Annotated in this window: 44 protein-coding genes and 1 riboswitch (1 of these 45 running past the window's edge); of the genes, 26 read left to right on the top strand and 18 right to left on the bottom strand. The window is 66.3% G+C overall.

From position 1 onward, the window contains the following. Together BP26_RS0103150 and BP26_RS0103155 are read right to left on the bottom strand one after the other, a co-directional pair. A protein-coding gene (locus BP26_RS0103150) for an MBL fold metallo-hydrolase (RefSeq protein WP_029919126.1) crosses the window boundary here: on the bottom strand, window positions 1-191 show its 5' portion. 463 nt of this gene lie to the left of the window's left edge; only the first 191 of its 654 coding nucleotides appear in the window; the start codon lies at window positions 189-191; its stop codon lies beyond the left edge, outside the window. Further along, a complete protein-coding gene (locus BP26_RS0103155) occupies window positions 188-1303 on the bottom strand; it encodes a mechanosensitive ion channel family protein (protein WP_029919127.1) in 1116 nt (371 codons plus the stop codon). Before BP26_RS0103155 ends, BP26_RS0103150 begins: the two co-directional genes overlap by 4 nt. A gap of 134 nt (window positions 1304-1437) precedes the next feature. Here BP26_RS0103155 and BP26_RS0103160 point away from each other — a divergent pair, with 134 nt between their 5' ends. Beyond that, on the top strand, window positions 1438-1884 hold the full coding sequence (locus BP26_RS0103160; RefSeq protein WP_029919128.1) for an SRPBCC family protein: 447 nt from the start codon (window positions 1438-1440) through the stop codon (window positions 1882-1884). A 33-nt stretch (window positions 1885-1917) separates the two neighbouring features. Here BP26_RS0103160 and BP26_RS0103165 read toward each other — a convergent pair whose 3' ends face one another. Beyond that, window positions 1918-2352, bottom strand: a complete 435-nt coding sequence (locus BP26_RS0103165) for a DUF3429 domain-containing protein (protein WP_029919129.1) — start codon at window positions 2350-2352, stop codon at window positions 1918-1920. A gap of 229 nt (window positions 2353-2581) precedes the next feature. After that, on the bottom strand, window positions 2582-3178 hold the full coding sequence (locus tag BP26_RS0103170) for a DUF938 domain-containing protein (protein WP_029919130.1): 597 nt from the start codon (window positions 3176-3178) through the stop codon (window positions 2582-2584). 89 nt (window positions 3179-3267) lie between these two features. Between BP26_RS0103170 and BP26_RS0103175 the strand changes: the two genes are divergently transcribed. After that, window positions 3268-3492 carry an AbrB/MazE/SpoVT family DNA-binding domain-containing protein gene (locus BP26_RS0103175; protein ID WP_029919131.1) on the top strand — a complete coding sequence of 75 codons (225 nt, stop codon included), beginning with the start codon at window positions 3268-3270 and terminating at the stop codon, window positions 3490-3492. A gap of 12 nt (window positions 3493-3504) precedes the next feature. Further along, a complete protein-coding gene (locus tag BP26_RS0103180; protein WP_029919132.1) occupies window positions 3505-3957 on the top strand; it encodes a type II toxin-antitoxin system death-on-curing family toxin in 453 nt (150 codons plus the stop codon). A gap of 336 nt (window positions 3958-4293) precedes the next feature. On the opposite strand, the gene BP26_RS0103185 is transcribed toward BP26_RS0103180, so the two are convergent. Next, window positions 4294-4707 carry an MAPEG family protein gene (locus BP26_RS0103185; RefSeq protein ID WP_051748198.1) on the bottom strand — a complete coding sequence of 138 codons (414 nt, stop codon included), beginning with the start codon at window positions 4705-4707 and terminating at the stop codon, window positions 4294-4296. 229 nt (window positions 4708-4936) lie between these two features. Here BP26_RS0103185 and BP26_RS0103190 point away from each other — a divergent pair, with 229 nt between their 5' ends. From BP26_RS0103190 to BP26_RS30275, 3 genes are all read left to right on the top strand, one after another. Continuing rightward, window positions 4937-5125 (top strand): CsbD family protein, encoded by a 189-nt coding sequence (locus BP26_RS0103190; RefSeq protein ID WP_029919134.1) that lies wholly within the window; start codon window positions 4937-4939, stop codon window positions 5123-5125. Between the two features lie 186 nt (window positions 5126-5311). Next, window positions 5312-5728, top strand: a complete 417-nt coding sequence (locus tag BP26_RS0103195; protein ID WP_036515988.1) for a nuclear transport factor 2 family protein — start codon at window positions 5312-5314, stop codon at window positions 5726-5728. A gap of 213 nt (window positions 5729-5941) precedes the next feature. Then, entirely contained in the window at window positions 5942-9463 is a 3522-nt protein-coding gene (locus tag BP26_RS30275) for a patatin-like phospholipase family protein (protein WP_029919136.1), read from the top strand. A 69-nt stretch (window positions 9464-9532) separates the two neighbouring features. Here BP26_RS30275 and BP26_RS0103205 read toward each other — a convergent pair whose 3' ends face one another. From BP26_RS0103205 to thiC, 3 genes are all read right to left on the bottom strand, one after another. Beyond that, entirely contained in the window at window positions 9533-9796 is a 264-nt protein-coding gene (locus tag BP26_RS0103205; protein ID WP_029919137.1) for a Txe/YoeB family addiction module toxin, read from the bottom strand. Further along, window positions 9793-10035: a type II toxin-antitoxin system Phd/YefM family antitoxin gene (locus BP26_RS0103210; RefSeq protein ID WP_029919138.1), complete on the bottom strand. Its 243-nt coding sequence runs from the start codon at window positions 10033-10035 to the stop codon at window positions 9793-9795. The genes BP26_RS0103205 and BP26_RS0103210 overlap by 4 nt, the downstream gene beginning before the upstream one ends. A gap of 312 nt (window positions 10036-10347) precedes the next feature. After that, window positions 10348-12234, bottom strand: coding sequence for a phosphomethylpyrimidine synthase ThiC (gene thiC, locus BP26_RS0103215; protein WP_029919139.1), 1887 nt, complete (start codon window positions 12232-12234; stop codon window positions 10348-10350). 100 nt (window positions 12235-12334) lie between these two features. After that, a riboswitch (TPP riboswitch) is annotated at window positions 12335-12437 on the bottom strand. A gap of 363 nt (window positions 12438-12800) precedes the next feature. Here thiC and BP26_RS0103220 point away from each other — a divergent pair. Together BP26_RS0103220 and BP26_RS26355 are read left to right on the top strand one after the other, a co-directional pair. Beyond that, window positions 12801-14093 carry an ammonium transporter gene (locus tag BP26_RS0103220; protein WP_366518029.1) on the top strand — a complete coding sequence of 431 codons (1293 nt, stop codon included), beginning with the start codon at window positions 12801-12803 and terminating at the stop codon, window positions 14091-14093. A 177-nt stretch (window positions 14094-14270) separates the two neighbouring features. Beyond that, complete coding sequence (locus BP26_RS26355) at window positions 14271-14567, top strand: hypothetical protein (protein ID WP_036515990.1); 297 nt, start codon at window positions 14271-14273, stop codon at window positions 14565-14567. 130 nt (window positions 14568-14697) lie between these two features. On the opposite strand, the gene BP26_RS0103230 is transcribed toward BP26_RS26355, so the two are convergent. The 3 genes from BP26_RS0103230 to BP26_RS0103245 form a co-directional block, all read right to left on the bottom strand. After that, window positions 14698-15249, bottom strand: coding sequence for an NUDIX hydrolase (locus BP26_RS0103230; RefSeq protein WP_029919142.1), 552 nt, complete (start codon window positions 15247-15249; stop codon window positions 14698-14700). A 45-nt stretch (window positions 15250-15294) separates the two neighbouring features. Next, a complete protein-coding gene (locus BP26_RS0103235; RefSeq protein ID WP_051748199.1) occupies window positions 15295-16149 on the bottom strand; it encodes a phytanoyl-CoA dioxygenase family protein in 855 nt (284 codons plus the stop codon). A 121-nt stretch (window positions 16150-16270) separates the two neighbouring features. Then, on the bottom strand, window positions 16271-17266 hold the full coding sequence (locus BP26_RS0103245; RefSeq protein ID WP_029919144.1) for a 23S rRNA (adenine(2030)-N(6))-methyltransferase RlmJ: 996 nt from the start codon (window positions 17264-17266) through the stop codon (window positions 16271-16273). A gap of 342 nt (window positions 17267-17608) precedes the next feature. On the opposite strand from BP26_RS0103245, the gene BP26_RS0103250 reads away from it, so the two are divergent. Then, the gene (locus tag BP26_RS0103250) at window positions 17609-18316 is read left to right on the top strand and encodes a response regulator (protein WP_436233346.1); all 708 of its coding nucleotides are present in this window, start codon (window positions 17609-17611) and stop codon (window positions 18314-18316) included. Window positions 18317-18530: 214 nt separating this feature from the next. On the opposite strand, the gene BP26_RS0103255 is transcribed toward BP26_RS0103250, so the two are convergent. Then, entirely contained in the window at window positions 18531-19376 is an 846-nt protein-coding gene (locus tag BP26_RS0103255; protein ID WP_169740634.1) for a helix-turn-helix domain-containing protein, read from the bottom strand. A gap of 118 nt (window positions 19377-19494) precedes the next feature. On the opposite strand from BP26_RS0103255, the gene BP26_RS0103260 reads away from it, so the two are divergent. After that, window positions 19495-19821: a DUF2834 domain-containing protein gene (locus BP26_RS0103260; RefSeq protein WP_051748201.1), complete on the top strand. Its 327-nt coding sequence runs from the start codon at window positions 19495-19497 to the stop codon at window positions 19819-19821. 77 nt (window positions 19822-19898) lie between these two features. On the opposite strand, the gene BP26_RS0103265 is transcribed toward BP26_RS0103260, so the two are convergent. After that, window positions 19899-23432 (bottom strand): hybrid sensor histidine kinase/response regulator, encoded by a 3534-nt coding sequence (locus BP26_RS0103265; protein ID WP_029919148.1) that lies wholly within the window; start codon window positions 23430-23432, stop codon window positions 19899-19901. Window positions 23433-23666: 234 nt separating this feature from the next. Between BP26_RS0103265 and BP26_RS0103270 the strand changes: the two genes are divergently transcribed. The 3 genes from BP26_RS0103270 to acs all read left to right on the top strand — a co-directional run bounded on the left by BP26_RS0103270 (window position 23667) and on the right by acs (window position 27838). Beyond that, entirely contained in the window at window positions 23667-23972 is a 306-nt protein-coding gene (locus BP26_RS0103270) for a DUF485 domain-containing protein (RefSeq protein WP_029919149.1), read from the top strand. A 5-nt stretch (window positions 23973-23977) separates the two neighbouring features. Continuing rightward, on the top strand, window positions 23978-25642 hold the full coding sequence (locus BP26_RS0103275; RefSeq protein ID WP_029919150.1) for a cation acetate symporter: 1665 nt from the start codon (window positions 23978-23980) through the stop codon (window positions 25640-25642). Window positions 25643-25873: 231 nt separating this feature from the next. Further along, complete coding sequence (gene acs / locus BP26_RS0103280; RefSeq protein WP_029919151.1) at window positions 25874-27838, top strand: acetate--CoA ligase; 1965 nt, start codon at window positions 25874-25876, stop codon at window positions 27836-27838. A gap of 102 nt (window positions 27839-27940) precedes the next feature. On the opposite strand, the gene BP26_RS0103285 is transcribed toward acs, so the two are convergent. The 5 genes from BP26_RS0103285 to BP26_RS0103305 form a co-directional block, all read right to left on the bottom strand. After that, window positions 27941-28468 (bottom strand): REP-associated tyrosine transposase, encoded by a 528-nt coding sequence (locus tag BP26_RS0103285; RefSeq protein WP_029919152.1) that lies wholly within the window; start codon window positions 28466-28468, stop codon window positions 27941-27943. A 170-nt stretch (window positions 28469-28638) separates the two neighbouring features. Further along, a complete protein-coding gene (locus BP26_RS0103290; protein ID WP_051748203.1) occupies window positions 28639-29622 on the bottom strand; it encodes a glucokinase in 984 nt (327 codons plus the stop codon). Beyond that, the gene (locus tag BP26_RS0103295) at window positions 29619-31001 is read right to left on the bottom strand and encodes an alpha,alpha-trehalose-phosphate synthase (UDP-forming) (RefSeq protein ID WP_029919154.1); all 1383 of its coding nucleotides are present in this window, start codon (window positions 30999-31001) and stop codon (window positions 29619-29621) included. Before BP26_RS0103295 ends, BP26_RS0103290 begins: the two co-directional genes overlap by 4 nt. Window positions 31002-31217: 216 nt before the next feature. Continuing rightward, window positions 31218-31970 (bottom strand): trehalose-phosphatase, encoded by a 753-nt coding sequence (gene otsB / locus BP26_RS0103300; protein WP_029919155.1) that lies wholly within the window; start codon window positions 31968-31970, stop codon window positions 31218-31220. 172 nt (window positions 31971-32142) lie between these two features. Then, window positions 32143-32970, bottom strand: a complete 828-nt coding sequence (locus tag BP26_RS0103305; protein WP_036515994.1) for a UDP-2,3-diacylglucosamine diphosphatase — start codon at window positions 32968-32970, stop codon at window positions 32143-32145. Window positions 32971-33102: 132 nt separating this feature from the next. Between BP26_RS0103305 and BP26_RS0103310 the strand changes: the two genes are divergently transcribed. From BP26_RS0103310 to BP26_RS0103370, 13 genes are all read left to right on the top strand, one after another. Further along, on the top strand, window positions 33103-33729 hold the full coding sequence (locus BP26_RS0103310; RefSeq protein WP_029919157.1) for a phosphoadenosine phosphosulfate reductase domain-containing protein: 627 nt from the start codon (window positions 33103-33105) through the stop codon (window positions 33727-33729). 114 nt (window positions 33730-33843) lie between these two features. Next, window positions 33844-35187 (top strand): serine/threonine-protein kinase, encoded by a 1344-nt coding sequence (locus BP26_RS0103315; protein ID WP_245611689.1) that lies wholly within the window; start codon window positions 33844-33846, stop codon window positions 35185-35187. 281 nt (window positions 35188-35468) lie between these two features. Then, window positions 35469-36731: an efflux RND transporter periplasmic adaptor subunit gene (locus tag BP26_RS0103320; protein ID WP_029919159.1), complete on the top strand. Its 1263-nt coding sequence runs from the start codon at window positions 35469-35471 to the stop codon at window positions 36729-36731. A 114-nt stretch (window positions 36732-36845) separates the two neighbouring features. Beyond that, complete coding sequence (locus BP26_RS0103325) at window positions 36846-37535, top strand: ABC transporter ATP-binding protein (protein ID WP_029919160.1); 690 nt, start codon at window positions 36846-36848, stop codon at window positions 37533-37535. A 20-nt stretch (window positions 37536-37555) separates the two neighbouring features. Continuing rightward, window positions 37556-38698, top strand: coding sequence for an ABC transporter permease (locus BP26_RS0103330; protein WP_029919161.1), 1143 nt, complete (start codon window positions 37556-37558; stop codon window positions 38696-38698). Window positions 38699-38701: 3 nt separating this feature from the next. After that, entirely contained in the window at window positions 38702-39880 is a 1179-nt protein-coding gene (locus tag BP26_RS0103335) for an ABC transporter permease (RefSeq protein ID WP_029919162.1), read from the top strand. A 134-nt stretch (window positions 39881-40014) separates the two neighbouring features. Continuing rightward, complete coding sequence (locus tag BP26_RS0103340; RefSeq protein ID WP_029919163.1) at window positions 40015-41175, top strand: ABC transporter permease; 1161 nt, start codon at window positions 40015-40017, stop codon at window positions 41173-41175. A gap of 1 nt (window position 41176) precedes the next feature. Continuing rightward, a complete protein-coding gene (locus BP26_RS0103345; RefSeq protein WP_084182756.1) occupies window positions 41177-42358 on the top strand; it encodes an ABC transporter permease in 1182 nt (393 codons plus the stop codon). Between the two features lie 446 nt (window positions 42359-42804). Further along, window positions 42805-43767, top strand: coding sequence for a 2-oxoadipate dioxygenase/decarboxylase family protein (locus BP26_RS0103350; protein WP_029919165.1), 963 nt, complete (start codon window positions 42805-42807; stop codon window positions 43765-43767). A gap of 486 nt (window positions 43768-44253) precedes the next feature. Further along, entirely contained in the window at window positions 44254-44895 is a 642-nt protein-coding gene (locus BP26_RS0103355; RefSeq protein ID WP_029919166.1) for a hypothetical protein, read from the top strand. 634 nt (window positions 44896-45529) lie between these two features. After that, window positions 45530-48484 carry a ribonucleoside-diphosphate reductase subunit alpha gene (locus tag BP26_RS0103360; RefSeq protein ID WP_029919167.1) on the top strand — a complete coding sequence of 985 codons (2955 nt, stop codon included), beginning with the start codon at window positions 45530-45532 and terminating at the stop codon, window positions 48482-48484. 351 nt (window positions 48485-48835) lie between these two features. Continuing rightward, on the top strand, window positions 48836-50077 hold the full coding sequence (locus BP26_RS0103365; RefSeq protein WP_029919168.1) for a ribonucleotide-diphosphate reductase subunit beta: 1242 nt from the start codon (window positions 48836-48838) through the stop codon (window positions 50075-50077). A gap of 202 nt (window positions 50078-50279) precedes the next feature. After that, a partial coding sequence (locus BP26_RS0103370; protein WP_029919169.1) for a DUF4372 domain-containing protein occupies window positions 50280-50623 on the top strand: 344 nt, incomplete at its 3' end.

Genomic DNA, 50623 nt, shown 5'->3' on the forward strand with positions numbered 1-50623 from the left:
GCGTGGTCGAGGTGGCCGTGGGTGACCAGCAGCTTTTCCAGCTGCACGCCGTGATGGCGCACGCGTTCCAGCAGGTGATCCACTTCGCCGCCGGCGTCCACCAGGGCGCCGCGCATGGTGGCCGTGTCCCAGACCAGCGAGCAGTTCTGCTGGAAGGGCGTGACCGGGATGATTTCGCATTGCAGGGTCATGCGGACTCTCCGGCTGTGCCGCCCGGCCCGGAAGCGACGACGGCCTTGAGGCTGACCGGGGCTTCGACGGTGAGGGTCTGCGAAGGATAGGACAGCTGCACGCCTTCCCTGGCGAAGGCGCGCACCAGGGCCAGGTTGATCGCCTGCTGCGCGTCCATGTAGACCTTGTAGTCCGGCTGGCGCACCCAGTACACGGCTTCGAAGCTGTAGGCGCTGCCACCCAGGTCCTTGAAGTGGGCGCGGTCGAAGCGCACGGCTTCGCGCCCTTCGATGGCCTCGCGCACCAGCTGTGGAATTTTCTCGAGCTGGTCGGCGCCGGTGCTGAAGGGCACGGTGAAGCCGAAGGTGATGCAGCGCTCGTGCATGCGCTTGTAGTTGCGCAGGCGCGCCTTGAGCATGTCGCTGTTGGCGACGACCAGCTGTTCTCCGGTGGAACTGCGGATGCGCGTGGTCTTGAGGCCGACGTGTTCGACCGTGCCGGAAAGGCCGTCGAGGGCGATGGAATCGCCGATGACGAAGGGCTTGTCCATGACGATGGACAGCGAGGCGAACAGGTCGCCGAGGATGTTCTGCACCGCCAGGGCCACGGCGATGCCGCCGACGCCCAGCGAGGTGGCCAGGGCGGTGACGTTGACGCCCATGTTGTCCAGCACCAGCAGCAGCACCAGGGTCCACAGGATCAGGCGGCCGAGGAAGCTGAAGGGATCGAGCCGGCTGCTGTCGGCAACATCCGCATCCGGCAGGTGGTTGCGCGAGCGCGAGATCCAGAAGTCGAGCAGGGCGCTGAGCCAGATGCCGAATTGGAGAAACGCCGCCACGATCATGATGCGCTGGAGCGTGGACTCGGCCCGGTGCGGCAGGTCCAGGTACTGGCTGGCGATCTGCAGGGAGACGATGCCGATCAGCCACAGCTTGGTGGCCTGCGCCGTCTTGACCATGGCGCCGTAGAACGGCCGTTCGCTGCTGCGCGCCAGCACCGACATGCGCTTGATCACCTGGCGCTTGATCAGCTTGGCCAGCAGCAGCATGCCGAGCACGATGCCGACGGCGATGAGCCAGTCCTGTACCGGGTTGTGCAGCAGGATATGGTCGAGTTGCAGGAGTTCTTTCATCGGTCTGTCATGGGCGGGTCCGGTCTGAGGACGGACCGCGCGATCGGTTGCGGGATTCGGCTACATTATCCCCGAAAGGCCGCCCGGCCTCTCCCCCCGCACAGCGCGGCGGGGCGCCAGGGCGGGAAAACGACATGCAGACCGTCAACGTCAGACACACCATCGCGGCGCCGATCGAGAAGGTTTTCGAGATCCTGGCCGACCACGCCAACTACAAGCTGCTGCCGGGCGTGAAGGACTCGAAGCTGATCCGGATGGGCACGCCGGTCAAGAACGGCGTGGGCGCCGTGCGCTGGATCGACGTCGGCAAGGCGCGCTTCACCGAGGAGATCACCCGCTTCGAGCCGCCGACGCGGCTGGATTACCAGATCACCAAGTCCTTTCCGCCGATACAGCACAAGTGCGGCATCGTGCGCCTGGAAAGGACTCCGGGCGGGACGGTGGTGAGCTGGACCTCCACCGTGGAATTGAAAATCCCGTTGATCGGCAAGCTGCTGACGCCGCTGCTGGCCAGCGAGATTTCCAAGGGGTTCACGCACATGCTGGAGGCGATCGAGAAGCGGCTGGTGAAAGCTTCCTGATGAATTTCTCTCTTTCCGCAGGGAGAGAGAAATTCAAACACCCAGCATCACGCGCCAGGCGATGGTCAGGAGCACGCCGAGGGTCAGGGTGGCGCGCAGGGTGAAATAGCCGCTGAGGGGATCGATGGTCCGCTCGCGCCACACTTCCGCCGCGACCAGCAGCACGAACACGCCGGCGAGCGCGAACAGGCAGGGCCGGAACGGCAGGGCCAGCGTGGCCCAGGACAGGATGAACAGCACGGCCGACATGGCCATGCCGATCATGCCGTTCGGACCCTGCGCCACCAGCAGGGACATGCCCCAGAAGGTACCGGCCATGAAACTGGCGATCATCGCGGCGTAGAGCAGCCACAGGTGGTCGAGCCAGGGCGGGGCCGTCTGGGGAGAGAGCGTCAGCCACGCCGGCCCCGCCAGGAAGGGAATCAACCCGGCATAGCCCAGTACGAACACCAGCGGCGGCAGTTTCATTGGTCCTGTCCTGCGGGAACGGTGCGCCTAGTATGCGCCGGGAATCCGGGGCCGCCATGCGCATCCACCTTTCGAAGCAGCCGTAAAGGCCGCCGTCGGTGTTGCGCGCTTCCCGGACTGCGGACTGTGAGAGCCGACGGGAAAAGGGCTGAAAAACTCCATGCGTGCCATGCGTGCCAAGGGTTTTTGTTGGCACGCATGCGGCGAGCGACCGCGGCCACGGGCCGCCCTACGATCGTGCCCAGACCAGGCAGCGGTTGTTGGCGGGCATCTGGCGGTCTTCCAGCAGGTTCAGGCCGATGCCGCGGGCCAGGGCGTCCACGGCTTCGAAATCGCGGATGCCGCGATGGGGCACGGCCGCCTTGAGGGAGGCGTCGAAGGCAGCGTTGCTGTCGCTGGTGAAGCGGCCGCCGTAATTGAACGGACCGTATACGGCCAGCCTGGCGTCCGGCCTCATGATCTCCGGCAGCCGCTGGAACAGCCTCTCGACTTCGGCCCAGCTCATGATGTGCAGGGTGTTGGCGCTGTAGACGGCATCGTACCGCTGGGCGGGCCATTGGGGCTGGTTCACGTCCAGCTCCAGCGGCGCCGGTGTGTTGGGCAGGCCCGCTTCGTCCAGCCAGGCGCGGATGCCGGGCAGGTTTTCCGCCCGGTCGGAGGATTGCCAGACCAGCTGCGGCAGGGCGGCGGCGAAGTGCACGGCGTGCTGGCCGGTGCCGCTGCCGATTTCCAGGACGCGCTTGCGGTCGGCAAAGTACTCGCGCAGCACGGCCAGGATGGGATCGCGGTTGCGCTCGCTGGCGGGTGAATACGGTTTATCGCTCATGCGGCTCCAGGGAAACGACTGTTCCGGCGCGGTAGGCGTCGGGTGGAGGATGTATGTACGTGTGTTATAATAAAGAAGGAGGGTTTGCCATGAAACTCAAGATCACCACGGTCGGCAACTCGGCCGGCGTCGTCCTGCCGAAAGAACTGCTGGCCCGCCTGCGCCTCGACAAGGGCGACACACTGTATGTAACCGAGCTGCCGGATGGCATCAAGTTGATGCCTTATGACCCGACGTTCGAGCAGCAGATGGATGTGGCGGAAAGCGTCATGCGCCGACGCCGCACCCTGCTGCGCAAGCTCTCCGAAAATTGAGCGGAGGCCGTCATGATCATCTGGCTCAGCAAGGAGCTGGTACTGGCGATTCATGATCGTCAGCTTGCCGAACACGGCGGCAGTTCCGGCGTGCGCGACGACAATATGCTGCAATCCGCGCTCGCCCGACCGCAGCAGCTTCATGCCTACGGCGATCCCCTGCCCGACATCGCCGATCTTGCCGCCAGCCTCGCCTTCGGGCTGGCGCGCAATCATCCGTTCGTGGACGGCAACAAGCGCAGCGCGGCAGTCTGCTGCGAAACCTTCATCGAACTGAACGGCGGGCAGTTGATGGCCGAAGACATCGAGCTGTTCCCACTGTTCCTGGCGCTCGCCGAAGGGAAGCTGCCGGCTGAAGAGTTGGCCGCGTGGCTGCGGCCGCGCATCCAGACCCATAAGCCGGATAGCATTCAGGAGCCGCCTGCTTCATATAAAGCAGCGGGCAGGAACTCCCCCAAGAAATGAGTGGCCAGCCGGGCGCACTGGTGCACAGTGGCTTATTCAAGACTTCCCGCAATCCGAAGGGCCAACATAGGGCATGGGCACCAAGCTTTCCGCTTCCAATCCATATCTCCGCGATCTTGCGGCACGAAAGCGTGCCCTTTGGATTTCCGCCAAGACTTCGTCGGCCGTCGAGGGTATCCATAAGCCTTTCGCAGCATCCGGTCCTGCAAAACCCGCGGTCAAGCCATCGACCCGCGCCGGGCGTAAGGGCGCAAAGTCCGCTTGACTATACGGTCGAAGACCGCCTTCATCGGCTCGTAGTCAGAATGGCCGGACAATGCCATCGACGCGCCGCTCTCAGAGGTGCGTGCCGTACCAGGCCAGATGGCCCTGGATGCCCTGGTAGATGCACAGCACGCCGGCGATCAGCAGCAGCAGGAAAGTGATCCCCGCACCAAGCGAGCGTCCCGGTGCCCATTTCTGCGTGAAGGAAAAGGCGATGCCATGGAGCAGGCGCGCCACCAAAAGGCTGGCGCCGAGCGCATGCAGGACGTAAATGGAGAAATGGCTGACTTCCAGGTAGCCGATCATCAGCAGGAGCAGCGGCACGTACTCGGCGAAGTTGGCGTGCGCGCGGATGCGACGCAGCATGCCGACATCGCCGCCGTCGCCCAGGTTGATCCTGGCGGCGCCGCGGTACTGGATGACGCGGATGCTGAGCACCAGATACCAGAGCGCCAGCAGGCCGGCGTAAAGCGGTGTGACCATCATGATTGTTTTCTCCCCCCGAGAATTTTTGCGCATGGGCCGAGGCGGCTGCATGCGGATTCAGCCGGGTGATTGTTGCACAAGCGACCCATGGCGTTCGCGAAGCGCAACAACTAAGCGGGCCGCCGAACAGACCCTATCGATCCGCCGACCGCATAGTCCCTGCAGATCGGCGCCGGCCTGCACACACCGCGGCGCATCCATTCATACGCGGCAGCAACCGGACACTCACATGAACAAAGACCAGATCAAAGGCGGCATCAAACAGGTGAAGGGCCAGGTCAAGGAAACGACCGGAAAAATCCTGGGCGACAAGACCATGGAGAACAAGGGCAAGATCCAGAACACCGCCGGCCAGATCCAGAAGACTTTCGGCAATCTGAAAAGCGATCTCGATAAAGAGCTCAAAGACAAGGGATGATCCGCGGCCAGGCGCCGAGCTATGCCGCCTCGCCAAAGCTTGCCGGGGACGCTGTAGCGGACACGCGCTACCGGTCGCCATGCCGGAACAGATGCCGGCCGACCCCGCCTTCACCCGTTTGGATGGCGCGGCACCCCTGAAGCCGACCCAAGCTGGTGACCTCCACGCAGGCAAACGGCGGTCACCATGACAACGGAACAGCGCAACAGGGAAAAGGTCCAGGCCTTCTTCGCGGCCCTCAACCAGGCCGACTCGGCCGCCATCGTCGACGCTTACGCCGAGGACGGGCGCTGCGTGACCACGGGCAATACGCTGATCTCCGGCAGCTACGGCAAGGAGCAGATCGCGCAATACGCCGCCGGCATCCTGCAGGTGTTTCCGCAGGGCATCCGCTTCACCATCCTGGGCATGACCGCCGAAGGCGAGCGCGTGGCAGTGGAAGCGGAGTCGGAAGGGATGCATGTCTCCGGCAGGCTCTACAGCAACCAGTACCACTTCCTGTTCCGCTTCCGTGAGGGCAAGGTGGTGGAGTTCAAGGAGTACATGGATACCGAGCGGGTGACGGACATCCTCTGCGGCGGACAGCGGCGGCCCGCCGGCTGAGCGGGACCTGGGCACTGGATCACGGTATGTTGTGCCGGGACGAGGGACGCTAGTACTGCGACACTTTCGTTTTGGAAACAACAAGAAGCTTCGCTTGCTTGCGGGAAGGGACGCTGCGCTGGTGAAGCGGCCCTCTCCCCTGACCCCTCTCCCACAAGTGGGAGAGGGGAACGTGCGTGAAGCTGCCGTGTGGGGATTTGCCGGGGGAGCAACATGGAACAGCGTCCGATTGCAGCCGCAGACGAAGACATCCGCGATGCGGAATTCAGCGCCGAGGTGCGCCAGCGCCGCGAAGCTGCCGGGGTTGAGAAAAGCGATCCGCTGACCTGGGGACTGGCCTTGTCCGGCGGCGGCATCCGCAGTGCCACCTTCTGCTTCGGCCTGCTGCGCGCGCTCGCGAAGAACGGGCTGCTGAAGCGCTTCGACTATCTTTCCACCGTTTCCGGCGGCGGCTACATCGGCTCCATGCTGGGTCGGCTGTACAGCAAGGAGACGCCGGCCGTAGCGGTGGAGCGTGGGCTGGGCTCGGACGAATCCCTGCTGCTGTGGTGGATGCGCAACAACGGCCGCTACCTGACGCCGGCCGGGGGCAAGGACCTGGCGCAGGCGGCGGCCTCGATCTTCCGCGGCATGGTCGCCACGCACTTCGAAGTGGCGGTGCTGATCCTGCTGGCGGCCTGCCTGATCACGCTGCCGCATGCCCTGTTGCCGGTGCTGCCAGCCTCGGTGCACTTCGGCTTGATGTGGCTGTGGAGCAAGCTGCTCTCGGTGTGGTGGTGGCTGGTGCCGCTGCCGCTGTTCGGGGCTTCGGCCAGCGCCTGGGCCTACTGGCAGGCGCGCGACGAAGGCAATTGCAGCTGCCCGCGCTGCCGCGGCGTGGTCAGCGCCGTGGCGGCGGTGGGCGGCGCGGCGCTGATCGGCCGCTGGGTGTGGATGCAGCTGGCCGAGGGGCCGCCATCGACCCTGGTGGTGATGGGCGCATTCATGGTGGGCCTGCTTTCTGCGGCCCTGGCCGGCGTGCTGCTGCGCCTGTGCTTCCTCAACAGCGAGCCGGCCGAGATACGCCTGCGCATGACGCTGTGGCTGCGCAACTGCCTGGTGCTGTCGCTGCTGCTGATCGGCGTGGGTGTGCTCGATGCGCTGGCCTTCCTGCTGGTGCACGAGCTGCACGACCTGACCCTGGCCAAGGCGCTGGGCGCTTCCGGTTTCACCATGGCGGCGCTGCCGCTGCTGCGCGCGGCCGGCAAGCAGGTCCAGGCGGCTTCGGCCAAGACGGATGGCCCGGGGCTGCCGGCGGCGACGCTGGCCAATATCGCCGGCATGGTCCTGCTGGGACTGCTGGTGCTGCTGTGGACCACGCTGCTGATGGCCTTCATCTTTGCCGGTGCCGGCACGGCTTCCCCAGGCATCGTGTGGCTGCCGCTGCTGCGGCTGGCCGGCATCTTCGCGGCGCTGGTGCTCTATGTGCTGGTCTCGGGCTGCAACCTGGGGCAGCTCAACCTGGCTTCGCTGAATTACCTGTACCTGTCGCGGCTGGCGCGGGCCTACATCTCGGTGGGCAATGTGCGCGGTGAGGGGAAGGACGGACGCTTCCCGCGCACGCCGCTGCTGCCGGCGCGACGCGACGATATCGCCGGTATCGCCCGGCTGGAGTACGCGGTAGCCGGCGACGACCCGGCGCTGCCGGACTACGCGCCGCACCGGCACGGCGGCCCCATTCACCTGATCAACTGCTGCATCAACCAGACCCGCGACGACCGCACCGGCGCCTACAACGCCGACCGCAAGGGCGTGGCGCTGACGGTGAGCGCGCGCGGCATGGAGACCGGCACGCACGGGCCGCTGCCGCACGCGGCATTGCAGGACACCACGCTGGGACAGTGGGCGACGATCTCCGGCGCGGCGCTGGCCAGCGGCATGGGCTCGAAGACCGCGCCGGGCATGGCGGCGCTGCTGTTCCTCACCGGGCTGCGGCTGGGTTTCTGGTTCCCCTCCGCGCGCGGCGCGCGCAGCAGCAGCCGCGCCGGCTGGCTGGCGAAGTACCGGGCGACGCTGGCGGAGCTGTTCGCGAGCTTCCCCGGCTTGCGCGATCCGCACTGGTACCTGTCCGACGGCGGCTTCTTCGACAACACCGGCGTCTACGCCCTGCTCAAACGCAAGGTGGACCTGATCGTGCTGGCCGACTGCGGCCAGGACGAGAACTACCTGTTCGCCGACCTGGAAAACCTGGTGCGCAAAGCGCGCATCGACTACGCGGCGGAGATCGAATTCCTCGATCCCGGCACGCTGACCGCGGATGAGGCCGAGGGCGCGCCTTCCTCGCTGCGCCATGTCGGCACGCCGCTGACCATCACGCCGGAGCCGGGCCTGCAATACCTGCTGGTGGGACGGGTGCGCTACGACGACGGCCGCCTGGGCACGCTGCTGGTGGTGAAGCCCCACCGTACCAACGAGTTGCCGCTGGACGTGGTGGCCTATGCCGACGGCGATCGCCGCTTCCCGCAGCAGGACACCAGCGACCAGTTCTTCGACGAGGCGCAGTGGGAGAGTTACCACAACCTGGGACTGATCCTGGGCGGCGCGGTCAACGACAGGCTGCTGGGCTTCGCCCGCGAGTGGGGCCAGATCAGGACGCCGCCCGCCACCTTCAAGACGGTGGCGGACAAGCTGCCGACGCCGGACGAAGCCGCGGCGCTGCGCCGGCAGCGCGTGGGGCAGACGGTGCGCACTTCCGTGGGCGCCGGCATCGGCCTGACCGTGGCCTTGGGCCTGTGGCAGACCTTCGACTCCTACCGCAAGGACCGCGACGACCAGCGCACGCAGTTCGTCGCCACCTACGAGGACACCATCAAGGCAGTGGCGACGGAGACGGACGACCTGATCCTGGACACCAAGCTGCAGACCTTCAGCGAATCGATGGGCGGCCTCGGCATCATCGACCTGACCAAGGATGCCGACAATCGCCTGGTGGCGGCGGTGAGCGCGCGCTGCGCCAAGGATGGGGCGACGCTGAAGAATACCTGCGTCGATTACCGCAGCTACCTGCAACAGGCGCCGCCGACGCACGCCGTGTGGGTGGACTACTGGCAGGGCACCATCGCTTCGCAATGGGACGCGGCCAGCAATGCGGCCGACCTGGCGGATTCCGGCGTGCAGATGCCAACACCGCAAGAAACGCCGGTGATGGTAGGCGCGGAAGCGCCGCCGCCCCCACCTCCTCCACCGGCAGTACCTGCCGCGGCACCGCCGCCGGTCGCGGCAGGGCCGGCGGGAGGAGCCGCGCCGCCGCCGATGGCGAGCGCAAGCGCACCGCCGCCACAGGCAACCGGCGCCGCCAGTCCGCAATCCGGCGCCTCGGCGCTGGCGCAGGCCTGCAAGCCCGCCGCCTGGGGACCGGTGCAGCTGTTCACCCAGATCTTCAGCGAGGACGCCCGCGCCCAGGCGGCGGAATTCGGCAAGCAAGCCGCCAGCGCCGGCGTGGCTGCCGCCGGCATCGAGAACGTCACCGCCAGCGCGTCACGCAGCGGCGGCGCGGCGCCGATACCGTGGCCGCATCCGACCTTCATCTATCACACGAAAGCGGAGCAGGATTGCGCCCAGGCACTGGCCGATGCCTTCAATGCACGCTACCAGCGGAACGACAGCGTGGCGAGGCAGTTGCCGCGCCGGTTGCGGGCGACGCCGGGGATGATCGAGTTTTGGTTGCCGGCTACGGCGGATATGCCGGGGGGATAGCAAATGCCCGGATAAAGGTGCGCTACAAAATATGCTGCGCTCCACGCACGCTGACCGCGAAGGAACATTTCATTCGTAGTGCGTCCACAGGCGCAATACCTTGATCGCTTTCTCCGGCTTGATAACCTGATAGACGAGACGGTGCTGGATGTTGATGCGACGAGAGTAAGCTCCGGCCAAATCGCCAACCAGCTTTTCGTATGGAGGCGTATTCGCAAAAGGATCGCGCTCGATCACAGCCAGAAGCGTCTGGGCCTTTTCCTTGAGGCCGGCAGCCTTGAGTTTCTTGGCGTCCTTCTGCGCCTGCTTGGTGTAAAGCAGCGTCCAGCTCACCAATCAAGCTTCCGGGCCAGTTTGCCGGTGGGTGTTTCCATACCCTTCTTGATGGACTCTCGCATGCCGGGGATGGAGAGCAGGTACAAGGTTTCCTGGATCGCGGCCCAATCTTCTTCAGATACCAGCACGCCGTTGTTGCGTTTGCCGGTGATGCGGATGGGTTTGTGGCTTTCCGCCGTCTCATCGAGCAGGCGGTAGAGATTGGCGCGGGCTTCGCTGGCGGTGCGGTCGGTCATTAAATCGAATCCTGGCAGGCAGTTAAGCGTACGCTTTTACGTACGGATCGGCAAGCCTGGATATTTATAGCGCCACTGGGACTACAGCGCCGTAGCCAGGGAAACTGGATTCCGCCTGCGCGGGAATGACGATGAGGGATAGTTCCGTGCTTGGCCCCTCGATACAAATCGCTGCGCGATTCACTCGGGGCGAACGGAGGGTGGTGCGGCGCGAAGGAAAAGCGGCCCCTCACCCCGGCCCTCTCCCCATGTTCATGGGGAGAGGGGGACTGATCGGGTGCGCGGTGTGCGTAGGTGCGGCAACTGGCCGGGCTACAGCTTCTTGTAAACCTCCGCCCCCTGCTCCTTGAACTCCGCCGACTTCTGTTCCATGCCCTTGGCCAGCGCGGCGGCTTCGTCCACACCCTGTTTGGCCGCGTAGTCGCGCACGTCCTGGGTGATCTTCATGGAGCAGAAGTGCGGGCCGCACATACTGCAGAAGTGGGCGAGCTTGGCGCCTTCCTGGGGTAGGGTTTCGTCGTGGAATTCCTTGGCCTTCTCCGGGTCGAGGCCGAGGTTGAACTGGTCTTCCCAGCGGAATTCGAATCGGGCCTTGGACAGGGCGTTGTCGCGCACCTGCGCGGCGGGGTGGCCCTTGGCGAGGTCGGCGGCGTGGGCGGCGATCTTGTAGGTGATGATGCCTTCGCGCACGTCGTCCTTGTCCGGCAGGCCGAGATGCTCCTTGGGGGTGACGTAGCAGAGCATGGCGGTGCCGAACCAGCCGATCATGGCGGCGCCGATGCCGCTGGTGATGTGGTCGTAGCCGGGTGCGATGTCGGTGGTGAGCGGCCCCAAGGTGTAGAAGGGGGCCTCGTCGCAGTCCTGGAGCTGCTTGACCATGTTTTCCCGGATCATCTGCATGGGCACGTGGCCGGGGCCTTCGATCATGGTCTGGACGTCGTGCTTCCAGGCGATCCTGGTCAGCTCGCCCAGGGTTTTCAGCTCGCCGAACTGGGCTTCATCGTTCGCATCCGCGATGGAGCCGGGGCGCAGGCCGTCGCCGAGGGAGAAACTCACGTCGTAGGCCTTCATGATTTCGCAGATTTCCTCGAAGTGGGTGTAGAGGAAATTTTCCTTGTGGTGGGACAGGCACCACTTGGCGAGGATGGAGCCGCCGCGCGAGACGATGCCGGTGACGCGACTGGCGGTCATGGGGATGTAGCGCAGCAGCACGCCGGCATGGATGGTGAAGTAGTCGACGCCCTGCTCGGCCTGCTCGATGAGGGTGTCGCGGAAGATTTCCCAGGTGAGCTCTTCGGCCTTGCCGTCGACTTTTTCCAGGGCCTGGTAGATGGGCACGGTGCCGATGGGGACGGGCGAGTTGCGGATGATCCACTCGCGGGTTTCGTGGATGTGCTTGCCGGTGGAGAGGTCCATGACGGTGTCGCCGCCCCAGTGGGTGGACCAGACCATCTTCTCCACTTCCTCGGCGATGCTGGAGCTGACAGCGCTGTTGCCGATGTTGGCGTTGATCTTCACCAGGAAGTTGCGGCCGATGATCATCGGCTCCAGCTCGGGGTGGTTGATGTTGGCCGGGATGATGGCGCGGCCGCGGGCCACTTCGCTGCGCACGAACTCGGGGGTGATCAGCTCGGGGATGCTGGCGCCGAAGGATTCGCCCTTGTGACGCTTGAGGTAGCCGGCCTTGGCATAGGTCTCGCGCATCTCTTCCAGGCGGGTGTTCTCGCGGATGGCGATGTATTCCATTTCCGGCGTGACCAGGCCGCGGCGGGCGTAGTGCATCTGGCTGACGTTGGCGCCGGCCTTCGCGCGCAGGGGCTTACGGATGTGGGCGAAGCGCAGGTGCTGGGTCTTGTCGTCGGCGGCGCGGATGCGGCCGTAGAGGGAGCTGGGGCCGCGCAGCTCCTCGGTGTCGCCGCGCTCGGCGATCCAGCCGGCGCGCAGGGCGCTGAGGCCAGTGAGCAGGTCGATCTTCACCGCGGGGTCGGTGTAGGGGCCGCTGGTGTCGTAGACGGTGAGGGGCGGGTTGGGCTCCTCGCCCTTGGCGGTGTGGGTGGCGGTCTGGCTGACTTCGCGCATCGGCACGCGGATGTCCGGGCGCGAGCCTTCGACGTAGATCTTGCGGCTCCTGGGGAAAGGCTGGCGGACTTCGGCGGAGAGCTCTTCGGCCTGCTCGGACATGTCCCGCCTGGGATCCATCCGGGAACCGGTCTGCGGGCTGGTCTGAATCTGGGTCAGGGTTTCGGCTACTGCGCTCATGCTTGCTCCTCGCAAAAATAGGCGAAGGAAGCGCGCGCGGTGCGGACAGCGGCAGCCTTCCCTACGCCGGCATCATCCGGATCAGGTTCCAAGGGACTCTCTCAGCCATGCCCACAACGGGCACGGCACCCCCGGCTGTATGGGGGACACGATAGGGCAAGACGGGGGGTTGGGCAAGAAAAGCGTGTTGCCCGGAGGTTGGCGCTGGCCCCTCCCTCGATACAAATCGCTTCGCGATTCACTCGGGACATCCGGAAAAACACACCCGCTTCGCGGGCACTCGGGGCGAACGGAGATTGGTGCAAGGCGCGGGAAAGCGGCGGAGACGGCTGATGACCGCACCTGCACCGACCTGCGCCCCTCACCCCTGCCCCTCTCCCGCAGGGAGAGGGGAAAATCCCGGGATTTCAAGGACTGGCGCGGTTGTTGCGAGACTCGTCGCATAACAACGCAAGGGGCTGGTCATGAGGCAAGGGCACGGATCGGTGCGACTGTCGGTCGCAGCGATGTTACTTCTGGCTGCGTCGCCGCTTTTCGCGGACGATGCTCCGGTGGCGCCTACGGCGCCCTTCATCACCACGGTGGACAAGATCAGCGCGGGCGATACGGCCTGGATGCTGGCTTCCACCGCGCTGGTGCTGCTGATGACCATTCCCGGCCTGGCGCTGTTCTACGCGGGCATGGTGCGCAAGAAGAACGTGCTGGCCACCGCCCTGCAAAGTTTCGCCATCACCTGCCTGGTGACGGTGCTGTGGGTGGTGGTGGGCTACAGCCTGGCCTTCACCCCGGGCACGCCGTGGATCGGCGGCTTCGGCCGGGTGCTGCTCAACGGCATGATCTTCGACAAGGTGCAGGGGCTGATCAGCGTCAGCCATGTGGCGACCACCATCCCCGAGTCGGTGCTGGTGATGTTCCAGATGACCTTCGCCATCATCACCCCGGCGCTGATCACCGGCGCCTTCGCCGAGCGCATGCGCTTCGGCGCGATGATCGCCTTCATGACGCTGTGGTCGCTGCTGGTCTACTCGCCGGTGGCGCACTGGGTGTGGGAGCCGACGGGCTGGCTGGCGGCGATGGGCGACCAGGATTTCGCCGGCGGCACGGTGGTGCACATCAACGCGGGCGCGGCGGGCATCGTCTGCGCCTTCATGCTGGGCAAGCGCACCGGCTACGGCCGCGAGCCCTTCATCCCCTATAACCTGTCCTACACCCTGATCGGCGCCTCGCTGCTGTGGGTGGGCTGGTTCGGCTTCAACGCCGGCTCGGCCACGGCGGCGGACGGCCGCGCCGGCATGGCGATGCTGGTGACACAGGTGGCGACGGCCACGGCCTCGCTGACCTGGATGATGGTGGAGTGGATGCTGCGCATGCGCGTGTCCCTGCTCGGCGCCTGCTCCGGCGCGGTGGCGGGGCTGGTGGCGATCACGCCGGCTTCGGGCTTCGTCGACCTGTTCGGCGCGCTGGCCATCGGCGCGGCGGCGGGCATCGGCTGCTACTGGGGCGCCACCGGGCTGAAGAAGCTGCTCGGGGCGGACGATTCGCTCGACGTGTTCGGCATCCACGGCATCGGCGGCATGATCGGCGCCATCCTCACCGGGGTGTTTTCACGCAAGGCGATTTCCGGCGCGGATGCGAACCTGCTGACGCAGTGCATCGGCGCCTTCGCCACGCTGGCCTACAGCGCCGGCATGTCCTTCATCATCCTGCTGGTGGTGAAGTACACCATCGGCCTGCGGGTGGAGCCGGAGCAGGAATACACCGGGCTGGATTTGTCGCAGCACGGCGAGCAGATTCCCTAGGGCCTGTTAACCCTGTTAACGCTGATTTGATCGCATGGAAGCCAGGTTTGCACAGAAATGAGGCGGCTGTACGGAGCGACGCGCGGCAGAGGGGCGCGCAGCGGTCCGGCTGTACCACGGTGGAGCACCTTCGCCACCGCCGTGGCGGTTCGTGAGCGGTAAAGGAGCAACACCCCCATGACACAGGCAGAACGCTTCTCCCTGGCTACCCATCTGTACGTCCGCCTGCGCCGCAGCAGCGGTCGCGTGGTCGATGCGGTGTGGATGGCGCAGAACGACGAGTACGCCCACGAGATCCTGCGGCTCGCCGCCAACGATCCCGACCCCGAGACGCAGAACCTGGTGCAGCGCTTCCAGGCGCTGCTCGGCGGACGCCCGCTGCCGGCGCGCAAGCCGGCGCCGGCACCCGCCCCGGTGCGGTCGGTGGAGACGGCGGAGACCGCGCAGCAGCATTACATCGGGACGCTGCGGTAGAGGGTGGAGACGGTGCACCCTCAGTAGGGCGGGAGCAGCGCAGCGCGTCCCGCCTTTGCGGCGTTCATCGCGGCAGCGCGGAAGGCGGGATACGCTGCGCTGCTCCCGCCCTACAATGGATTTTGAATTTTTATGACCTGACGGCGGCGTTCTGCACGAACCACAGGCCGGCGTAGATGCGCGGCTCGACCCATTTGCCGCTGCGGCCCTGCTGGGCCAGCCACTCGCCGATTCCCGCCAGCGGCACCACGTGGACGGTGATGTCCTCGCCCTCGACGCCGCCGCCGTCGTGCACGCGCTCCAGATCGTGCGCGCGGACGAGGTGCAGGATTTCCGAGGCGAGGCCGGCGCCGACCGGGCCGCTGGCCAGCAGCTCGGCGCGGGCGCCGCGGAACCCGGTTTCCTCTTCCAGTTCGCGCAGGGCCGCGGCTTCGATGCCCTCGTTCACGAAGGCCGCTTCGTCGCCGATGATGCCGGCGGGCAGCTCGATGCAGCGGGCATGCAGGGGGATGCGGTATTGCTCGACCAGCACGATTTCCTGCGCCCCGGTGACGGCGACGATGAAGGCGGCGCCGCGGGCGTTGGGACGCTCGGCGTATTCCCAGTGGCCTTCGCGGCGCAGCGCGAGGTATTTGCCTTCGTAGAGGGTTTCGATCGGCGGGGTGCCGCTGGCTTCTGACATGGGACGGTGGGCTGGTGAAATTCGCGGGGTCTTACCGTGCAGCACTCAGGGCTTCTGCGCAAGCACGGCGTTGACGTAATCCGGCTCCAGCGTTTTCAGCGGGTGCGAGGCGGTGACGTGGCCCATGAAGGGCGACCAGATGCCGTAGCCGAGCAGTTCCAGCAGGCGCGGCGATAGGGTGCGCGCCACTTGCGGCGGGATGCCGAGGAAGAAGTTTTCCTGGGTGCGGGCCCAGGGCTCGCAGTACTGGTTGGAGAAGGCCAGCCGCGGGGCGCTGCTGCGGTTGGCGCCGCCGCGATGCAGCAGGGTACCGAGGAAGACGACGCAGGCGCCGGCGGGCATCACCAGCGGCTGTAGCTGACTCAGCCATTGCGGATTTTCGGCGGCGTCCGTGCTGCGGCTGCCGCCGTACTGCCCGGCCACCTGGGCATCGTCCCACACATGACTGCCGGGGATGATCTCGGTGCCGCCGTTCTCGGCGGTGAAGGCATCGACGGCGACGATGGTGCTGAGGCTGATCGCCGGGCGCGGCCGCGGGATGGTGTAGAAGCCGTCGTCGTGGTGCACCGGCTGCGGCGTCTCGCCGGGGTGGATGCAGATGGCCTGGCTGGCGGTGAGCAGGTAGCCGGGCTTGAGGAACCGGTCGAGCAGGGCCAGCACGCGCGGGTCGCAGGCGATGTCCTCGAATACCTTGCCGCGCGCCACCAGGGTGTAGACGCGCTCGGTCTTGTAGCCTTCGAAGTTGTTGCGGCCGTTGTGGCTGCCGAGGAAGGGGGCGAGGCCGGCGCGCACGGCGGCGAGGGCTTCCGGGGAGAGGAAGTCGGGGATGATGGTGTAGCCCTGCTCGCGCAGGCGCGCGGCGTGGGTCTCGGTGTCGAAGCCTGGTCCGGTATCGGCCATTCGTCTCCTCCTGCTTTTGTACGTCTACTGCTCATCCCGTACGGTGCGGGTGAGCAACCTGATCGTAATTTTGGCGGCCAGATCCTTCGCTGCGCTCAGGATGACAGCGTGCAATGCGCGGCTAGCGCTCGGGTGCTTCGGCCACTCCGTGTTCGATGGTGAAGCTGGCGCGCGAGCTTTGCGCCAGCTTGGGCTTCAGCCATTGCAGCGCCTGGCTGGCGGACTGCTCGAAACCGAAGGGGGCGTTCACCACCAGCAGGCCGCAGGCGTGCATGGTGACTTTTTCCTTGACCCGCACGATGCCGGGCGAGGCGTCCTGGTAGCGCGGCGGGGGGCGGCGGCCGGTGGTGCGGACGGGCCCGGTGCGGTAGGAATTGGCGGGGCGCTCGGGCTTGGGGCGGTCGGTGCTGGCGAAGCGGATTTCGTCGGCTGACTCCTCGCCGTTGTCGAATTCCAGGTTGAGCACGGGCTTGCCGGTTTCGCGGGCGACGCGGCGCACGCAGCGCGAGACGAGGTGGCGGTTCTTGATGGGGTACCAGGCGGCGTAGATGCCGCCGGCGAAGCGCTCGACCGATTTGCCGATGAGGTCGGCGATGGCATCCATCTCGTCGGTGCGCTCGAAGGGAGGGTCGATCAGCACCAGGCCGCGCTTCTCCGGCGGCGGCAGCAGGGCATAGGCGTCGTAGCCGTCGCGCACATGGACCACGGCGCGCGGGTCGCCGCGCAGGGAGCGTTTCAGGTCCGCCGCCACTTCAGGCACTTTCTCGCAGAAGACCATGCGATCGCCGGGGCGGGCCATGGCGCGGGCGAACTGCGGCGAGCCGGGGTAGTGATCGGGCGAACCCTGGCTGCGCGAGAGCTGCACCAGGCGCAGGTATTCGGCGACCAGTTCGGGGGCGTTGGCGGCGTCGGTCAGGCGGCCGATGCCGTCCTGCCATTCGCCGGTGCGGGTGGCGCCCTCGCTGCCGAGGTCGTAGTCGCCGGCGCCGGCATGGGTGTCGAGGAAGCACCAGGGCTTGTCCTTGCGGTTGAGCCCGGCCAGCAGGCCGACCAGCAGGACGTGCTTGAACACGTCCGCGAAATTGCCCGCATGGTAGCTGTGACGGTAATGGACCACGGTGCTCCGACTGGTGACGACAGGGGCACATTATGCCCCGTGGGTCCCTGGGCGCCTATTTGGAGCGGCATTAGGCGGTCTTGCAGCTGGTCCCTCCCTCGATACAAATCGCTTCGCGATTCACTCGGGACGAACGGGCCTTTTCGAAGGCCCCGGACCAACCGCCAGGTGGCTCTTAGGCTTAGGTCGTATAGGAGATGACAGGTTAAGCGGCTAAAACAGTCGGGCGCATTCCGCGCGCACCCGAGACCGGCTTTGCGATACCCTGCGCTGCACCCACAACAAGCCGCGACGGACGAGTTCCGCAGCCGTAGCGGCGCCGCACTGGAGAGCGCGCTGTCCGTGAGCCTGGTATCGACCCTGATCATCGCCGACGATCACCCGCTGTTCCGCAGCGCGCTGCGCACGGTGGTGGCGCAGCTGTTGCCGGGGGTGCAGATCGTGGAGGCGGATTCGCCCGACGCGCTGAACCTGGCGGTGCAGGAGCATCCGCGGGCGGACCTGATCCTGCTCGACCTGCGCATGCCGGGGGTGCAGGGCTTTTCCGCGCTGATCACGCTGCGCGGGCAGTATCCGGCGATTCCGGTGGTGGTGGTGTCGGCGGTGGAGGAGCCGGCGGTGATGCGCCGCGCGCTGGATTTCGGCGCCTGCGGCTTCATTCCCAAGTCGGCCGGGCTGGATACCATCGGCGAGGCCCTGCGCTCGGTGCTGGAGGGCGGCGTGTGGCTGCCGCCGGGCGTGACCGAGAATGCGGCGGCCGAGGAGCAGGAGGAACGCGAGCTGGCGCAGCGCATTTCCAGCCTGACGCCGCAACAGTTCCGCGTGCTGATGATGCTGGCCGATGGACGCCTGAACAAGCAGATCGGCGGCGACCTGAATGTGTCCGAGGCGACGATCAAGGCGCATGTGACGGCGATCCTGCGCAAGCTTGGCTTGTACCGGCGCACGCAGGCGGCGGTGCTGGCGCAGCGGCTGCTGCGGGCGGAGAGCGCTTCGCTGGCGGAGCTGGGGAGTGCGGCGGAAGGTGGGGCGGAGGAAGAGGCGGAGTAGCGGTGCTTCCCGGCCACAAGTTGTAGGGCGGGCCGTGCCCGCCGCTGCGCTCATGCCCGGGTAAAAACCGGCGGGCACGGCCCGCCCTACTATTTGATTCGACTCACACCCCGGCCAATCGCTTCAGTTTTTGTAGGGCGGCCCGTGGCCGCCGCTGCTCTCAATCTGCGAGAAGAAGCCGGCGGCCACGGCCCGCCCTACTATGGGGTCGCGCTTACATTCCGGCCAATCGCTTCAGCAGCAACTCGCTCTCCGCATCCGCCGGAAACAGGTGCTCCACCCGCAGGCTGTCGGTGGTGAGGTCCTGCGGCGTGCCGAAGGTGCTGAGCATGGTGAACAGGTCGAGGCGCACATCGCCCAGGCGCATCTGCGCGGCCAGCACCGGGGGCGGATGCGAGACGGGCTCGGCGAGTTTCCAGCGCGCCGGGGTGTCCGGGTAGGCCAGGACTTCGTCCAGCAGCTTCGCCACCGCGGGTTCTTCCAGTGCTTCCAGCCGGGCCCGCGCCAGCAGGTGCGAGCCGACTTCCGCCATGTTGCTGATCAGCGGGCGCAGTCCCCGCGGGTGGAAGGTGAGCTTGAACATGTTGCGCGGGCCGTCGCCGCAGACGCGTTGCCACAGCGCATCGGGATCGCCCTGCAGGGAGACCAGGCGGTCGAGGGCGCGGTTGGTCATGAGGATGTTCCAGCCGCGGTCCATCACCAGGGCGGGATAGGGCTCATGGTGGGCGAGCAGGCGCTCCAGGGCCTGGCGCACCGGGGCCATGGCCTCGCTGTCGAGCGGGCGCTGCGGGAACACCGGGGCGAAGCCGGCGGCGACCAGCAGGCGGTTGCGGTTGCGCAGGGGCAGCTCCAGCGACTCCGCCAGTTGCAGCACCATGCCGCGGCTGGGCCGCGCCCTCCCCGACTCCAGGAAACTCAGGTGGCGTTGCGAGATGCCGGCCTCCACCGCGAGATCGAGCTGGCTCAGCTTGCGGGCGCCGCGCGTCTCGCGCAGCACGTCGCCGAAGCTGAAATCGGCGGCGCGGGCGTCGCTGGCCGCGGGCGGCATGGGGGTGGACATGGCCGCATTCTGGCAAGTCCGGGGGGCGGCGGCTATTACCTGGCGGGTAATTGAGCGGTGGCCGGGCAGGCGCGAGAGTGGCGCCGCAGACCCGCACATATCCATTCAGGAGAAGCCCATGACCCGCGCACTGCTGCTTACCGTGTTCACCGCTTTCAGCCTGTATTCCGCCTACGTGGTGTATGACGTGGGCTATGTCGGCATCTTTCGCAGTCACCTGAGCAATGCCGGCGGCATCCAGGTGCTGTGCGACCTGACCATTTCGCTGAGCCTGGTGTGTATCTGGCTCTTTGGCGATGCCCGGGCGCAGGGGCGCAATCCCTGGCCGTTCCTGGTGGCGACGCTGTTCCTGGGTTCGATCGGGCCGCTGCTGTACCTGGTGCTGCGGCCGCGTGCGCGGCACGCCGGTGTGTCCGGCGCGGTGGCGGCGAATTTGATTCATTGAAGCGGGATGACAGGTTGAGAGAGCCCCCCTCACCCCTGCCCTCTCCCCATGTACATGGGGAGAGGGGGTAGCCAGATCTAACTTGCCAGGCGTACCGCTCTTTCGCGGGCTGACAGCAGCCGGCCCATGAGAGCACGCAGGGCCGCCGGTTTGATCGGCTTGGGCAGCAGGGTGAAGCCGCGCGCGGCGGCGGCTTCCCTGGCCTGCTGGGTGTGGTCTGCGGTAATGACCAGTACGGGAATTTCGCCGCCCCAGAGCCGGCGCAGTTCTTCGGCCAGTTCGATGCCGTTGACGCCGCCGTCGAGGTGGTAGTCCATCAGCAGCAATTCGGGCGCCTCGTGTTCGCGGGCGGCGAGCAGGGCCGAGTCGCGGTCGCGGGCGCCGATGACGCGGCAGCCCCAGTTGCCGAGCAGGGCTTCCATGCCGGCCAGCACGGCGGGCTCGTTGTCGACGCAGAGCACGGTGGCGCCGGTGACGCGGTCGCTGCTGCGGCGGATTTCCGGGCGGGGCGGCGGGGCGATGCGGGCCGCGTCGCCCAGCGGCACGGTGATGGCGAAGACGCTGCCGCGGCCGGGCCAGGAGCGCAGGTCGAGGCGATGGTCCAGACGCTGGGCGATGCGCTCGGCGATGGCGAGGCCGAGGCCGAGGCCGCGTTCGCCGCCGGCGTCCTGTGCCTCGAGGCGACGGAACTCCTCGAAGATTTCGCGCTGCTGGTCTTCGGGGATGCCGGGGCCGGTGTCCCACACTTCGATGCGCAGATGGTCACCGACCCGGCGACAGCCGAGCAGGATGCGGCCGTGGCGGGTGTAGCGCACGGCGTTGGAGAGGAAATTCTGCAGCACGCGGCGCAGCAGGCGCGGGTCGCTCAGGATCACGGCGCGGCTGGGGACGGCGCGCAGTTCCAGGCCACGGGTCTGCGCCAGGGCGCGGAATTCGGCGGCGAGCGGCTCCAGCAGGCGGGCGACTTCGAAGTGCTCGATGTGGGCTTCCTGGGCGCCGGCGTCGAGGCGGGAGATGTCGAGCAGGCTGGAGAGCAGGCTTTCGGCAGCGGCGAGGGAGTTCTCCACCTGGCCGATGAGGGCGGCGGTGGATTGCTGCAGGCCGTGGCGCTCCAGCGAGGAGACGAACAGGCGCGCGGCGTTGAGCGGCTGCACCAGGTCGTGCGAGGCGGCGGCGAGGAAGCGGGTCTTGGCCTCGTTGGCGCGCTCGGCGGCGAAGCCGGCCTCGGCCAGGGCGGCGTTGAGCGCGGTCAGCTCGCGGGTGCGTTCGGCCACGCGCGACTCCAGGGTTTCGTTGGCTTCGAGCAGTTCGCCTTGCGCGCGCTTGTAGGCGGTGACGTCGAAGTAGCTGGTGACGAAGCCGCCGCCGGGCATGGGATTGCCGCGCGTTTCGATGACGGTGCCGTTGGGCAGGGCGCGTTCGCGGGTGTAGGCGTGGCCGGCGCGCATGTGGGCCAGGCGCCGCGCGATCATCTCTTCCGTGTCGCCCTCGCCGCCGCCGAGCAGGCCACGGCTGCCGTTGTAGCGGAATACTTCCTCGATCGGGCGGCCCATGGTGATCAGGCCTTCGGGGTATTCCAGCAGCTCGACGTAGCGCTGGTTCCAGGCGACCAGGCGCAGCTCCTTGTCGACCACGGAGATGCCCTGCGGCAGGTGCTCCAGGGCGGCGCGCAGCAGTTCGCGGTTGAACTGGATAGCGTGGGAGGTTTCGTCGAGCAGGCGCACCACGTCTTCCGGCTGCATGTCGCGGCCGCGCAGGGTGGAGGCGAGGATCAGGCGGGCCGAGGCGGCGCCGAGGGCGCCGACCAGCAGGCGCTCGGTGTAGCGGGCCAGGTCAGGCTCGGCGCGCTCGTTGTGCACCAGCGGCGCGCCGCCGATGCGCTCGGCGTATTCGCGGAAGAACTGCTGCACCCGCGCCGGCTCGAAGAAGCGCTCCAGCAGTTCCTGCAGGTCGCCGACGGTGGCGCTGCTGCGCGGCAGGGGGCGCTCGGGCAGCGATTCGTCCGGCCGGGCGCCGCCGAGGAAGCGCACCGCCTGGAGCCGCTCGTGCAGGCCGGGAGCGGTGAGCAGGGGAATGCCGATATAGCAGGCCAGGTTCACCGCAAGGCTCCACAGGGTGCCGTGGGTGAGCAGGTCGACGCCGTTGATGCCGAACAGGGCCTGCGGCCGCAGCCAGCCGATGCCGAAGGGGCCGTGGCTCAGCAGGGCGGATTCGCCGGCATAGGTGGCGAGCAGGGTCGGCAGCAGCAGGGTGTAGACCCAGACGGCGAAGCCGGCGCCGAGGCCGGCCAGGGTGCCGGCGTAGCTGCCGCGCCGCCACAGCACGCCGCCGACCAGGCCGGGTGCGAACAGCAGCACGGCGGAGAACGAAAGCAGGCCGATGTGGGCCAGGGTGCCGGGGCCGATGAACAGGCGATAGTAGATGTAGGCCAGCATCACGATCAGGATGATGGCGAGGCGGCGGATGGCCTTGAGCAGGCCGGACAGGTCGGGCCGCCGCGCCAGGCCCAGCGGCGACAGGCGCAGCAGCAGCGGCATCACCACCTCGTTGCAGAGCATGGTGGAGAGGGCGATGGTGGCGACGATGACCATGCTGGTGGCGGCGGAGAAGCCGCCGATGTAGGCCAGCAGGGCCAGGCCGCCGTGGCCGCCGGCCAGGGGCAGCGCCAGCACGAAGCTGTCGCCGATGACGTTGCCCTTGGGAAAGGCGTCGAGCCCGGCGGCGGCGATGGGCAGGACGAAGACGCTGATCAGGGCCAGGTAGGCGGGGAACAGCCAGCGCGCGGTGCGCAGGTCGGCCGGAGCCGTGCTTTCCACCACGGCGACGTGAAACTGCCGCGGCAGGCACAGGATGGCGGACATGGCCAGCACGGTCTGGGTGACGAAACCAAGCCGCCAGCCGCCGTCGCTGAGCGCCTCGCTGACCTGCGGCAGGGCCAGGGCGTGGCGGTAGGCCGGCCCGAAGCCATTGCTGATGCCGAAGGTGACGTAGAGGCCGACGGCGACGAAGGCGACCAGCTTGACCAGGGATTCGAAGGCGATGGCCAGCACCATGCCGTGGTGGTTTTCGCTGCTGACCACCTGGCGGGTGCCGAACAGGATGGCGAACAGGGCCAGCATGATGGCCATCAGCAGGGCGCTGTCCGGCAGGGCGCCGTCGGCCGCCGGCTGCGCCAGCACGGCGAAGCTGACGCTGACCGCCTTGAGCTGGAGGGCGATGTAGGGCAGCACGCCGATCAGGGCGACCAGGGCGACCAGCATGCCGAGCTGCTGGTGACGGCCGTAGCGGGCGCCGATGAAGTCGGCGATGGAGGTGATGTTGTGGCGCTTGCTGACCTCGACGATGCGCCCCACCAGCTTGTAGCCCAGGCCGAATACCAGGAGCGGACCAAGGTAGATGGGCAGGAAATCCCAGCCGCTTTCCACGGCGCGGCCGACCGCGCCGTAGAAGGTCCAGGAGGTGCAGTAGACGCCCAGGGTGAGGCTGTAGATCCAGGGCTTGCGCGCCGGGGCCTGGCCGCGGCTGACCCGCCGGTCGCCGTAATAGGCGATGGCGAACAGCAGCGCCACGTATGCCGCGGATACCAGGAACAGGGCCCAACCGTGCAGCATCGACGCAGCCTCGCCAGCCGGGATCGCCCCGGAAGGCCATAAGAGTAGAACAAAGCGGGCTGCGGCCCCAGTAGCGGGATCGGGCTGATGGCCGGTCTCAGACCAAAGTCGTGTTTCATGTGACAGCCCCGGGTGGGTAGAGTCCATGCCGAGGGAGGCCGTTGCCGGCGGGTTCGGCTGGGCCACATGAAAAAGATAAATCGGCGGCCTCGGGCCGCCTTCCGGAGGCAGGCCATGGTCGACGATGTGACACAGAGGGTATTGCGGGATCCCGCATTCAAGGAGCTGGAGCAGAAGCGCAACAAGCTGGGCTGGACCTTGAGCGCCATTACTTTGGTTATCTACTACGGTTTCATTCTCGTCGTGGCCTTTTCCCCGAGCACCCTGGCGACGCCGCTGGGCGGCATGACCATGACGCTGGGCCTGCCGGTCGGCGTGGGCATCATTCTCGCCTCGATCCTGATGACCGGCATCTATGTGCGGCGCGCCAACTCGGTGTTCGACGCCCTGGTCGCGAAGATCAAGGAGAACGCCAAGTGAGCCGCATCCGCACTGCGCTGATCGCATTGTTCGGCCTGTTGGCTGGCCTGATCGCTCCCGCGGCACTTGCGGCCGGCGCGATCGAGGGCGAGTTGCAGAAACGCCCGGTGAATGTCACCGCCATCGCCATGTTCGTCGGCTTCGTGGCGCTGACGCTGGGCATCACCTACTGGGCGGCGCGGCGCACCAGTTCGCGCCACACCTTCTACGCCGCCGGCGGCAACATCACCGGCCTGCAGAACGGCCTGGCCATCGCCGGCGATTACATGTCGGCGGCCTCGTTCCTGGGCATCTCGGCCCTGGTCTACGGCTCGGGCTTCGACGGCCTGCTCTACTCGATCGGCTTCCTGGTGGGCTGGCCGATCATCATGTTCCTGATCGCCGAGCGCCTGCGCAACCTGGGGCGCTACACCTTCGCCGACGTGGTTTCATTCCGCCTCGGGCAGAAGCCGATCCGCATCCTCGCCGCCTGCGGCACGCTGGTGACGGTGGCGTTCTACCTGATCGCGCAGATGGTCGGCGCGGGACAGCTGATCAAGCTGCTGTTCGGCCTGGACTACGCCAACGCGGTGATCATCGTCGGCGTGCTGATGATGATCTACGTCACCTTCGGCGGCATGCTGGCCACCACCTGGGTGCAGATCATCAAGGCGGTGCTGTTGCTGCTCGGCGCCAGCTTCATGGCGCTGATGGTGCTGGTGCAGTTCGGCTTCAACGTCGACGCGCTGTTCGCCAAGGCGGTGGAAGTCAGCCCCAAGCACGGGGCGATCATGGGACCGGGCGGCTTCGTCAAGGATCCGGTGTCGGCGATTTCCCTGGGCGTGGCGCTGATGTTCGGCACCGCCGGCCTGCCGCACATCCTGATGCGCTTCTTCACGGTGAAGGACGCCAAGGAAGCGCGCAAGTCGGTGTTCTACGCCACCAGCTTCATCGGCTACTTCTACATCCTGACCTTCATCATCGGCTTCGGCGCCATCGTGCTGGTCGGCACCGATCCGCAGTACCTCGATCCGAAGGGCGGCCTGCTCGGCGGCGCTAACATGGCGGCCATCCACCTGGCGCACGCGGTGGGCGGCAACCTGACGCTGGGCTTCATCTCGGCGGTGGCTTTCGCCACCATCCTGGCGGTGGTCTCCGGCCTGACCCTGGCGGGCGCCACGGCGGTGTCGCATGACCTCTACGCCAGCGTGTTCCGTAAAGGCGCGGCCAACGACAAGCAGGAGGTGCGGGTGTCGCGCATCGCCACGGTCTGCCTGGCCGTCGTCGCCATCTTCCTGGGCATCGTGTTCGAGAAGCAGAACGTGGCCTTCATGGTCGGCCTGGCCTTCGCGGTGGCGGCCAGCGCCAACTTCCCGGTGCTGATCCTGTCCATGTTCTGGAAGGGCCTGACCACCCGCGGCGCCACCATCGGCGGCTTCCTCGGCCTGATCACGGCAGTGACGCTGACGGTGCTGGGCCCGGCGGTGTGGGTCAAGACCTTCGGCCATGCCGCGGCGATCTTCCCTTACGACACCCCCGCGATCTTCTCGATGCCGCTGGCCTTCATCGGCTGCTGGCTGTTCTCGATCACCGACAAGAGCGCGGCGGCGGGACGCGAAGCGGACCTGTTCCTCGCCCAGTTCGTGCGCTCGCAGACCGGTATCGGCGCGTCGGACGGCGCATCGCACTGAGGCGCCTGTTCCTGATTCCGAGCAATTACTTCATGCCCTGTGCCCCGGCTCACGCCGGGGCTTTTTTATGAGTTTCTGCTTGTTTCAACAGTCCGGTCATGGACGACCGGTTCCTGGACGGGATGTCCACCGTGTCATGTCCACCATGTATCATCGAAGACTGCGTCTACAACAAGAATTCCGTAACAGCCCGCCGCACCTCGGGCGGGCCCGTGCACTGAGGACAACAGCATGAGCAACGACAACATCCAGGCCGTACTCGGCGAAAGCCGCATCTTTCCCCCCGCTGCGGAGTTCGTCGCCAAGTCGCGCGTCGATGCGAAGAAGATGGCGGAACTGCGGGCGGCGGCGGAAAAGGACCACGTCGGCTTCTGGGCCAGCCTGGCCAGGCAGGAGCTGAGCTGGAACAAGCCGTTCACGGTGACGCTGGACGACAGCAAGGCGCCGAATTACGCCTGGTTCACCGACGGCAGGATCAACGTCTCGTACAACTGCATCGACCGTCACCTGGAGAAGCGCGGCGACAAGCTGGCGATCCGCTTCGAGAGCGAGCCCGGCGTGGTCACCACCCTCACCTTCAAGCAGCTGCATGGCGAAGTCTGCCGCCTGGCAAATGTGCTCAAGTCGCTCGGCATCAGGAAGGGCGACCGCGTGGTGATCTACCTGCCGATGTCGCCGTCGGCGGTGATCGCGATGCAGGCCTGCGCGCGCATCGGCGCGATCCACTCGGTGGTGTTCGGCGGCTTCTCGGCGCAGTCGGTGCGCGACCGCGTCGAGGATGCCGGCGCGCGCCTGGTCATCACGGCCGATGGCGCGCATCGCGCCGGCCATGTGGTGGAGCTGAAGAAGGCGGTGGACGAGGCCTTGAACGAAGGCTGCAAGACCATCGAGAAGGTGCTGGTGTACAAACACGCCGGCAACCAGATCGCGTGGAAGGATGGACGCGATCTGTGGTGGCAGGACTTGACCGCCAAGGCCGCCGCCGAGTGCGAGCCGGAATGGGTCGAGGCCGAGCATCCGCTGTTCCTGCTCTACACCTCGGGCTCCACCGGCAAGCCCAAGGGCGTGCAGCATTCCAGCGCCGGCTACCTGCTCGGCGCGCACCAGACCACGCAGTGGCTGTTCGACGTGCGCGAGGACGATGTGTTCTGGTGCACCGCCGATGTCGGCTGGATCACCGGGCACAGCTATGTCTGCTATGGCCCGCTGTCCAACGGCACCACCATCGTCATGTACGAGGGCGGGCCGATGACGCCGGACGCCGGACGCTTCTGGAAGATCTGCCAGGACCACGGCGTGACCATTTTCTATACCGCGCCGACCGCGATCCGCGCCCTGATGAAGATGGGCGAGAAATTCCCGCTGAGCTACGACCTGTCGAAGCTGCGCCTGCTCGGCTCGGTGGGCGAACCGATCAACCCCGAGGCATGGATCTGGTATCACCACGTCATCGGCAAGGACAAGCTGCCGATCGTCGATACCTGGTGGCAGACCGAGACCGGCTCGGTGATGATCTCGCCGCTGCCCGGCGCCACGCCGCTCAAGCCCGGCTCCTGCACCCAGCCGATCCCCGGCATCTTCGCCGACATCGTCGACGAGTCCGGCGAGCTGATCCCCGGCCTGGACCAGGGCGGCTATCTGGTCATCACCAAGCCCTGGCCGTCGATGCTGCGCACCATCTGGGGCGACAACGAACGCTACATCAAGGCCTACTGGGGCCAGTTCGGCAACAAGTACTACGTCGCCGGCGACTCCGCCCACCGCGACAAGGACGGCTATTACTGGATCCTGGGCCGCACCGACGACGTGCTGAAGGTCGCCGGCCACCGTCTCGGCACCATGGAAGTGGAGTCGGCCCTGGTGGCGCATCCGCGCGTGGCCGAGGCCGCCGTGGTGGGCCGTCCGCACGAGATCAAGGGCGAGGCCATCGTCGCCTTCGTCATCCTCAAGGGCCAGCGCCCCACCGGCGCCGAGGCCGAGGAGCTGATCAAGGAGCTGAAGAACTTCGTCGCCAAGAGCATGGGCCCGATCGCCAAGCCCGACGACATCCGCCTCGCCGATAACCTGCCCAAGACCCGCTCCGGCAAGATCATGCGCCGCCTGCTGCGCTCCATCGCCAAGGGCGAGGAGATCACGCAGGACGTGTCGACGCTGGAGAATCCGGCAATCGTGGCGCAGCTGGCGGGTAAGGAATAGAACCGTAGGGCGGGTCTGCGACCCGCCGTTTACCGGGCGACAGGCCGAGCGGCATGCGCGACAGGCGGGTCGCAGACCCGCCCTACGGCGTTGTGTGGAGCTTCACTCTTTGTCCATTTGCCGCGTCATTTCGTCCGCGGCCCAATCCTGCGGATAAACGCCCTCGGCCACGAATCGGTGGAAGCTGGAATGCGGCCATGCGTCGACTCGCTGCGCATGACCGTGCTTCACCGGGCTGTAGTGGATGTAATCGACATGTGCGGCATAGTCCGCTTCATCGCGGATTACATGTTCCCAGAAGCGCCTCTGCCAGACGCCGCGCTCGGCTTTTGCCTGTCGGCGTGCACTGAGCCGCTCACCAGACGGGATTCCTTTTGCGAAAAGCCCCTTGATCCGTCGCCAGCGCGTCGAAAAATCCGCATCCTCCGGCGGCAACGTCCAGATGCAATGCAGGTGGTCAGGCAGAACGACGATGGCATCCATTCTGAATGGATGCACCTGCTGCACTTGCCGGAAAGATTCTCGCAACAGATCGATGTGCCCGACCAGCAAGCGTCGGTCACGCTCCAATAGCGCGACGGTGAAGAAAAAAGTGCTGCCAGGCAGGTAGGCGCGCGTATAGCGGGGCATGCGCAAAGTATGCCGCGATCCGGAACAGGAGCGCGATACCACGGTCAGCCGTTACACGAACAGCTTCGCGGGGCAGATAGTGTAGGGCGGGTCCGTGACCCGCCGTTTACCGGGCAACAGGCCGAGCGGCGTGCGCGACAGGCGGGTCGCGGACCCGCCCTACGGTTTGGCTACGGCTTTGCGGGCCGCCCTTTCTTTGAATTCGCGAGAGCGAAAGTAGCCATGCCGAGTAGCGACGGATTGGGCCGCGTGATGGTGGCGCTGGGAATGGCGGCCAGGTAATCGCGGTAGCGGCCCTTGGCCTCGAAGCCTTCGCGGAAGCGCGCGATATCGAAATGAGCGCCCCAGCCGGGGACGATGCCGCCGGCCAGATAGACGCCGCCGGTGGCGCCGAAGGCCAGGGCGAGGTCGCCGGCGTAGCGGCCGAGGAAGGTGGTGAACAGGGCCACCGCGGTGCGGGCGATGGCGTTGCCGGCGAGCCATTGCTGCCACACCTCGGCGGCTTCGTTGCAGGCCGGCGCGAGGCCCGCTTCGACGCAGAGGATGCGATGCAGGCGCAGCAGGCCGGGACCGGACAGCAGGTCTTCGGCGGAGACGAATCCTTCCTGGTCGGCCAGGCGCGCCAGCAGCGCTGCCTCGCGCGCATTGCCGGTGGCGAGGCGGGCATGGCCGCCCTCGCCCGCCATCACCACGCCGCCGGCCGTGGGCAGCCAGGCGGCGACGCCGAGGCCAGTGCCGGGGCCGAGCACCAAGCGGGTGCCGGCGCCGAAACTGCCGCTGCCGTGCAATTGCAGGTCGGCCGGCCGCAGCGCCGGCAGGGCATGGGCCACGGCTTCGAAATCGTTGAGCAGCTCGGCGCGGCGGGTGCCGCAGGCGGCGGCCAGCATCGACGTATCCAGCTCGCCGGGACGGTTGGTGAAGCGGATGCGGCGGCGGCCGTCTTCGCCCCGCTCGAGCGGGCCGGCGACGCAGGCCAGACAGGCGCGCAAGGCCGGCTTGCCCTGCGCCAGGTAGTACTGGCGCAGCCAGGTGGCCGGCGCCACTTCGGCGGGCAAGACCTGCGCCTGCAAACGCTCCAGTACGATGCCGCCGGTTTCCTGCCAGGCCAGCGCGGCGCGGGCGTGGGTACCGCCGAAATCGGCGACCAGGATCATGCGGCCCGCTTCATCGATGCCGTATGCAGCTCGGCGACGAAGCGCTCGCGCCAGTTGGCGATATCTTCCTTGATCAGGCCGGCCATCAGTTCGGCGTGACGGTTGCGGCGTTCTTCCAGGTCCATGTAGCGGGCGGTCTGCATCGCTTCGGCAACGCCGACGGTATCATAGGGATTGACGATCAGCGCGGCCGGCATCTGCTTCGCCGCGCCGGCGAAGCGCGACAGCACCAGCACGCCGGGATCCTCCGGATCCTGGGCAGCGACGTATTCCTTGGCGATGAGGTTCATGCCGTCGCGCAGGGGCGTGACCAGGCCGATCTTGCTGGCGCGGTAGAGGCCGGCCAGGGCGCGGCGCGACAGGGTGCGGTTGATGTAGCGCAGCGGCGTCCAGTCGACCTCGGAGTAGCGGCCGTTGATCTGCGAGGCCATCAGTTCCAGCTTGTGCTTGATGTCGGCATAGGCCTGCACGCCCTCGCGCGTGGGCGGGGCGATCTGCAGGTATTCGACGCGGCCGTGCGAATCGGGGTAGTCGGTCAGCAGGCGCTCGAACGCGGCGAAGCGCTCGGGCAGGCCCTTGGTGTAATCCATGCGGTCGACGCCGATGATCTGGGTGCGGCCGCGCAGGGCGTTCTTGGCGCGCATCCACTGGCGCTGGCCGTCCTCGGTGTAGACGAAGTCGGCGTAGTCGCGCGCGTCGATGCCGATGGGGAAGGCGGCGGCGCGCACGCTGCGGCCGTAGGCGTGCAGCACGTCGCCGCGCAGCTCGGTGCCGGGGATTTCGTTCAATGCATAGTCGAAGAAGCGCTCGCAATCCCGTTCGGTCTGGAAGCCGATGAGGTCGTAGGCGAACAAAGACTGGATCAGCTTCTCGTGATGCGGCAGGGTCAGCAGCACCTCGCGCGAGGGAAACGGGATGTGCAGGAAGAAGCCCATGGCCTGGGTGCAGCCCATGTCGCGCAGCGACTGGCCGAACGGGATCAGGTGATAGTCGTGCACCCAGACGCGGTCGGTTTCCTGCAGCAGCGGCTGCAAGGCACGGGCGAAGCGCACGTTGACACGGTGGTAGCCGTCATAGAACTGCCGGTCGTAGGCGGTGAGGTCGATGCGGTAATGGAACAGCGGCCACAGGCAGCGGTTGGCGAAGCCGTTGTAGTAGTCCTCGTGCTCCGCCGGAGTGAGGTCGACCGTGGCGAGATTGAAGCCGCCGCCGCGTTCGCTGGTGGTGGCGCCCTCGCCTTCGGCAAGGCGGCCGCTCCAGCCGAACCACAGTCCGCGCGACTGGCGCAGGGCTTCGACCAGCGCCACCGCAAGGCCACCGGCGCGCGCCGCGCCGCGAATCGGCCCGACGCGATTGGAAACGGCGACGATGCGGCTCATGCGGCCTCCCTGCAATGCCATTCGGGAAGCTGAAAAATATTGGAGTGGGACGCGGCCGCATCGGGCGGCGGCATCCGGTAATAGCGACCGCTTGTACGCGGGTCCTGCGCTGATGCTGCGGAAAACATTCCTTTGCTCCGTAATATCGTCCCTGACAACTGCCGGCCTTTCCGATCCGGACCATTCAAGCGGCCACGTCCTTTCCATGGACGCGCTTCAAATCGGTGATCGTTCCTCCGCAGCGGCTCGGCCTTCCCCGGTGATTCCGGCCAGCCAGATACGTACCGCGGCGGGATTTTCCAGCCAGGCGACGGCATCGCTGCCACCCTCGCCGACCTTGATGCCGAGGCCGCCCAGTTCCTGCGCGGCGCGGATGCCGTCCTCGTCGGTGGTATCGTCGCCGATGTAGACGGGACGGCGGCCGGCGAACGGCGGGCGCTGCATCAGCGCGCGCAGGGCCGCGCCCTTGTGCACGCCGCGCGGGCGCGCTTCGAAGATGAATTTGCCGGCGATGATGTCGACATCAAGACCGTCGACCGCTTCGTTGAGAAAGCGCTCCGCATCGGCGGCGCGCTCGGGGGCGCCGCGATAATGCAGCGCCAGCGCGGCACCCTTGTCTTCCAGCCATAGCTGGGTGTCGCCGTCGATGCGCGCCGCCAGCCAGCGCGCCGCATTGTCCAGTACGGGTTCGGGTGACGGCGCGGCCTCGCGCGGATCGGTGCGCAGCTCGGATCCATGCAGCCCGGCGCCGCTGAAGCGCATCGGCGTCAGCAGGGCATCGACCGAGGCCAGGCGGCGCCCGGTGATGATTGCCATCGCCTCGCCCACGGCGGCCGAAACGCTGGCCAACAGCGCCGGCAGTTCCTGCGGCACCTGCACCAGGGATGGCCGTTCGGCCAATTCGACGAGGGTTCCGTCGAAGTCGAGGAACAGTGCATCGGAGGAGCTGGGCGGGGGCGGTGTGCGCACGTTAAACGTTTGAATTTCTGGTCTTGTCCGGATTTGGACAGCCGAATTTCAAAACAGTGCCCGAAGAGGGTGCGCCCGTCTTTTCAGAGCCCGCTTGCTTCAGAGGGACGCTCGTTTCAACAGGCCGGGCCAGGACGGCCCGGTGCTTGTCAGGGACGACACTACATTGCCGCTACGCGGCAATGGTCGCCCGCTTGAGGGGCGCCACGGTCGGGCTCTTGTTCAGATGGCCCAGTTCGACCCAGCGGATGATCGACAGCTTGCCGTTGAAGTCCTCGGCCAGGGCGGTGCAGCTTTCCACCCAGTCGCCGCAATTATGGTAGGTGATGCCGTGCAGGTCGCGGATTTCGGCATGGTGGATGTGACCGCAGATGACGCCGTCGAGGCCACGGCGCTGGCATTCGCGCGCCACCGAATCCTCGAACTGCGACACCACGTTGACCGCGCCCTTGACCTTGTCCTTGGCGTAGGCCGACAGCGACCAGTACGGCAGGCCGAGCATGCGCCGGCCGCGGTTGAACCAGAAGTTCGCAGCCATGGTCGCCTCGTAGGCGACGTCGCCGGCCAGGGCCAGCCACTTGTGGTAGCGGGTGATGACGTCGAAGAAGTCGCCGTGCAGCACCAGCAGCTTGCGGCCGTCGGCGGTGGTGTGCACCAGCTCGTTGACCACGCGGATGTTGCCGAGCTCGAGCTTGAACCCGACGAATTTGCGCAGGAACTCGTCGTGGTTGCCGGTGACGTAGTAGACGCGGGTGCCGCGCTTGGACTTGGTCAGGATCTTGCGCACCACGTTGGTGTGCTCCTGTGGCCAGAACCAGGAACCGCGCAGCTTCCAGCCATCGATGATGTCGCCGACGAGGTAGAGTGTCTCGCACTCGTTGCGCTTGAGGAAGTCGACCAGGAATTCGGCCTTGCAGCCCGGCGTACCGAGATGGACGTCGGACAGCCAGATCGTGCGGTAACGATGCGTCTGCTTATCCTGTTTCGCTGCCTTGGCCACGGGAACTCCTGCTTTTCCACTGGCTTACCATGACATTGTTATGTGAAGAAGCCATGACGAGGACCGCCGCGGCGGCTTGAGTTCCGCGCCGCCATCCCCACATAGACCGGCACGCCGCACCTGGAGAAGCACATGTTGACCGCACAGGACCTGGACCGGATCAACCGCGAGCTCGGCACGCAGCCGGCGGCGCTGGTGGACTGGGCCTATGGCCTGGGCAAGCGGAACATGGTCACCACCAACTTCGGCCCGTTTTCCGCGGTGCTGCTGCACATGGTGACGCGGGTGCGTCCGGACATTCCGGTGGTGATGGTGGATTCCGGCTACGGCACCGAGGCCACCTACCGCTATGCCGACGAATTGACCCGGCTGCTGCACCTCAATCTGCAGATGTATGTGCCGCGGCGCACCCGCGCCATGCGCGAGGCGGTGGACGGCCCGGCGCCGACGCCGGACGATCCGCGCCATGCCGCCTTTACCACGGAGGTGAAGCTGGAGCCGTTCGGCCGCGCCATCGCCGAGGTGCGGCCGGAAGTGTGGTTCACGGCCCTGCGCAAGGACCAGACCGAGTTCCGCGCCAGCCTGAGCCCGGTGACGCTGTCGAAAGAAGGCATCCTCAAGGTATCGCCGGTGTTCCACTGGTCGTCGAAGCAGATGAACGACTACCTCAAGGCGCACGGCTTGCCCAACAATTTCGACTATTTCGATCCCACCAAGGTGGAAGACAAGCGGGAGTGCGGGCTGCACGAAGCCCATTGAGCACCCACTGACCGCCCACGGACCCCCCAGATGGGGGCCCAATCCGGTCCGCGACGAGCGTTTGGCGTGGAATTGGCTAATAATTCAGATAATTAGCCTATCCTTGCGGCATCCATGGTCGATTCCACGCTACCCAGCCAGCCGGCGCAGTACTCCAGCGACGAGCCGCCGATGCCGGAAAAGATCGGCAAGTACGAGATCCACAGCCTGGTGGGCAAGGGTTCCTGCGGCTTCGTCTACAAGGGCTTCGACCCCTTCGTGCGCCGCGATGTGGCGGTGAAGACCTCGCGCGGCTTCACCGAGGATCATGCGCACGACGAGGACTCGATCCAGCGCGCCTTTTTCACCGAGGCGCGCGCCGCGGGCATGCTCAGCCATCCGCACATCGTCTCGCTTTACGACGCCGGCACCGAAGACGGCATGAACTACCTGGTGATGGAGTTCGTCGACGGCGACACGCTGATGCCGGCTTGCGCCAAAAACGGCCCGCGCCTGCCGGTGGACAAGGTGGTGGACATCATCTTCAAGTGCGCCAAGGCCCTGGACTACTCCCACTCCAGGGGCGTGCTCCACCGCGACATCAAGCCCACCAACATCATGCTGACGCGCGAAGGCGTGCCCAAGGTGATGGATTTCTCGGTGGCCGAGGTCAACGACCCCACGGCCGTGGTGGATGCCAAGCGCAATGCGGTGGGCTCGCCGCTGTACATGTCGCCGGAGCAGGTCCAGCGCAACAAGCTGGAGCCGGCCAGCGACCTGTATTCGCTGGGCGTGGTGATGTACCAGCTGCTGACCGGCGAGACGCCCTACACCGGCGCCGACCTGCTGCACCTGTTCGCCGCCATCCGCCATGCGCCGGTGCCGCCGGTCGAGGCCAAGCGCTCGGACCTGCCGCGCGAGCTGAGCACCCTGATCAACCGCCTGCTGGCGAAGAAGGTCGAGGAACGCTATCAAAGCGGGCGCGAGCTGGGCAACGACCTGCTGCGCATCTTCGAGCGGCTGAAGCAGGCCGACATGAACCTGAGCCGGCGCGAGAGCCGCGATTCCCTGCGCTCGCTGCGTTTCTTCGATTCCTTCAGCGACGAGGAGATCAGCGAGATCCTCGGCGCCAGCCACCTCCTCAATTACGCCCCGGGGCAGGAGATCGTGCGCGAGGGCGAGATCGACGGCGCCTTCTACCTGATCGCCCGCGGCAATGCCGAGGTGCGCAAGGGCAATACCCTGATCGACACCCTGATGAAGGGCGACTGCTTCGGCGAGATCGGCTTCCTCACCGCCACCCGCCGCACCGCCACGGTGAAGGCGGCGGACCAGGTGCTGGCCCTGCGGGTCAGCTCCACCCTGCTCGACCAGGTCAGTACGGATTGCCAGCTGCGGTTCTACAAGATCTTCACGCAGACGCTGATTTACCGGCTGTCGCTGACCAATGCGAAGCTGAGTGCGGCGAAAGGGGGGTGAGGGGCTGCGCGAGTGACTCAATGTCACTCGCGTGGCACCGAACGCCCGGCCAGGGATGGCCGGGCCGGGCTTTCCCGAAAGCGTCCAGGTCCCGCCAGGGACGGCGAAGGTGAAATACCTAGGGAGGGGGTTTTGGCCTCGAGGTTCCAGCCGGCAAATTTTTACAGTCCCGGCTGCCACGACGAGCCTAGAACAGCAGTACCACGGTTCGTCCCAAAGCCTTGCAACGGCGGGGGGCGGTTCCGATATGCTAGGCGCCACAGGGGAAATCCACTTTTCGCATGAACGATAAATCGGCGCTGCTCAATCAGCTGCGCATAGACCGCAGCAGTGCGCCGCCGCCGGCCGACCGCGGCTGGCTCAAGTGGGTGGGGCTGGCGCTCGTCCTGGCGCTGCTCGCCGGGCTGGGCGCATGGTGGCTGAGCCGGCCTTCGGGCGTACCGGTGAAGGTGGCCACGGCGCAGGCGCTGAAGGGCGCGGGCGGCGGGGCCGCCGCCGGCACCTCCCTGCTGGATGCCTCCGGTTACGTGGTGGCGCGGCGCCAGGCTACGGTCGCGGCCAAGATCACCGGCAAGGTGACCGAGGTGCTGATCGAGGAAGGCCGGCACGTCAAGGCAGGCGATGTGATCGGGCGGCTCGACGACACCAATATCCGCGCCTCGTACGACCAGGCCACGGCGCAGCTGCGCTATGCCCAGGCCACGCTGGCGGAGGTCAGGGTCCAGCTCGGCAATGCCGAGCGCAACTACAAACGCGTACAGGGACTGGTGGCGGAGCATTACGTCAGCGAGTCGGACCTGGACACCGCGCGCACCAATTACGACAACCTCACGGCCCAGCTGGCAACCTCGCAGAGCAACGTCAAGGTGGCCCAGGAAGGCGTGCAAGTGGCGCAGCGCAATCTCGACGATACGGTGGTGCGGGCGCCGTTCGATGGCGTGGTCACCACCAAGGACGCGCAGCCGGGCGAAATGGTCTCGCCGATCTCCGCCGGCGGCGGCTTCACCCGCACCGGCATGGGCACCATCGTCGACATGGATTCGCTCGAGGTCGAGGTGGACGTCAACGAGAGCTTCATCAACCGGGTGCATCCCGACCAGCCCGCGACGGTGCGCCTGAATGCCTATACCGACTGGGAGATCCCGGCCTACGTCATCGCCGTGATTCCCACCGCCGACCGCAGCAAGGCGACGGTGAAGGTGCGCGTGGGCTTCAAGGCGAAGGACCCGCGCATCCTGCCGGAGATGGGCGCGCGCGTGGCCTTCCTCAGCGAGGCCGCGCCGGAAGCGGCGGGCGCGCCGCCGCCCCGGCCGGGCGTGCTGGTGCCGCCGGAAGCGGTGCAGGCCAGCGGCAGCAACAACAGCGATGCCGGCGTGGTCTACGTGATCCGCGGCGACGAGACGGTGGAACGGCGCGCGGTGCGGCTGGGCGCGCGCAACAGCGACGGGCAAACCATCGTGTCGGGACTGTCCGGCGGCGAGCGGGTCGCGATCGGCGACTTTGCCAGGCTGACGGATGGGGCGAAGATCAAGGTTCAGCAGTAACCAGGCATGCGGGTTCCCCGCGAATGCGGGGCGCCGCACCGGACTGGATTCCCGCCGGCGCGGGAATGACGATGAAGTCGAGTGGCGCGGCAATTTTTCGAGGAGTGACAGCGCATGTCCGCAATCGTATCCCTGCATAACGTGGTCAAGACCTATACCCGCGGCAAGCAGACCGTGGAAGTGCTGCACAATCTCAGCATCGAGATCGCCCAGGGCGATTTCGTCGCGCTGATGGGGCCTTCCGGCTCGGGCAAGACCACGCTGCTCAACCTGATCGGCGGCCTCGACCGTCCCAGCAAGGGCGAAGTGAACGTGGCCGGCGAGCGGATCGACCAGCTGTCCAGCGGGCAGCTGGCGAAATGGCGCGCGCGGCACGTGGGCTTCGTCTTCCAGTTCTACAACCTGATGCCGATGCTCAGCGCGGAGCGCAACGTCGAACTGCCGCTGCTGCTGACCAATCTCTCCAGCGCCCGGCGCAAGCAGAACGTGCAGGCGGCGCTCGCGGTGGTGGGCCTGGCGGAGCGCGCCAAGCACAAGCCGGCGGAACTGTCCGGCGGCCAGGCGCAGCGCGTGGCCATCGCCCGCGCGCTGGTGGCGGACCCGACGCTGCTGGTCTGCGACGAACCGACCGGCGATCTGGACCGCACCACCGCGGACGAGATCCTGCACCTGCTGCAGATGCTCAACAAGGATCACGGCAAGACCATCGTCATGGTCACGCATGATCCCAAGGCGGCGGAGTTCGCCAGCCACCAGCTGCATCTGGACAAGGGCCAGCTGGTCGAAGGCAGCGTCCACGCCTAAAGGGCCCCCGGAGCATAGCCATGAAATATTTTCCGCTGCTGTGGGCCACGCTGTGGCGCAAGAAGGCGCGCACCATCTTCACCCTATGCGTGATCGTCATCGCCTTCCTGCTGTTCGGCATGCTGCAAGGAGTCAACTCCGCCTTCAACCAGGCGGTGGAGCGGGCCAACGTCAACCGGCTGGTCACGACCAGCAGCATCGCGCTGACCGAGAACCTGCCGTATGCCGACATGACGCAGATCGAGGCCCTGCCGGGCGTGGCGCGGGTTTCGCACGCGACCTGGTTCGGCGCCTACTATCAGGATCCGAAAAACTTCGTCTTCTCCTTCCCGGTGGAACCGGAACGTGAGTTCAGCGTGTTCCCGGAATTGAAACTTCCCAAGGAGCAGCTCGACGCCTTCATCCATACCCGCACCGGTGCGGTGATCGGCGCGGATCTGGCGCGCAAGTACGGCTGGAAGATCGGCGACCGGGTGCCGCTGCACTCGACCATCTGGACCAAGCCGGACAACACTTCGGACTGGACCTTCGACGTGGTCGGCATCTACGAGAATCCCGACGACCGCAGCCAGGAAAGCGCCTTCTTCTTCAACTACAGCTATTTCGATGAAGCCCGCGCCTTCGGCAAGGGCAAGATCGGCTGGTACACGGTGCAGGTGAAGGATCCGACGCAGTCGGCGCAGGTGGCGATCGCGGTGGACAAGCTTTTCGCCAACTCGCCGGACGAGACCAAGACCGAAACCGAGAAGGAATTCCAGCAGGCCTTCCTCAAGCAGATCGGCGACATCAATCTGATCGTCACGTACATCCTGATCGGGGTGTTCTTCGCCCTGCTGTTCGCCACCGGCAACACCATGATGCAGTCGGTGCGCGAACGCATTCCGGAACTGGCGGTGCTGAAGACGCTGGGCTTCTCGGATACCGGCATGCTGGCCCTGGTGCTGAGCGAGTCGATCCTGCTGTGCGTGCTGGCCGCCTTCCTCGGTCTGTTCGCTGCGTGGATGATGTTCCCGGCGCTGAAGGATTACCTCGGCGTGGTGAAAATGCCGACGCAGGTGATCGTCGAAGGCATCGTGGTGGCGCTGCTGCTGGCCTTCATTACCGGCATCTTCCCCGCCTGGCGCGCGAAGCGCCTCGACATCGTCGAAGCGCTGAGAGGATAAGAAATGTTTAAACAGACTACTGCCATTACCGCCATGAACCTGCGGGCCATCCCGCAGCGCCTGGGTACGTCCTGGGTGATCGTGATCGGCATCGCCGTCACGGTGGCGGTGCTGGTCTCGGTACTGGCGATGGCGCAGGGCTTCAAGAAAACCCTGGCCTCGACCGGGCGGCCGGATCGCGCCATCGTGCTGCGCGGCGGCTCGAATGCCGAGCTGTCCAGCACCCTTTCGCGCGAGAATACGCTGACCATCATGGATGCGACCGGCGTGAAGAAGGACGCCGACGGCAAACCGCTCGCTTCGGCCGAGATGGTGGCGGTGGTGGCGCTGCAGCAACGGAAGACCGGCACCGCCGCCAACGTGACGCTGCGCGGCGTGGGGCCCAAGGCGTTCGAGCTGCGGCCGGAGATTCATCTCGTGGCCGGGCGCATGTTCCAGCCGGCGGTGCGCGAGCTGATCGTGGGCAAGTCGGCGGTGGCGCAGTTCAAGGGCACGGAGATCGGCAGCCGTATCGCTTTCCGCGATTCGGAGTGGACGGTGGTGGGCGAGTTCGAGAGCAACGGCGACGCCCACGAATCCGAGCTGATGGGCGATATCGAAACGGTGCTGTCGGCGTTCCGCCGCAACCTGTTCCAGTCGGTGACGGTGCTGCTGGATTCGCCCGAGGCCTTCAACGCGTTCAAGGACAAGCTGACCACCGATCCGACGCTGACGGTGGACGTGAAGCGCGAAGCGGAGTACTACGCCGAGCAGTCCAAGCAGGTCAGCAAGCTGCTCAACTTCCTGGCCTATTTCGTCGGCGGCTTCATGGCCATCGGCGCGATCTTCGGCGCGCTCAACACGATGTATTCGGCGGTGTCGGCGCGCTCGCTGGAGATCGCCACGCTGCGCGCCATCGGCTTCGGCGCAGGGGCGGTGGTGGTGTCGGTGTTCGTCGAGGCGCTGCTGCTGTCGCTGATCGGCGGCACCATCGGCGCCGGCGTGGCCTGGCTGGTGTTCAACGGCAACACGGTGAACACGCTGGGCTCCAATTTCACCCAGGTGGTGTTCCATCTCACGGTGACGCCCGGGTTGCTGCTGGGCGCCATTTTCTGGGCCTGCGTGATTGGTGTGGTGGGTGGGCTGTTCCCGGCGATCCGGGCGGCGCGCTTGCCGGTGGCGACGGCGCTGCGGGCGGCGTAGTGTTGGAATAAGAACATGAACCCTTTGCCCGCTCACGGGTGAAGGGCCGGGGGAGGGAGTGTGGCGACACAGCCCCTCTCCCCTGACCCATCTCCCGCAAGCGGGAGAGGGGAACTTTGCATGGGGGAGGTGCGATGAAATACGTTCCTCTGGTCTGGGCCGCCTTGTGGCGGCGCAAGGCGCGCACCATCTTCACCCTGCTGTCGCTGACGGCGGCGTTCCTGCTGCTGGGGATGCTGCAGGCGGCGAACTCGCTGTTCAGCGGCGGCTCGGTCAACCTGAGCGCGCCGATCATGATCGTGCAGGCGCGGGTCTCCTTCACCAGCCCGCTGCCGATGCGGCTGCTGCCGCAGCTGGAGGCGATTCCCGAGGTGGAGTCGGTGTCGCACTCGCAGTTCTTCGGCGGCATCTACAAGGACGTGCGGAATTTCTTTCCGCAGTTCGCGGTGAATCCCGAGCGCTGGCACCGCACCTTCCTCGAATGCCGGATGCCGGACGCGCAGTACCAGGCCTGGCTGCAATCGCGCACCGGGGCCATCGCCGGCAGGCTGCTGGCGGACCGCTTCGGCTGGAAGATCGGCGACCGCATCCCGCTGACCAGCCAGATCTGGCCGCTGAAGGACGGCAGCCGCGCCTGGACCTTCGACCTCGTCGGCATCTTCGACGACGTCAGCAAGGACTCCTGCGTGCGCCAGGGGAATCTATACGTCCGCTACGACTATTTCGACGAGGGGCGGCAATTCGGGCAGGGCGGCGCGGGCATCTACGTGCTGCGCCTGCATGACCCCAACCAGGCCGAGGCGGTGGCGCGGCGGGTCGACGCGATGTTCGAGAATTCGCCGGACGAGACCAAGACGCAGACCGAGAAGGACTTCAGCCTCAACTTCCTGCGCCAGCTCGGCAATCTGAACCTGATTTTGACCGGGATCACGGTGGCGGTGTTCTTCAGCATCCTGCTGGTCACCGGCAACACCATAAGCCAGGCGGTGCGGGAGCGCATTCCGGAGCTGGCGGTGCTGAAAACGATCGGCTTCGGCGACGGCAGCGTGCTGAACCTGGTGCTGGCGGAGTCGCTGCTGATGTGCGTGATCGGGGGGCTGGCGGGGATGCTGCTGTCGCTGGTGGTGCTGAAGGTGATTTCGAAGCTGCCCTTCGGCTTTCCGCCGGTGACCGCCGGGCTGCATGTGTGGTTGTTCGCGGCGGCGAGCATGGTGGGGCTGGGGCTGGTGGTGGGCATCCTGCCGGCCATGCGCGCACGCAACCTCAGTATTATCGATGCGTTGGCGGTGCGCTGACATGAAACAGACGCTGGCTGTCACCTGGATGAACCTGCGCAGCCTGCCCTCGCGCTATATGACCTCGCTGGTGGTGGTGGTCGGCATCGCCCTGGTGGTGGGGGTGCTGGTGGCCATGCTTTCGATGAGCAAGGGCTTCGAGCACACGCTGAAAGGCACCGGCAGCGAGTCGCGTGCCTTGATGCTCTCGGCTGGCGTCACGGCCGAGCTGTCCTCTTATATCGATCCGCAGATGGTGCCGCTGCTGCGCGAGATGCCCGGCATCCGGCGCGATGCGGCGGGCAAGCCGCTGGCTTCGGCGGAACTGCTGGTGATCACCGAGCTGCGGCGCGGGGATGGGGACGTCAACGTGGCCCTGCGCGGGGTGGAGCCGGCGGGGATGACGATCCGGCCGGAGGTGAAGCTGGTGGAGGGGCGGCTGTTCAAGTCCGGCCTGCGCGAGCTGATCGCCGGGCGCTCGGCGACGCGGCAGTTCAGCGGCATCAACGTGGGCTCCAAACTGCAATTCCGCGGCTCGGAGTGGGATGTGGTGGGCATCTTCGAGTCCGACGGCGACGCCCACGAGTCGGAGCTGTGGACCGATGCGGATACCGCCCGCAGCGCCTTCGGGCGGCCGGGGGCTTCGGCGATCCTGGCGCAGTTCGATACCTCGACGCCGCCGGCCGTGGCGCTGCAGACGCTGAAGGCGGCGGTGGCGGCCGACCCGCGCTTCCAGATCGACGTGCTGGGGGAACGGGACTATTACAGCTCGCAGTCTCAAGGAGTCACGGACAACATCAATTTCATCACGGTGTTCATCACCGTGATCATGGCCTTCGGGGCGGTATTCGGGGCGCTCAATACGATGTATTCGGCGGTGGCGGCGCGGCAGATCGAGATCGCCACGCTGCGGGCGATCGGCTTCTCCGGGCTGCCGGTGATGGTGTCGGTGCTGGCGGAGTCGGTGGCGCTGGCGCTGATCGGGGGACTGATCGGGGCTGGATGCGCCTGGCTGCTGTTCGACGGGCTGACCACGGCAACCCTGGGGCAGAACTTCACCCAGGTGGCCTTCAGCTTCGCGGTGACGCCGGCGCTGGTGGCGCGGGGGCTGAGCTGGGCGCTGGGGATCGGGTTGATTGGGGGATTTTTTCCGGCTTTGAAGGCGATCCGGCAGCCGGTGGCGGAGGCTTTGCGGGGGGCTTGAGGGGGTGCGCCGCAAAACGGCTCCCAACAGAAAAAGAGGCCGAAAACACCATGCGTGCCATGCGTGCCAAGGGTTTTTGTTGGCACGCATGCGGGTGAAGAGCGGCGTGAATGACTCAATGTCATTCGCGCAGCCCTGAACGCCCGGCCATGGATGGCCGGGCCGGGGGTGAGAAATCTGCCGAGGTCTCGCCAGGGATTGCCGGGCGCTGTCGGATCCGCTTCGGTTGATCCGACCTACGGCCTTACCCGAGGGCAAAGGTCGCTAAAACTGGATTCCCGCCTTCGCGGGAATGACGCTGGGGGATGGGGCGGCGCTTGGCCGGATCCTTCGCTGCGTTTATCCCGGGCGCAGCCCAGGACCCCAGGATGACAAATAGGGAGGGGGCTTCCCTTGCGGGCCGGGTCATTTAGACTGCGCCCATTCTCCTTATCCAGGCATCCGTCATGGCCCTGCATCCTCCCAGTACCCTGCGCCGGCTGTTTGTCGAGGCGGCTACGCGCAAGTTTGCCCGGAATGTTCCCGATTTCGTGCGGCTGCAGAAGCTGGTGGCCGACAACGGGGGCACTTTTCTCAATGATCACGGGGCGATCCGGACGGCGGACCCGGCGGTGCGGGCCTTGTTCGTGCGGGCGGCGCGGGTGTTGGGGCTGCGGCGGGAGCTGGATTACTCGTTTCCTTCGAAGAAGCTGGTTTCGTTCGACCTGCAGGCGGTGGGGGACGATGCGCACCAGTTCAAGATCTTCGTCAGCCAAGTGGACCTGGACGCCTACCCGGCGGATGTCGCCGCCCTGATCCGCGAGGATTGCCTGGAGCAGATCGCGGCGGCGGACCACGGGCGCTTCGTGGAGCTGATCCAGCAGGCGGAGCGGACCGGCAGCCTGGGGGCGGCGGATGCGGAGGCTTTCGTCACCCATTTCGTGGAGCGGCTGATGAGCCGGCCGGGGCCGGCGCTGAAGCGGAGCACCTTGCAGGCGGTGGCGGCGGTGTCCGGGGAGGCGGCGAGCGCGCTGGCGCTGGGGCCGGACTTCAACCATGTGACGATCGATGTGACGGCGGCGGGTTTCCCCGGCATCGAGGCGATGGCGGCGGCGATGGCGGCGCAGGGGTTCCGGCTGCTGCCGGCGATCCAGGGGGCGCCGGGGACCAAGCTGCGGCAGACGGCGACGATGGCGGCGACGATGGATACGCCGGTGCGGGAGGCGGACGGCTCGGCCGGGATGGCGCAGACGGAGAAGCAGTTCGTGGAGATCATCGAGCGGGGACAGGCGCACGACGCGGACGGGGCGCCGCTGTGGGCGCAGGACGGGCGGCCGCTGGTGTTCCGCAATTTCCTGGCGGCGAATGCGGAGAAGATTTTCGATGCGGCTTCGACGAAGGTTGCCGGGATGGACGGGGGGAGTTGCTGAGGGGTTGGGAGCGAGGCCTGCCCTTCTGGTACCAAGGCGGGTTGAGTAATCGTAGGGCGGCCTGTGGCCGCCGTGGTTCCGTGCAGCAGTCTCGGCGGCCACAGGCCGCCCTACGCCGGGCCTCATCGCTCCGTATGGAGATCGTACCTGGGTGGTGCTGCACGCTACTCGGGCTACGCCACTGTCGGATCCGCTTCGCTTGATCCGACCTACCCGCGGTAATTGTCATCCTGAGCGGACGATGAGCTTACGTTGAAGTACTGAGCACACGGTATAAAAAAATTGTTGCTCATGTGCCATTTCCTCAGCGACGGCTGAGGATTCGCGGCGTATCCTATTGTCAGGATTCGTCGCTGTTTTGCTCAGGCCCTTTCGATGCTTCGCGTGTTTCGTTCCTTCAACGGACTGTTGGTTCTGCTGGTCTCTTGCGCCGCGCTGGCGCAGCCCTCTTCCTCCCCGACATCCGGACCGGCGGATACGCCTCCGGTGAGCGCGGCTGTGCAGGCCGCTCCGGGCGGCGGGGTGGCGCCGCCGCTGCAGGCTTGCGCGGTGAAGGCTTTCGACGAGTACGCCGTGGCGATGTCGGTGTGGGAGCGGCAGTGGGCGGAGGGGGTGATCAGCGTGCGGCCGGACTTCAATGCGGCGGCGCTGGCCCGGGCCAATGCGCATAACTCGGCGCTGCAGCGGGACGGCTTCCGCATCCATTACCTGGCGGGGAACGCGCCGGAGACGCTGGACCTGGACGAGTCGATCGCGGCGCTGCGGCTGTTCGACTGGACGCCGGAGCAGGAGCAGGCGCTGCGGCTGACGGAGCCGGACTACGCCAGCGTGGTGGACGCGGCGGACCGGGACCGGCTGGCGGCGGATGCGCAGGCCAAGTCGGACGAGCTGGAGGCGTATTTCGAGGAAACCTTCACCAATAATGCCGGGGCGGTGTGGGCGAAGAAGCTGGGTGAGATCTTGCGCCGTGGCAATGGGGCGCTGGAGAAGTGCCACCAGCTGCACCCGGCGCCGCCGCCGAAGCCGGATGAGGGGCCGACGGTGGAGACGCCGCCGGTGAGTGCTTCGCCTGAGATGGCGCCGCCGGCTGCTCCGGCGCCTGCTTCCGGGACTGCTCCTAAAACCTAGGGTTGGTTGGAGGGGCGGCGCTGGGATTCGCTTTGCTCATCCCCGCCTACGGGGCTGTCCTTCTTATTCCCGGGCGGTTTTACCATCCCATTTTCGGCAGCCGTTGGCTGAAATACGCCCTGGGTTGAGTTGCGCACTCCTTTGGCTCCTGGATTCGCGCTTCCGCCGGAATGACGTCGTGGGGGATTCCGGGTGCGTGCCAGTGGCCCCTGGATCCCTGCTTTCGCCGGGATGACGCCGGTTTTTTGGGCGTGTTTTCCGGGGTGCTTTTGGGCGTATTCTGGAGCGGCTTGCGCGGTGTGCCGCGGAGCGGAAAATTTTGGATGTTTCCCTGCGCAAAAGGACCTGCGGCGGGGGTCAGGTGCGGGGGCGTACGGCGGGGTATCCGGAGGGTGTTTTACCGTTCGTCGGCTGACATATTCGGATGCACACCTGGGGGTGGTTTTCCAGTGCGGCGAGAATCTGAAAGAAGAGAGTTACTTAGCGGTTTTATGCACAGCTTTTGAAGGTGTCATGCACGTGTCACGCACACTTTTGGACACAGGATGTTGGGGTTGACCAGGCTCAAAACCACTATATATTGTTAGTCCAAGGCCTTGGATGGCCTCAATAAGCCGGGGAGAACCTAGAAGTTATGCAAACCCAAATTACAACCCCCTCGCCGACCCGCGCACATACGCCGGAAACCAGCAGCGCCGAACTCACCGCCGCCGCTCCCGGCGCGATCAAAGTGATTCGCCGCAATGGCAAGCTGACCACGTTCGATCCGAGCAAGATCTCGATCGCGCTGACCAAGGCTTTTCTTGCTGTGGAGGGGGGCCAGGCGGCTGCCAGTTCGCGCGTGCGGACGACGGTTGAGTCGTTGACGGAGCAGGTGGTGCAGGCGCTGACGCGCCACCTTTCCGGCGGCGGCACGCTGCACATCGAGGACATTCAGGACCAGGTGGAACTGGCCCTGATGCGCAATGGCGAGCACAAGGTCGCCCGCGACTACGTGCTCTACCGCGAGGAGCGCTCGAAGGAGCGCGCGGCGGATGCGGCGGCGAAGAAGGCCGCGGCTCCGGCCGGCACGGCGGCTTCCGCCGCCATCCGGGTGAAGCTGGACGACGGCCGCAGCATTCCGCTGAACGAGGAGCGCCTGCGCCGGGTCACCGGCGAGGCCTGCGCCGGGCTCAGCGGCACCGACCCCGACGAGGTGATGGCGGCGGCGCTGCGCGACCTTTACGACGGCATTCCCGAGCATGAGCTGTCCCAGGCGCTGACCCTGGCGGCGCGCGCGCGGATCGAGAAGGAGCCGAACTACACTTACGCCTCGGCCCGCCTGCTGCTGGACGCGATGCGCCACGAGGCGCTGAAGTTCCTGGGCATGAGCGAGACGCGGCCGACCTTCGAGGAGATGAAGGGGCTGTACGGCGACTATTTCCGCGAGTTCATCCACCGCGCGGCGGAGCTGGAGCTGCTGGACCCGAAGCTGGCGCTGTATGACCTGGACCGGCTGGGCAAGGCGCTGCTGCCGGAGCGGGACGCGAAGTTCGACTACCTGGGCCTGCAGACGCTGTACGACCGCTACTTCATCCACAGCAACAAGAACCGCATCGAGCTGCCGCAGGCGTTTTTCATGCGCGTGGCGATGGGGCTGGCGATGAACGAGATCGACCGCGAGACGCGGGCGATCGAGTTCTACACGCTGCTGTCTTCCTTCGACTTCATGAGCAGCACGCCGACGCTGTTCAACTCGGGCACGCTGCGGCCGCAGCTTTCCTCCTGCTACCTCACCCAGGTGCCGGACGATCTGCACGGCATCTTCAACGCGATCCACGACAACGCGATGCTTTCCAAGTTTGCCGGCGGCCTGGGCAACGACTGGACGCCGGTGCGCGGCATGGGCGGCTACATCAAGGGCACCAACGGCAAGAGCAATGGCGTGGTCCCCTTCCTGAAGGTGGCCAACGATACGGCCGTGGCGGTGAACCAGGGCGGCAAGCGCAAGGGCGCGGTGTGCGGCTACCTGGAGACCTGGCACCGCGACATCGAGGAATTCCTCGAGCTGCGCAAGAACACGGGCGACGACCGCCGCCGCACGCATGACATGAACACGGCCAACTGGGTGCCGGACCTGTTCATGCAGCGGGTGATGGAGGACGGGCAGTGGACGCTGTTCTCGCCGGAAGAGACGCCGGACCTGCACGACCTGATCGGCGAAGCCTTCACCGTGCGCTACAACGAGTACGAGAAGCTGGCCGACGACGGCCGCATCAAGAACTTCAAGCGCATCCCGGCGCTGCAGCTGTGGCGCAAGATGCTGAGCATGCTGTTCGAAACCGGGCATCCCTGGATCACCTTCAAGGATGCCTGCAACCTGCGCAGCCCGCAGCAGCATGTGGGCGTGGTGCACAGCTCGAACCTCTGCACCGAGATCACGCTGAACACCAAGGCCGGCCAGGAAATCGCGGTCTGCAACCTGGGCTCGGTGAACATCCCGGCGCATGTCATCGACGGCAAGCTGGACCACGCCAAGCTGGAAAAGACCATCACCACGGCGATGCGCATGCTGGACAACGTGATCGAGTACAACTATTACTCGGTGGCGACGGCGCGCAACTCCAACCTGCGCCACCGCCCGGTGGGCCTGGGCGTGATGGGCTTCAACGACGCGCTGTACAAGCTGCGCCTGCCTTACGAATCCGACGAGGCGATCCAGTTCGCGGACGAGAGCATGGAGGCGGTGAGCTATTACGCGATCAAGGCCAGCACGGACCTGGCGGAAGAGCGCGGCGCCTACAACAGCTTCAAGGGCTCGCTGTGGAGCCAGGGCATCCTGCCGATCGACTCGATCGAGCTGCTGGCGAAGAACCGCGGCCAGTACCTCCAGCAGGATCGCAAGGCTTCGGGCAAGTTCGACTGGACCAGCCTGCGCGCGCGCATCCAGCATGTGGGCATCCGCAACAGCAACACGATGGCGATTGCGCCGACGGCGACGATCGCCAACATCACCGGCGTTTCGCAGTCGATCGAGCCGACGTACCAGAACCTGTATGTGAAGTCGAACCTTTCGGGCGAGTTCACGGTGGTGAACGAGTACCTGGTCAACGACCTGAAGAAGCTGGGGCTGTGGGACGAGGTGATGGCCCATGACCTGAAGTATTTCGACGGCAGCGTGCAGCAGATCGACCGCGTGCCGGCCGAGCTGAAGGCGCTCTACAAGTGCGCCTTCGAGATCGACGCGAAGCGGCTGGTGGATGCCGGCAGCCGGCGCCAGAAGTGGATCGACCAGGCGCAGAGCCTGAACCTGTACATGGCGCAGCCCTCGGGCAAGAAGCTGGACGAGCTGTACAAGCACGCCTGGCTCTCCGGCCTGAAGACGACGTATTACCTGCGCACGATGGGCGCGACACATGCCGAGAAGACGACCATCAGCGACACCCGCCTGAACAAGGTGGCTGGCGGTGACGGCGGCGGCGTGGCGGCCCAGCACGGCAAGTCCGGCCCGATCACGGCCCGCCCGGTGCAGCCGGCGGCCGCGGCGACGGACGTGGGCAGCGCCAAGGTGTGCTCGATCCTGGATCCGGAATGCGAGGCTTGCCAGTAAGTTTGGTTGGTGTCCTCCCCTCTCCCCATCCTTGCGGTGGGGAGAGGGTGAGTTGGAAGGTTTTGGGGGAGTTGGCGAGGTAGAGTCCCTCCTTTCCCCATCATGGATGGGGAAAGGGCCAAAGGGCCTCGCGGCGACACCCTGCGGTACCACCCGGCCGAAAGCCGGGCATCGGGAAAGGCGGTGAAGGCCGCGTTTTTCGGGATCGTTCCGGACCGATCATGGTCCAAATATTTCGCCCTCTCCCCCGCGGGGGAGAGGCCACAGACAAGCAGCCCTGCCCCACCGTGGGACGGGCACGGACGCGGAGGAACAGCCTCCCGCCCGGCAGCAATTCAAGGAGAAGCAACAATGCTCGAATGGGATGATGCACCCGCCAAGCCGAGCCACCAGCCCGCGCCGCCGCCGGTGCGCGCCGGCAACGGCGCCGCCCCGCAGCGCAGCCTGCACACCGTGCCCGCCAGCGGGCCTTCGGCCACCGTGCGCGTGCCGGCGGCGGACGAGTTCAAGCTGACGCACCCGCAGGCGCGGGTGGAATCCGGCGCCACCGGGCTGGAAGACGTGCAGATGGGCGCCCGCCGCATCCAGGTGGACGACAAGAAGATCATCAACTGCCGCGCGGACCTCAACCAGCTGGTGCCCTTCAAGTACGAATGGGCCTGGAAAAAGTACCTGGACGCCTGCAACAACCACTGGATGCCGCAGGAAATCAACATGTCCGCGGACATCGCCCTGTGGCAGGACCCGAACGGGCTGACCGAGGACGAGCGCACCATCATCAAGCGCAGCCTGGGCTTCTTCTCCACCGCGGACTCCCTGGTGGCGAACAACCTGGTGCTGGCCGTGTACCGCCACCTCACCAACCCGGAGTGCCGCCAGTACCTGCTGCGCCAGGCCTTCGAGGAGGCCATCCACACCCACGCCTACCAGTACTGCATCGAGAGCCTGGGCCTGGATGAGGCGGAAGTGTTCAACATGTACCGCGAGATCCCCAGCATCCACGACAAGGCCGCGTGGAGCCTGCCCTTCACCCAGAGCATGGCCGACCCGGACTTCCACACCGGCACCCCGGAGACCGACCAGCGCCTGCTGCGCGACCTGATCGCGTTCTACGTGGTCTTCGAAGGCATCTTCTTCTACGTGGGCTTCGTGCAGCTGCTCAGCTTCGGCCGCCGCAACAAGATGGTGGGCGTCTCCGAGCAGATCCAGTACATCATGCGCGACGAGTCCATGCACATGAACTTCGGCATCGACGTGATCAACCAGATCAAGATCGAAAACCCGCACCTGTGGACCGCCGCCTTCCAGCAGGAAGTGCTGCACATGATCGACGAGGCCACCCAGCTCGAGATCCGCTACGCCCACGACACCATGCCCCGCGGCGTGCTGGGCCTCAACGCCAGCCAGTTCAACGAGTACCTGAAGTTCGTCGCCAACCGCCGCTGCTCGCAGATCGGCCTCAAGCAGCTCTACCCCGGCGCGGAAAACCCGTTCCCGTGGATGAGCGAGGTGATGGATTTGAAGAAGGAGAAGAACTTCTTTGAGACGCGGGTTACGGAATATCAGACGGGTGGGGCTTTGAGTTGGGATTGATATTGAGTCCAGCAACAATGCATACAAACAGGGACGGCTAAGCCGTCCCTGTTTTTTTGGGAGAACACAGCAGTGTCCGGGGAAAGTTGCATTGCAATCGTGTAATTGTCTGATTGTGTTTGGGTAATCGGCCCTAAGTGAGTGTTATCGATTTCAGCTTCAGTTACGCAAAGCTTGGCGTTACTCCATCGAGGACATCGCCATGCACCAGGGCCGCTACGTCTTTGCGCAACTGCTGCAGCACTTGCCGCTGCACACGTTCCGGCGGCTGGTGACCAAGTACGACGGCAACCGCTACGCCAAGCGCTTCTCCTGCTTGGATCAATACCTTTCCATGGCCTTTGCGCAGTTGACCTATCGTGAAAGCCTGCGCGACATTGAGGTGTGCTTGCGGGCGCATCAGTCCAAGCTCCACCACCTGGGCTTTCGTTCCCGCGTTGCGCGCAGCACCCTGGCTGATGCCAATGAGACCCGCGACTGGCGCATCTATGCCGAGTTCGCGCAGGCCCTGATCAGCACTGCGCGAAGCTTGTACGCCAGCGAGCC

The sequence above is a fragment of the Nevskia soli DSM 19509 genome (genome assembly GCF_000711955.1).
In the GTDB taxonomy this organism is placed as follows: domain Bacteria; phylum Pseudomonadota; class Gammaproteobacteria; order Nevskiales; family Nevskiaceae; genus Nevskia; species Nevskia soli.

Excerpts from the sequence above, each read along its gene's own strand:
- BP26_RS0103360 (WP_029919167.1), top strand. The coding sequence starts at position 45,530 with ATGCAAACCCAAATTACAACCCCCTCGCCGACCCGCGCACATACGCCG.
- BP26_RS0103235 (WP_051748199.1), bottom strand. The coding sequence starts at position 16,149 with ATGGCCGATACCGGACCAGGCTTCGACACCGAGACCCACGCCGCGCGC.
- BP26_RS0103175 (WP_029919131.1), top strand. The coding sequence starts at position 3,268 with ATGAAACTCAAGATCACCACGGTCGGCAACTCGGCCGGCGTCGTCCTG.
- BP26_RS0103185 (WP_051748198.1), bottom strand. The coding sequence starts at position 4,707 with ATGATGGTCACACCGCTTTACGCCGGCCTGCTGGCGCTCTGGTATCTG.
- BP26_RS0103285 (WP_029919152.1), bottom strand. The coding sequence starts at position 28,468 with ATGCCCCGCTATACGCGCGCCTACCTGCCTGGCAGCACTTTTTTCTTC.
- thiC (WP_029919139.1), bottom strand. The coding sequence starts at position 12,234 with ATGGATCCCAGGCGGGACATGTCCGAGCAGGCCGAAGAGCTCTCCGCC.
- BP26_RS0103195 (WP_036515988.1), top strand. The coding sequence starts at position 5,312 with ATGACAACGGAACAGCGCAACAGGGAAAAGGTCCAGGCCTTCTTCGCG.
- BP26_RS0103255 (WP_169740634.1), bottom strand. The coding sequence starts at position 19,376 with ATGTCCACCCCCATGCCGCCCGCGGCCAGCGACGCCCGCGCCGCCGAT.
- BP26_RS0103230 (WP_029919142.1), bottom strand. The coding sequence starts at position 15,249 with ATGTCAGAAGCCAGCGGCACCCCGCCGATCGAAACCCTCTACGAAGGC.
- BP26_RS0103165 (WP_029919129.1), bottom strand. The coding sequence starts at position 2,352 with ATGAAACTGCCGCCGCTGGTGTTCGTACTGGGCTATGCCGGGTTGATT.
- BP26_RS0103325 (WP_029919160.1), top strand. The coding sequence starts at position 36,846 with ATGTCCGCAATCGTATCCCTGCATAACGTGGTCAAGACCTATACCCGC.
- BP26_RS0103345 (WP_084182756.1), top strand. The coding sequence starts at position 41,177 with ATGAAACAGACGCTGGCTGTCACCTGGATGAACCTGCGCAGCCTGCCC.
- BP26_RS0103320 (WP_029919159.1), top strand. The coding sequence starts at position 35,469 with ATGAACGATAAATCGGCGCTGCTCAATCAGCTGCGCATAGACCGCAGC.
- BP26_RS0103210 (WP_029919138.1), bottom strand. The coding sequence starts at position 10,035 with ATGACCGACCGCACCGCCAGCGAAGCCCGCGCCAATCTCTACCGCCTG.
- BP26_RS0103260 (WP_051748201.1), top strand. The coding sequence starts at position 19,495 with ATGACCCGCGCACTGCTGCTTACCGTGTTCACCGCTTTCAGCCTGTAT.
- BP26_RS0103340 (WP_029919163.1), top strand. The coding sequence starts at position 40,015 with ATGAAATACGTTCCTCTGGTCTGGGCCGCCTTGTGGCGGCGCAAGGCG.
- BP26_RS0103295 (WP_029919154.1), bottom strand. The coding sequence starts at position 31,001 with ATGAGCCGCATCGTCGCCGTTTCCAATCGCGTCGGGCCGATTCGCGGC.
- BP26_RS0103155 (WP_029919127.1), bottom strand. The coding sequence starts at position 1,303 with ATGAAAGAACTCCTGCAACTCGACCATATCCTGCTGCACAACCCGGTA.
- BP26_RS0103310 (WP_029919157.1), top strand. The coding sequence starts at position 33,103 with ATGTTGACCGCACAGGACCTGGACCGGATCAACCGCGAGCTCGGCACG.
- BP26_RS0103270 (WP_029919149.1), top strand. The coding sequence starts at position 23,667 with ATGGTCGACGATGTGACACAGAGGGTATTGCGGGATCCCGCATTCAAG.
- BP26_RS0103350 (WP_029919165.1), top strand. The coding sequence starts at position 42,805 with ATGGCCCTGCATCCTCCCAGTACCCTGCGCCGGCTGTTTGTCGAGGCG.
- BP26_RS0103330 (WP_029919161.1), top strand. The coding sequence starts at position 37,556 with ATGAAATATTTTCCGCTGCTGTGGGCCACGCTGTGGCGCAAGAAGGCG.
- BP26_RS0103335 (WP_029919162.1), top strand. The coding sequence starts at position 38,702 with ATGTTTAAACAGACTACTGCCATTACCGCCATGAACCTGCGGGCCATC.
- BP26_RS0103220 (WP_366518029.1), top strand. The coding sequence starts at position 12,801 with ATGTTACTTCTGGCTGCGTCGCCGCTTTTCGCGGACGATGCTCCGGTG.
- BP26_RS0103290 (WP_051748203.1), bottom strand. The coding sequence starts at position 29,622 with ATGATCCTGGTCGCCGATTTCGGCGGTACCCACGCCCGCGCCGCGCTG.
- BP26_RS0103160 (WP_029919128.1), top strand. The coding sequence starts at position 1,438 with ATGCAGACCGTCAACGTCAGACACACCATCGCGGCGCCGATCGAGAAG.
- BP26_RS26355 (WP_036515990.1), top strand. The coding sequence starts at position 14,271 with ATGACACAGGCAGAACGCTTCTCCCTGGCTACCCATCTGTACGTCCGC.
- BP26_RS0103190 (WP_029919134.1), top strand. The coding sequence starts at position 4,937 with ATGAACAAAGACCAGATCAAAGGCGGCATCAAACAGGTGAAGGGCCAG.
- acs (WP_029919151.1), top strand. The coding sequence starts at position 25,874 with ATGAGCAACGACAACATCCAGGCCGTACTCGGCGAAAGCCGCATCTTT.
- BP26_RS0103180 (WP_029919132.1), top strand. The coding sequence starts at position 3,505 with ATGATCATCTGGCTCAGCAAGGAGCTGGTACTGGCGATTCATGATCGT.
- BP26_RS0103315 (WP_245611689.1), top strand. The coding sequence starts at position 33,844 with ATGGTCGATTCCACGCTACCCAGCCAGCCGGCGCAGTACTCCAGCGAC.
- BP26_RS30275 (WP_029919136.1), top strand. The coding sequence starts at position 5,942 with ATGGAACAGCGTCCGATTGCAGCCGCAGACGAAGACATCCGCGATGCG.
- BP26_RS0103170 (WP_029919130.1), bottom strand. The coding sequence starts at position 3,178 with ATGAGCGATAAACCGTATTCACCCGCCAGCGAGCGCAACCGCGATCCC.
- BP26_RS0103265 (WP_029919148.1), bottom strand. The coding sequence starts at position 23,432 with ATGCTGCACGGTTGGGCCCTGTTCCTGGTATCCGCGGCATACGTGGCG.
- BP26_RS0103365 (WP_029919168.1), top strand. The coding sequence starts at position 48,836 with ATGCTCGAATGGGATGATGCACCCGCCAAGCCGAGCCACCAGCCCGCG.